Annotated in this window: 48 protein-coding genes and 1 pseudogene (2 of these 49 only partly in view); 22 read left to right on the forward strand and 27 right to left on the reverse strand. The window is 69.9% G+C overall.

The genetic code is table 11. From position 1 onward, the window contains the following. Positions 1-401: the 3' end of a class I SAM-dependent methyltransferase gene (locus ACIBX3_RS12865; protein WP_397116225.1), read on the forward strand. 427 nt of this gene lie to the left of the window's left edge; 401 of the gene's 828 nt are visible here — the last part of the coding sequence; the start codon falls outside the window, past its left edge; it ends in the stop codon at positions 399-401. 68 nt (positions 402-469) lie between these two features. After that, positions 470-751 carry a hypothetical protein gene (locus tag ACIBX3_RS12870; RefSeq protein ID WP_397116227.1) on the forward strand — a complete coding sequence of 94 codons (282 nt, stop codon included), beginning with the start codon at positions 470-472 and terminating at the stop codon, positions 749-751. 154 nt (positions 752-905) lie between these two features. On the opposite strand, the gene aceA is transcribed toward ACIBX3_RS12870, so the two are convergent. After that, the gene (aceA, locus tag ACIBX3_RS12875) at positions 906-2,189 is read right to left on the reverse strand and encodes an isocitrate lyase (protein ID WP_397116229.1); all 1,284 of its coding nucleotides are present in this window, start codon (positions 2,187-2,189) and stop codon (positions 906-908) included. Between the two features lie 313 nt (positions 2,190-2,502). On the opposite strand from aceA, the gene ACIBX3_RS12880 reads away from it, so the two are divergent. The 5 genes from ACIBX3_RS12880 to ACIBX3_RS12900 all read left to right on the forward strand — a co-directional run bounded on the left by ACIBX3_RS12880 (position 2,503) and on the right by ACIBX3_RS12900 (position 7,586). Next, entirely contained in the window at positions 2,503-3,975 is a 1,473-nt protein-coding gene (locus tag ACIBX3_RS12880) for a helix-turn-helix domain-containing protein (RefSeq protein WP_397116231.1), read from the forward strand. A gap of 52 nt (positions 3,976-4,027) precedes the next feature. Continuing rightward, positions 4,028-4,969, forward strand: a complete 942-nt coding sequence (locus ACIBX3_RS12885) for a glucosyl-3-phosphoglycerate synthase (RefSeq protein ID WP_397116233.1) — start codon at positions 4,028-4,030, stop codon at positions 4,967-4,969. Between the two features lie 61 nt (positions 4,970-5,030). Further along, positions 5,031-5,333, forward strand: coding sequence for a hypothetical protein (locus ACIBX3_RS12890; RefSeq protein ID WP_397116235.1), 303 nt, complete (start codon positions 5,031-5,033; stop codon positions 5,331-5,333). 43 nt (positions 5,334-5,376) lie between these two features. Next, positions 5,377-6,585, forward strand: coding sequence for an acyl-CoA dehydrogenase family protein (locus ACIBX3_RS12895; RefSeq protein WP_397116237.1), 1,209 nt, complete (start codon positions 5,377-5,379; stop codon positions 6,583-6,585). Positions 6,586-7,130: 545 nt separating this feature from the next. Further along, positions 7,131-7,586, forward strand: coding sequence for a glycosyltransferase (locus ACIBX3_RS12900; RefSeq protein ID WP_397116239.1), 456 nt, complete (start codon positions 7,131-7,133; stop codon positions 7,584-7,586). Here the strand turns inward: ACIBX3_RS12900 and ACIBX3_RS12905 are convergent. The 9 genes from ACIBX3_RS12905 to ACIBX3_RS12945 all read right to left on the reverse strand — a co-directional run bounded on the left by ACIBX3_RS12905 (position 7,534) and on the right by ACIBX3_RS12945 (position 16,923). After that, positions 7,534-8,148 carry a TetR/AcrR family transcriptional regulator gene (locus ACIBX3_RS12905; protein ID WP_397116241.1) on the reverse strand — a complete coding sequence of 205 codons (615 nt, stop codon included), beginning with the start codon at positions 8,146-8,148 and terminating at the stop codon, positions 7,534-7,536. The two genes, ACIBX3_RS12900 and ACIBX3_RS12905, sit on opposite strands and share 53 nt — an antisense overlap. Further along, positions 8,145-9,605, reverse strand: coding sequence for an FAD-dependent oxidoreductase (locus tag ACIBX3_RS12910; RefSeq protein WP_397116243.1), 1,461 nt, complete (start codon positions 9,603-9,605; stop codon positions 8,145-8,147). Before ACIBX3_RS12910 ends, ACIBX3_RS12905 begins: the two co-directional genes overlap by 4 nt. Positions 9,606-9,862: 257 nt before the next feature. After that, complete coding sequence (locus tag ACIBX3_RS12915; RefSeq protein ID WP_397116245.1) at positions 9,863-11,077, reverse strand: glycosyltransferase; 1,215 nt, start codon at positions 11,075-11,077, stop codon at positions 9,863-9,865. Beyond that, positions 11,074-11,526 carry a GbsR/MarR family transcriptional regulator gene (locus ACIBX3_RS12920; RefSeq protein ID WP_397116247.1) on the reverse strand — a complete coding sequence of 151 codons (453 nt, stop codon included), beginning with the start codon at positions 11,524-11,526 and terminating at the stop codon, positions 11,074-11,076. The genes ACIBX3_RS12915 and ACIBX3_RS12920 overlap by 4 nt, the downstream gene beginning before the upstream one ends. Before the next feature lie 308 nt (positions 11,527-11,834). Beyond that, a complete protein-coding gene (locus ACIBX3_RS12925; RefSeq protein WP_397116249.1) occupies positions 11,835-13,064 on the reverse strand; it encodes a cation:proton antiporter in 1,230 nt (409 codons plus the stop codon). 143 nt (positions 13,065-13,207) lie between these two features. Beyond that, positions 13,208-14,491 carry an ArsB/NhaD family transporter gene (locus ACIBX3_RS12930; RefSeq protein ID WP_397116251.1) on the reverse strand — a complete coding sequence of 428 codons (1,284 nt, stop codon included), beginning with the start codon at positions 14,489-14,491 and terminating at the stop codon, positions 13,208-13,210. A 2-nt stretch (positions 14,492-14,493) separates the two neighbouring features. Beyond that, a complete protein-coding gene (locus tag ACIBX3_RS12935; protein WP_397116253.1) occupies positions 14,494-14,937 on the reverse strand; it encodes a CBS domain-containing protein in 444 nt (147 codons plus the stop codon). 334 nt (positions 14,938-15,271) lie between these two features. Next, positions 15,272-16,432 carry an FAD-dependent monooxygenase gene (locus ACIBX3_RS12940; RefSeq protein WP_397116255.1) on the reverse strand — a complete coding sequence of 387 codons (1,161 nt, stop codon included), beginning with the start codon at positions 16,430-16,432 and terminating at the stop codon, positions 15,272-15,274. Continuing rightward, positions 16,429-16,923 (reverse strand): GbsR/MarR family transcriptional regulator, encoded by a 495-nt coding sequence (locus ACIBX3_RS12945; RefSeq protein WP_397116257.1) that lies wholly within the window; start codon positions 16,921-16,923, stop codon positions 16,429-16,431. The genes ACIBX3_RS12940 and ACIBX3_RS12945 overlap by 4 nt, the downstream gene beginning before the upstream one ends. 149 nt (positions 16,924-17,072) lie before the next feature. On the opposite strand from ACIBX3_RS12945, the gene ACIBX3_RS12950 reads away from it, so the two are divergent. Further along, positions 17,073-17,765, forward strand: coding sequence for a DUF998 domain-containing protein (locus ACIBX3_RS12950; protein WP_397116259.1), 693 nt, complete (start codon positions 17,073-17,075; stop codon positions 17,763-17,765). Positions 17,766-18,017: 252 nt separating this feature from the next. Here ACIBX3_RS12950 and ACIBX3_RS12955 read toward each other — a convergent pair whose 3' ends face one another. The 6 genes from ACIBX3_RS12955 to ACIBX3_RS12980 form a co-directional block, all read right to left on the reverse strand. Continuing rightward, a complete protein-coding gene (locus ACIBX3_RS12955) occupies positions 18,018-18,908 on the reverse strand; it encodes an alpha/beta fold hydrolase (protein WP_397116261.1) in 891 nt (296 codons plus the stop codon). Between the two features lie 209 nt (positions 18,909-19,117). Further along, the gene (locus ACIBX3_RS12960; RefSeq protein WP_397116263.1) at positions 19,118-20,710 is read right to left on the reverse strand and encodes an ABC transporter permease; all 1,593 of its coding nucleotides are present in this window, start codon (positions 20,708-20,710) and stop codon (positions 19,118-19,120) included. Next, positions 20,707-21,600 carry an ATP-binding cassette domain-containing protein gene (locus tag ACIBX3_RS12965; RefSeq protein ID WP_397116265.1) on the reverse strand — a complete coding sequence of 298 codons (894 nt, stop codon included), beginning with the start codon at positions 21,598-21,600 and terminating at the stop codon, positions 20,707-20,709. The genes ACIBX3_RS12960 and ACIBX3_RS12965 overlap by 4 nt, the downstream gene beginning before the upstream one ends. 530 nt (positions 21,601-22,130) lie before the next feature. Next, a complete protein-coding gene (locus tag ACIBX3_RS12970) occupies positions 22,131-23,282 on the reverse strand; it encodes an FAD-dependent oxidoreductase (RefSeq protein ID WP_397116267.1) in 1,152 nt (383 codons plus the stop codon). A gap of 30 nt (positions 23,283-23,312) precedes the next feature. Next, positions 23,313-24,311: an NAD-dependent epimerase/dehydratase family protein gene (locus tag ACIBX3_RS12975; RefSeq protein WP_397116269.1), complete on the reverse strand. Its 999-nt coding sequence runs from the start codon at positions 24,309-24,311 to the stop codon at positions 23,313-23,315. Further along, positions 24,308-25,969 carry a CocE/NonD family hydrolase gene (locus ACIBX3_RS12980; protein ID WP_397116271.1) on the reverse strand — a complete coding sequence of 554 codons (1,662 nt, stop codon included), beginning with the start codon at positions 25,967-25,969 and terminating at the stop codon, positions 24,308-24,310. The genes ACIBX3_RS12975 and ACIBX3_RS12980 overlap by 4 nt, the downstream gene beginning before the upstream one ends. Before the next feature lie 120 nt (positions 25,970-26,089). Between ACIBX3_RS12980 and ACIBX3_RS12985 the strand changes: the two genes are divergently transcribed. After that, positions 26,090-26,566 carry a GbsR/MarR family transcriptional regulator gene (locus ACIBX3_RS12985; protein ID WP_397116273.1) on the forward strand — a complete coding sequence of 159 codons (477 nt, stop codon included), beginning with the start codon at positions 26,090-26,092 and terminating at the stop codon, positions 26,564-26,566. Between the two features lie 384 nt (positions 26,567-26,950). Next, positions 26,951-27,499, forward strand: coding sequence for a DUF1707 domain-containing protein (locus ACIBX3_RS12990; RefSeq protein WP_397116275.1), 549 nt, complete (start codon positions 26,951-26,953; stop codon positions 27,497-27,499). A 584-nt stretch (positions 27,500-28,083) separates the two neighbouring features. Here ACIBX3_RS12990 and ACIBX3_RS12995 read toward each other — a convergent pair. Both ACIBX3_RS12995 and ACIBX3_RS13000 read right to left on the reverse strand, forming a co-directional pair. After that, on the reverse strand, positions 28,084-30,393 hold the full coding sequence (locus ACIBX3_RS12995) for a 2OG-Fe(II) oxygenase (RefSeq protein ID WP_397116277.1): 2,310 nt from the start codon (positions 30,391-30,393) through the stop codon (positions 28,084-28,086). Between the two features lie 561 nt (positions 30,394-30,954). Continuing rightward, positions 30,955-31,995 (reverse strand): hypothetical protein, encoded by a 1,041-nt coding sequence (locus ACIBX3_RS13000; protein WP_397116279.1) that lies wholly within the window; start codon positions 31,993-31,995, stop codon positions 30,955-30,957. Positions 31,996-32,125: 130 nt separating this feature from the next. On the opposite strand from ACIBX3_RS13000, the gene ACIBX3_RS13005 reads away from it, so the two are divergent. Both ACIBX3_RS13005 and ACIBX3_RS13010 read left to right on the forward strand, forming a co-directional pair. Beyond that, a complete protein-coding gene (locus ACIBX3_RS13005; protein ID WP_397116391.1) occupies positions 32,126-33,223 on the forward strand; it encodes a sensor histidine kinase in 1,098 nt (365 codons plus the stop codon). Beyond that, complete coding sequence (locus ACIBX3_RS13010; protein WP_397116281.1) at positions 33,163-33,792, forward strand: response regulator; 630 nt, start codon at positions 33,163-33,165, stop codon at positions 33,790-33,792. The genes ACIBX3_RS13005 and ACIBX3_RS13010 overlap by 61 nt, the downstream gene beginning before the upstream one ends. A gap of 372 nt (positions 33,793-34,164) precedes the next feature. Here ACIBX3_RS13010 and ACIBX3_RS13015 read toward each other — a convergent pair whose 3' ends face one another. Further along, entirely contained in the window at positions 34,165-34,743 is a 579-nt protein-coding gene (locus ACIBX3_RS13015; protein ID WP_397116393.1) for a helix-turn-helix domain-containing protein, read from the reverse strand. A 151-nt stretch (positions 34,744-34,894) separates the two neighbouring features. Between ACIBX3_RS13015 and ACIBX3_RS13020 the strand changes: the two genes are divergently transcribed. From ACIBX3_RS13020 to ACIBX3_RS13035, 4 genes are all read left to right on the forward strand, one after another. Beyond that, positions 34,895-35,575 (forward strand): SAM-dependent methyltransferase, encoded by a 681-nt coding sequence (locus tag ACIBX3_RS13020; RefSeq protein ID WP_397116283.1) that lies wholly within the window; start codon positions 34,895-34,897, stop codon positions 35,573-35,575. Between the two features lie 42 nt (positions 35,576-35,617). Further along, positions 35,618-36,127, forward strand: coding sequence for a DinB family protein (locus ACIBX3_RS13025; protein WP_397116285.1), 510 nt, complete (start codon positions 35,618-35,620; stop codon positions 36,125-36,127). 839 nt (positions 36,128-36,966) lie between these two features. Further along, complete coding sequence (locus ACIBX3_RS13030) at positions 36,967-38,094, forward strand: hypothetical protein (RefSeq protein ID WP_397116287.1); 1,128 nt, start codon at positions 36,967-36,969, stop codon at positions 38,092-38,094. Between the two features lie 575 nt (positions 38,095-38,669). Then, on the forward strand, positions 38,670-43,088 hold the full coding sequence (locus tag ACIBX3_RS13035; protein ID WP_397116289.1) for an RHS repeat-associated core domain-containing protein: 4,419 nt from the start codon (positions 38,670-38,672) through the stop codon (positions 43,086-43,088). Here ACIBX3_RS13035 and ACIBX3_RS13040 read toward each other — a convergent pair. Continuing rightward, positions 43,076-45,829, reverse strand: coding sequence for a LuxR C-terminal-related transcriptional regulator (locus ACIBX3_RS13040; protein WP_397116291.1), 2,754 nt, complete (start codon positions 45,827-45,829; stop codon positions 43,076-43,078). The two genes, ACIBX3_RS13035 and ACIBX3_RS13040, sit on opposite strands and share 13 nt — an antisense overlap. Positions 45,830-45,877: 48 nt before the next feature. Beyond that, complete coding sequence (locus tag ACIBX3_RS13045) at positions 45,878-46,312, reverse strand: fumarylacetoacetate hydrolase family protein (RefSeq protein ID WP_397116293.1); 435 nt, start codon at positions 46,310-46,312, stop codon at positions 45,878-45,880. 191 nt (positions 46,313-46,503) lie between these two features. Between ACIBX3_RS13045 and ACIBX3_RS13050 the strand changes: the two genes are divergently transcribed. Continuing rightward, complete coding sequence (locus ACIBX3_RS13050) at positions 46,504-47,043, forward strand: MarR family winged helix-turn-helix transcriptional regulator (protein ID WP_397116295.1); 540 nt, start codon at positions 46,504-46,506, stop codon at positions 47,041-47,043. 8 nt (positions 47,044-47,051) lie between these two features. Here the strand turns inward: ACIBX3_RS13050 and ACIBX3_RS13055 are convergent, their stop codons facing one another. Both ACIBX3_RS13055 and ACIBX3_RS13060 read right to left on the reverse strand, forming a co-directional pair. Beyond that, positions 47,052-47,786 carry a PucR family transcriptional regulator gene (locus ACIBX3_RS13055; RefSeq protein ID WP_397116297.1) on the reverse strand — a complete coding sequence of 245 codons (735 nt, stop codon included), beginning with the start codon at positions 47,784-47,786 and terminating at the stop codon, positions 47,052-47,054. A 50-nt stretch (positions 47,787-47,836) separates the two neighbouring features. Continuing rightward, positions 47,837-48,094: pseudogene (locus tag ACIBX3_RS13060) on the reverse strand (hypothetical protein); the annotation flags it as partial. Positions 48,095-48,112: 18 nt separating this feature from the next. Here ACIBX3_RS13060 and ACIBX3_RS13065 point away from each other — a divergent pair. From ACIBX3_RS13065 to ACIBX3_RS13080, 4 genes are all read left to right on the forward strand, one after another. Beyond that, entirely contained in the window at positions 48,113-49,060 is a 948-nt protein-coding gene (locus ACIBX3_RS13065) for an AraC family transcriptional regulator (RefSeq protein ID WP_397116299.1), read from the forward strand. Between the two features lie 72 nt (positions 49,061-49,132). Then, positions 49,133-50,233: an NAD(P)-dependent alcohol dehydrogenase gene (locus ACIBX3_RS13070; protein WP_397116301.1), complete on the forward strand. Its 1,101-nt coding sequence runs from the start codon at positions 49,133-49,135 to the stop codon at positions 50,231-50,233. 13 nt (positions 50,234-50,246) lie between these two features. Continuing rightward, the gene (locus ACIBX3_RS13075; RefSeq protein ID WP_397116303.1) at positions 50,247-51,704 is read left to right on the forward strand and encodes an aldehyde dehydrogenase family protein; all 1,458 of its coding nucleotides are present in this window, start codon (positions 50,247-50,249) and stop codon (positions 51,702-51,704) included. Next, positions 51,701-51,832 (forward strand): hypothetical protein, encoded by a 132-nt coding sequence (locus tag ACIBX3_RS13080; RefSeq protein WP_397116305.1) that lies wholly within the window; start codon positions 51,701-51,703, stop codon positions 51,830-51,832. Before ACIBX3_RS13075 ends, ACIBX3_RS13080 begins: the two co-directional genes overlap by 4 nt. Positions 51,833-51,845: 13 nt before the next feature. Here ACIBX3_RS13080 and ACIBX3_RS13085 read toward each other — a convergent pair whose 3' ends face one another. The 3 genes from ACIBX3_RS13085 to ACIBX3_RS13095 are packed head-to-tail and all read right to left on the reverse strand — an operon-like array spanning position 51,846 to position 55,629. After that, positions 51,846-54,059 carry a xanthine dehydrogenase family protein molybdopterin-binding subunit gene (locus tag ACIBX3_RS13085; protein WP_397116307.1) on the reverse strand — a complete coding sequence of 738 codons (2,214 nt, stop codon included), beginning with the start codon at positions 54,057-54,059 and terminating at the stop codon, positions 51,846-51,848. A gap of 50 nt (positions 54,060-54,109) precedes the next feature. Beyond that, a complete protein-coding gene (locus ACIBX3_RS13090; protein WP_397116309.1) occupies positions 54,110-55,105 on the reverse strand; it encodes an FAD binding domain-containing protein in 996 nt (331 codons plus the stop codon). Next, a complete protein-coding gene (locus ACIBX3_RS13095) occupies positions 55,102-55,629 on the reverse strand; it encodes a 2Fe-2S iron-sulfur cluster-binding protein (RefSeq protein WP_397116311.1) in 528 nt (175 codons plus the stop codon). Before ACIBX3_RS13095 ends, ACIBX3_RS13090 begins: the two co-directional genes overlap by 4 nt. Positions 55,630-55,731: 102 nt before the next feature. Between ACIBX3_RS13095 and ACIBX3_RS13100 the strand changes: the two genes are divergently transcribed. Continuing rightward, positions 55,732-56,382, forward strand: coding sequence for a TetR family transcriptional regulator (locus ACIBX3_RS13100; RefSeq protein ID WP_397116312.1), 651 nt, complete (start codon positions 55,732-55,734; stop codon positions 56,380-56,382). A gap of 138 nt (positions 56,383-56,520) precedes the next feature. On the opposite strand, the gene ACIBX3_RS13105 is transcribed toward ACIBX3_RS13100, so the two are convergent. Beyond that, positions 56,521-57,266, reverse strand: partial view of a DUF1648 domain-containing protein gene (locus ACIBX3_RS13105; protein WP_397116314.1) — the 3' portion only. The gene runs 400 nt beyond the window's last position; 746 of the gene's 1,146 nt are visible here — the last part of the coding sequence; its start codon lies beyond the right edge, outside the window — the gene reads right to left on this strand; it ends in the stop codon at positions 56,521-56,523.

A 57,266-nucleotide genomic window follows, 5' to 3' on the forward strand; every position in this document is an offset into this window, starting at 1 on the left:
TCGTCGAACGAGGCGGCTATTACTACCTGATGTGCGCCAACCCGTTCTTCTCCGGGCTCACCCACGACTCATGGAACGGGGAGGGCTACACGCTGAAGCAGCCCTACACCGACGAGGCCGCGACCTGCTATCCCGACCAGGACTGGGTCTACGACCGGAAGCCGGTCGGCGACCGCATCCGCGAACCCAGGGAATACAGGCAGACACTCAGCCGGATCGTCAACAGCCTGATCCAGGAAGGCTTCATGCTGAAGCTCCTGTCTGAAGTCCGAGGCGATTACCCCGGTGCGGAACCGGGCAGTTGGGCGCACTTCACAGGGGTGGCCCCGCCGTGGCTGGAATTCGTCTGGCAGTACCACCCGGCAGCCCTGGAAGGTGAGGGCGTCCAGGGGCACGGGTGACCGCGGACCATCGGGAAGGTTCCCGGCATTGACACTCACGTTGAAAGCGCTCAGGAAATGATGCCGGAGTGCAGGCGCATCATCTCCATGACTTCGACTTCCATCCCGGCGAGTCAGAAGTACGACTGTTCACCCTGCCTCGGGCCGGCGTGCTGCGTGCTGACGAGGAAGCGGTGGTCCACGAGGTTCGCCACGGCGACGTCGTGCTGCGGCACTACGCCTTCGCCGGCCACTGGTTGCACATCAACGTGACGACTGACCTGTCGGGGAACCTGGTGGAGACAGGCCCACGGGCGGGCGCTCCTGGTAGAGGCGTGGCCAGTGCCATCACGATGGGAACGGCCCGGTGATCATGCGGATCTTCCGGTGTCCGGGGTTCGTCCGGTACCCAGAGCCGATGGCGCGCACGTAAGTGGGCCGCGCCAGTGCTGGGGGAGACTGGCGCGGCCCTGGTCGCCGGGGAACCGTCCCATGCCCTGGAGGTGGCCGGCGAGATCAGAGGATCTAGTGCCTGAACTGCTCTTCCTCGGTCGAGCCGCGCAGCGCGGTCGTCGAGGAGTCGGGTGCCACGGCGGTGCTGACGAGGTCGAAGTAGCCGGTGCCGACCTCCCGCTGGTGGCGGGTGGCGGTGTAGCCGCGCTGCTCGGCGGCGAACTCGGCCTCCTGCAGCTCGACGTAGGCCGTCATGCCGTCGTTCGCGTAACCCTGCGCGAGGTCGAACATCCCGTGGTTCAGGGAGTGGAACCCGGCGAGCGTGATGAACTGGAACGTGTACCCCATGTGCCCCAGCTCCCGCTGGAACTTGGCGATCGTGGAGTCGTCCAGGTGCTTCTTCCAGTTGAACGACGGCGAGCAGTTGTAGGCGAGCATCTGGTCCGGGTACTCGGCCTTGATCGCCTCGGCGAACTCGCGCGCCACGTCCAGGTCCGGCGTGCCGGTCTCCATCCACAGCAGGTCGGAGTACGGCGCGTACGCCAGGCCGCGCGCGACGCACGCCTGGATGCCGTTCCTGACCCGGTAGAAGCCCTCGGCGGTGCGCTCGCCGGTGGCGAACTGCTGGTCGCGCGGGTCCACGTCGCTGGTCAGGAGCGTCGCGGCCTGGGCGTCGGTCCGCGCGATGATCAGTGACGGGACGCCGCAGACGTCGGCGGCGAGGCGGGCGGCGTTCAGGGTCTTGATGTGCTGCCCGGTCGGGATCAGCACCTTGCCGCCCAGGTGGCCGCACTTCTTCTCGGAGGCGAGCTGGTCCTCCCAGTGCACGCCCGCGGCACCGGCCGCGATCATGCCCTTCATCAGCTCGAACGCGTTCAGGACCCCGCCGAACCCGGCCTCGGCGTCGGCCACGATCGGTGCCAGCCAGTGGGGACTCTCGATGCCCTCCGACCAGGTGATCTGGTCGGCGCGCAGGAGCGCGTTGTTGATGCGGCGCACGACGGCGGGCACGGAGTTGGCCGGGTAGAGGCTCTGGTCCGGGTACGTCTGCCCACCCAGGTTCGCGTCCGCGGCGACCTGCCAGCCGGACAGGTAGATGGCCTTCAGGCCGGCCTTCACCTGCTGCACCGCCTGGTTGCCGGTCAGCGCGCCGAGGGCGTTGACGTAGTCCTCGGTGTGCAGCAGGTTCCACAGGCGCTCGGCGCCGAGGCGGGCGAGCGTGTGCTCCTCCTGGATGCTGCCGCGCAACCTGATCACATCTTCGGCGCTGTACGTGCGCTCGATGCCCTCCCAGCGAGGGTCGTTGTCCCACTCGTCCTGCAGCTGCTCAGCAGCTCCCTTGAGGCGATCGATCATGTTCACTCCTTGTGTCGTCCCCTGGGTGCTCACGCCGAGTCTCTGCCCGGGAGGGCCCGGCCAACAGCGGTAATCTTGGAGAAGAATCGCGAAAATTCTCAATATGTCCATTACTCGCGGGTATTCAACAGAGAAGAAATCGACAGTTTTACCTTTGGCCTAGACCAATCGGCGCGTGCGAAGAGTGGGTCCGCTCACCGTGCGTGTCGGCGGCGCGCGGGAGACCCCGGGCTCCCGTCCGGCCGCGGGTGGCCCGGCAGGCCGGTCCGGCGAACGCTAGAAAATGGCCCGATTTTCTGTCTAGTATTCGTCCATGGCGTCCTTGCTAGGCGAAGAACCGCTGTCTTTGACGCAGGAGCTCGATCTCATCGCGTTTGGCCAGCGCCTGCGCCACCTGCGCAAACAACGCGGCCTCACGCTCTCCGACCTGGGCTCGCGCGTCGGCAGGGCGCCCAGCCAGCTGTCGCTGCTCGAGAACGGCAAGCGCGAGCCCAAGCTCTCACTGCTCAAGGGGCTGGCGTCCGCGCTCGGCGTGCCGGTCGAGGAGCTGCTGCGCCGCCAGCCGCCCAACCGCCGCGCCCAGCTCGAGATCGCCCTGGAGGAGGCCCAGCGCGACCCGATCTACGCCGCCCTCGGCCTGCCGCGCCTGAAGGTCTCCGCGCGCGTCCCGAACGACGTCCTGGAGCACATCCTCGGCCTGTACGGCGAGCTGCGCGCCCGCCAGGCCCGCGGCACCGCCACGCCGGAGGAGGCCAGGGCGGCCAACGCCGAGCTGCGGCGCAGGCAGCGCGAACTCGGCAACTACTTCCCCGAGATCGAGGAGGCCGCCGCCAAGGCACTCGACGCGGTCGGCTACCGCACGGGCGCGCTGTCCCAGAGCACGATCCAGAGCCTGGTGACGCACTTCGGCTACACCGTGCACACCGCGCAGGACCTGCCCCGCTCCGTACGCTCCATCACCGACATGCGCAACCGCCGCGTCTACGTCAAACACGAGCAGCTCGGCATGCACACCCCGCGCACGATCCTGCTCCAGACGCTCGGCCACCTCGCGCTCGGCCATGACAAACCCCGGGACTTCGCCGACTTCCTGCGCCAGCGCACCGAGGCCAACTACTTCGCCGCCGCCGTCCTCGTCCCCGAGAAGGCCGCCGCGCTCTACCTGCAGGAGGCCAAGGCCGACCGGGCGCTGTCGGTGGAGGACCTGCGGGACGTGTTCGCGGTGTCGTACGAGATGGCCGCGCACCGCTTCACCAACCTCGCCACCCACCACCTCGGCCTCGTCTGCCACTTCGTGCGCAACGACGCCGGCGGCATCATCTACAAGGCGTACGAGAACGACGGCATCGTCTTCCCCGCCGACGAGCAGGGCGCCATCGAGGGGCAGCGGATGTGCCTGCAGTGGTCGGGGCGGCAGGTGTTCGCCTCGCCCGACCGCTTCTCCGTCTACTACCAGTATTCGGACTCGCCCACCGGGACCTACTTCTGCGTGGCGCACGTGGATCCGTCGCGCGAGCGGGACTTCGCGATCACGCTGGGGGTGCCGTACAAGGAGTCGCGGTGGTTCCGCGGCCGGGAGACCACCAACCGCACCAAGTCCAACTGCCCCAATGGCGACTGCTGCCGGCGGCCGCCCACCGAGCTGGCCGAACGCTGGGAGGGGTACGCCTGGCCGTCGGCCCGCGCCAACTCCCACATCCTGGCCGCCCTGCCTCCCGGCTCGTTCCCCGGCGTGGACGAGGCGGACGTCTACACCTTCCTGGAGCGCCACGCGAACAGTACATAGGCTGACATGTGGCCATTCCGGGGCATAAAAGGGAGTCGGGGGGAGGTGTCGCATGCTGCCAGAAGTGTGCGGATGGTTGCGGCGCCGTACTTCGTCCGCCGGGGACTGGCCGGTCCGGGACCTGGTGGCCGCCAAGGGGGATGCCACGGTGAGCGTGGTGCTCCCGGCCCGCGACGAACGGGAGACCATCGGCGAGATCGTGGGGGTCATCCGGCGCGAGCTGGACGGCCTCGTCGACGAGATCGTGGTCATCGACTCGCGCTCCTGCGACGACACCGCTCGGGTGGCCGCGCGCGCCGGGGCCCGGGTACACGCCCAGGACGAGATCCTGCCGCAGCTCGAACCGCTGGACGGCAAGGGCGAGGCGCTGTGGAAGTCACTGGCGGTCACGTACGGTGACGTGCTGGCGTTCGTAGACGCTGATATCCGGAAATTTCGTGCTTCGTTGGTGTGCGGGGTGCTCGGACCGCTCCTCGCCGACCCCACCGTCGTCTACGTCAAGGGCTGCTACGACCGCCCGCTCAACGGCGCTCCCAACGGCGGCGGCCGCGTCACCGAGCTGGTCGCCCGCCCGCTCATCAACCTGCACTGGCCGCAGCTCGCCGGGTTCGTGCAGCCGCTGGCGGGGGAGTACGCCGGCCGCCGCTCGGCGCTCGAGCGCGTGCCGTTCCTGACCGGGTACGGCGTCGAGCTAGGCCTGCTCATCGATCTGCTCGATCTGGCCGGGCTGGACGCGTTCGCGCAGGTGGACCTGGGCTCGCGCGAGCACGCCCCGCAATCGACCGAGGCGCTGGGCGGCATGGCGTCCCAGATCATGCTGGCCGCCTGGTCCCGCCTGGAACGCCAGGGCAAAATCCAGGCATTCCATCAGCCATCCGCATATCTCGCGCAGTTCCGGCGTGGTGCGGACGGGCACGACATCATGAACCGCGACATCCGGATCGCGGAACGCCCACCAATGATCACCGTACCGGGACAAGCACTCCAGCACTGACTCCAGCGCCGCTTCCAACCCCTTGGCGCACGCTGGAATTCCGGCAGAGAGGAGCATTGTCATGGTCACCACGGATCTCCTGACGGCGGCCCGCGCGGAGGCGCTGTTCGGCAGCGATCTGCCCACCGGCTCGGCGCCGAGCGGCCCCGAGGTCACCGCCGCCATCCGCCGCGCCGTCCGGATGTACGGCGGCACGCGCGGCTGCGCGGTCGCGCTCGCCGGCGAGTACGGCGACCACCCGGAGACGGCCGCACCGCGCATGCGCTGGGCCCTCCAGATCGTCCGCACCGTGTACGCGCGATCACGGAAAGGAACACGAATCATCGCCCTTCGGGACGTTCCTGTGCGAGCTACCGATCGGTAAGGTGTTACCAGCGGTAACCCTTGATCGGAGGAGTGTGCGGCGTATGAGCGGGTTCTGTCCAGAGCTCAGTGACGAGGTGATCGAGGTACGCGACTGGGTGCACGAGTTCGCCCGCGACGTGATCCGCCCCGCCGGCGCCGAATGGGACGAACGCGAGGAGACCCCCTGGCCGGTCATCCAGGAAGCCGCCAAGGTCGGCCTGTACTCCCTGGACTTCTTCGCCACGCAGTGGTTCGAGGAGAGCGGGCTGGGGCTGCCCGTGGCGTTCGAAGAGATCTTCTGGGGTGACGCGGGCATCGGCCTGTCGATCGTCGGCACCGGCCTGGCCGCCGCCGCCCTGTCGTCGAACGGCACCCCTGAGCAGATGGGGGAGTGGCTCCCGCAGATGTTCGGCACCGAGAACGACGTCAAGCTGGGCGCCTTCTGCGCCTCCGAGCCCGACGCCGGCTCCGACGTCGGGTCCATCCGCACCCGCGCCGTCCACGACCGGGGCGACTGGGTGCTGAACGGCGTCAAGACCTGGGCCACGAACGGCGGCATCGCGAACGTCCACGTGGTCGTCGCCTCGGTCGAGCCGTCCCTCGGCACCCGCGGCCAGGCCACCTTCGTCATCCCTCCCGGCACACCCGGCCTGTCCATGGGCCAGAAGTTCCGCAAGCACGGCATCCGCGCCTCGCACACGGCCGAGGTGATCCTGGACGACGTGCGCGTGCCCGGCTCCTGCCTGCTCGGCGGCAAGGAGAAACTCGACGCCCGGCTGGCGCGCGTACGCAACGGCGAACGGGCCGGCGAGCAGTCGGCGATGCGCACGTTCGAGACCACCCGCCCGTCGGTCGCCGCCATGGCCGTCGGCATCGCCCGGGCGGCCTTCGAGTACGCCAGGGACTACGCCCGCGAACGGGAGCAGTTCGGCCGCAAGATCGGCGAAAACCAGGCGATCGCCTTCCTCCTCGCGGACATGGCCACCCGCGTGGACGTCGCCCGCCTGCTGACCTGGCGAGCCGCCTGGATGGCCCGTAACGGCAGGCAGTTCGAGCAGGCGGAGGGCTCGATGTCGAAGCTGGTGGCGGGGGAGACGGCGGTGTGGGTGACGGAGCAGGCGATCCAGATCCTGGGCGGGGCGGGGTACACGAGAGAGCATCCGGTGGAGCGCTTCCACCGCGACGCCAAGATCTACACCATCTTCGAGGGGACGTCGGAGATCCAGCGGCTGATCATCGGCCGCGCCGTCACTGGCCTGCAGGTTCGCTGAAGATGTCCGATTCTGAATCTGTGAACTTGGTGATCGATCAGCACGCTGTTCCGTCGCTGTTCCGGCAGCGTGAGTGTGTGGACTCGGAAGAAGATCCTTTGACCTGCCGCCTCCGATTACGGACAGCGACAATGATCTTCTGGTGCGGAGGAATGCGACGTACGACCACTCGGGCAGTGGAGGGTGCGTCTCGTAGGCGGACCGATCATGGTTGGGGCGGGCCCGGCCGTTGTTGACGCCGATGCGGTCTCGCTCCAGTGGACACCGATCTGGAGGGGCCCGACTTGAATGGCATTTGAGGCGGCGCTCGTGCCCGCGTGCTCGGCGTGCCGGCCTGGATCGCACCTCTTGCTCATCGGCTGGTCTGAAGTCGGATCCGGTCTGCTGCGCCAGATCTACGCCGCACATTCGGCCACCTGTGGCGGCGCAGACACCCCTGGGGCGCCACACTCGCCCTCGTGAACCAGTCCGACTCCGCCGCCGCGCCGCATTGCGGTGGCGACTCCATCCGCTCGACGGCGCAAGACCGTCAGTTAGTTCGAATCGTGACCGAGGCGATCAGGCTGGCCGGCGTCCGGGCGGTGCTGGTCACCGGCTGGGGCGGCGTCCGGCTCGACGACGTGCCCGAGGGCATCCTCGTCCTGGACCAGGTGCCGCACGACTGGCTGTTCCCGCGCATGGCCGCGATCGTGCACCATGGCGGCAGCGGCACCACCGGCGCCGCCCTGGCGGCGGGGCGTCCTCAGGTGGTGTGCCCGTTCGTCGCCGACCAGCCGTTCTGGGCGGCCCGGATGCACGCCGCGGGTGTCGCACCCGCGCCGCAGCGCCCCCTGACGGCGGAAAGCTTGGCCGCTGCCATCCGCCTGGCCGTCACCGACCGGGCGCTCGCCGAGCGCGCGCAGTCCCTCGGCGAGCGAGTCCGCGCCGAGGACGGCATCACCGCCGCGGTCAAGGTCCTTGAGTGGGTTGGTACAGCCCGACCTGGCGGTAGACGGCCTTGAGATAGTCCAGCATCCCGGCGGCGTCTGGCGGGTCGGGCTGGAGCACGCGGTAGGTGACGGCTGCGGCCATCATGTCGATCAGCACGTCCAAGTCGGCGTCCGCCGCCACCGTGCCGTCCTTCTGCGCGCGCCGCAGCATGGCGGCGGCCAACTGGCGGCGGGGCAGGATGTAGTGCTTCCAGTAGACGGCCATCAGCTTCGGATGGCTGACAGCCGAGCCCATGACGCGGGCGACCAGGGCGCGGAAAGCCGGACTGGCGACCATCTCCGCCGCCGCGGGAAGGACGCGTTCGATGATTTCCTGTGGGGACAGGGCCTCGACCTGGGCGGGGGAGGGAGTTAGCTCGGCGGCGACCGACTCCTCGATGGCCTGGGCGATCAGGTCTTCCTTGGTGCTCCAGCGTCGGTAGACGGTGAGCTTGCCGACGCCGGCCAGTTTGGCGATCTGCTCCATGCTGGTGCCCTCCACACCGCGTTCGAGGAACAGTTCCAGCGCCGCGCGCAGGATCGCGGCGTCCGTCTCGGGGGCGCGGGGGCGTCCGCGTCCTCGGGCAGCGGTCACTCAAGTGCTCCGTCCAGCCAGCGGGCGAGCTCGGCCGGACCGCCCTTGCAGGCCAGGTGGGCGTCCGGGCGTACGAGCATAGTAGGCAGCGCCTCCTCCGCCGGCTGCAGGAGGACCACGTGATCGCCGAGCCGGCGGCAGGCTGCCTCGAAGGCGTCCGCACCGCCGAGGACCGCCCAGCGGCCGCGGAGCTCTGCGTGCAGCCGGGTGCGAGTGCCGTCCGGGCGCTCGCAGGCGAGATCGGGGATCCGGTCCCCGGGCCGGGGCTTGCGTCCGCGGCCGCCGAGTGGACCGCGGCGGTAGCTGACCCACAGCTGGGAGGTGGTGTACGTGGCCCAGCGCTGGAGCCAGGGGATGTTGAACACCGGCACGAGCACCCGGTCTCGCAGGAAGCGGCCGACCGGTCCGGCGGCGATGTTGACTTTGGTGGCGGCGGTGCTGCCGCGCAGAACCTGCGTGGCGAGCGGGCGGCGTTCGGCCTCGTAGGTGTTCAACAGCCGCTCGCCGGCCCGGCCTTGGACCACGAGGGCCAGCTTCCAGGCGAGGTTCTCGGCGTCGCCGAGTCCGGTGAGCATGCCTTGACCGCCGAAGGGGGCGTGTACGTGTGCAGCGTCCCCGGCCAGCAGGATGCGCCCTTGTCGGTAGGTGTCGGCCAGACGGCGGTGCACGCTGAACAGTGACGCCCATGGGGCGTCGAGCAGCCGGATGTCCGGCAGGCCGGTACGTTCGGGCAGGATGCGCCGCATGCGCTCGATGATCTGCTCCTCGCTTGGCTTGTCGTCGCGGAACGTCGCGTCGTAGGCGAGCAGACGCCACTGGTTCCCGGGCATGGGCATGGCACCCAGGGTGCCGTCCGGGTGCACCCATCCGCTCGTCCCCGAGCGGTCGAGCGTGGTGTCGAGGTGGGCGTCGACGAGCAGGAAGCGCTCGCTGACCCTGACGCCGGGGAAGCCGATGCCGGCCAGCTTGCGTACGGTGCTGCCGGTGCCGTCGCAGCCCACGAGCCAGCTCGCCCGTACGGTACGGCCGTCGCCCAGCACCGCGGAGATCCCCGAGTCGTCCTGCTCAACCGCCACCAGCCCCGCGTCCCACTCCGGGTGCTCACCGAGTTCAGTCAGGCGGTCGCGCAGGTGCGCCTCGACGCGTGCTTGGGAGATCACCATCGGGGGACCGGCAGTGTGGAGCCCGGGATCGCCGAACCGGATGCGCATCATCGGCCGGTCCCCGGCATAGGTAGTGATCGTCATCGCCCGGACCGACTCCTCCGGCAGGCTGCCGAGGGCGTCGAGCCGATCCAGGACCTCGGAGCCGCGTGCATGCACGAAGTTGGCCCGCGACGTGGTGGCCGGGCCCGGGGCCTTGTCCACCACCTGTACCGAGACGCCGTGCTGCAGCAGCGCGCACGCCAGCGCCAGCCCCACAGGTCCGGCTCCGACCACCAGAACGTCGGTCTCCATGAGAGTTCCTTATTTTTTTACGGAACGGTACCGTAAATAAAATAGCGACCAGCACTCCCGGCGTCCAGCCTGTCAGCGGCGCCGTTGAATCCGCGGTGTGGGGAAAGGTGTGGGAGGTGGCCCGCGCATGGGCTGATTTCGGTGTTCTCGCTCACGTCGTCTTGTGCGGCGCGGTAGCCGACGCGCGCCTGCCCGATGGCCGTCAGGAGCGTCTCCACCGGCCCAGTGACCGGGCGTCGTGTACGCGGCCGGATTCGCTAGCTGTCCCGCCGGCCTTCCAGGCGGGCGACGGCGGCGGCGACGCCGTCCTCCTCCTTCAGACGTACGGCGAGTGTGCGGGCCGCCGGGGCGAGCTTCGCCGCGTCCTCGACGGCGGCGGCCAGCCGCTCAGGTGTGAGCCGGCCGCTGAGGGGCGCGGGAGCGACGCCGAGGTGGTGCAGGCGGCCTGCCCAGAACGGCTGGTCGCCGATGAACGGGCGGACGACTTGGGGGACGCCCGCCTGCAGAGCCGCCGCGACGGTGCCGATGCCGCCGTGGTGCACGGCGACTTCGACGCGCGGCAGCAGCCAGTCGTGCGGGGCGTCCTCGAGCACCAGTACGCCGCCGGTTTCCGCGCCCGGCCGCAGGGCGCCCCAGCCTGTGGCCAGCACGGCCCGCCGCCCGGCCAGCCGGATGGCCTTCAGCACCGTGGCGGTCAGCGTCTCGGGGTCGCCGGTGACTGAGCTGCCGAAGCCGATGTACACCGGCGGCTCGCCCTCCTCCAGGAACCGAGCCAGCCGCTCGGGCGGCATCCAACCGTCGCCCGCGGGCATCGTCCAGAACCCCGTTGGTTGTGCGGCAACTGGCCAGTCGGCGGGTGCCGGCAGCAGATGGGGGCTCCACGCGTGCAGCACACCGCCCTCTCCAATCAAGTCGGCCACCGGCCGGAAGGTGCTCTCCAGGCCCAGCGCCCCGGTCCGCCACGCTCGCACCGTACCTCGGTAGGGTGCCTCGACCGCTGCCGTGATCCGCCAGCTTGCCCGGTTGAGCGCGCGTGGCACCCGTACCGGAAAGATGGGGGAGGGGAAAGCGGTCGTCGGCAGATAGAGCGGCAGCAGCAGGGCGGCGACGGCCGGGACGCCGAACTTCTCGGCGATGTGCGGCCCGCCCAGGGACTTCGGATGGTAGACGACCATGTCGGCCGGGCGTGCGGCGAGCGCCGCCTGGTCGTCGAGCAGGCGGCGGAGCATCGGCTTGACCGACCGGGCAGCGGTCATGGCCGCGCGCACACCCTGCCCCTTGACGGAGTCCTGCAGCTCTAACATCTCGTCGTTCAGCGGCACGAAGTCCACGCCATGCCTGTCGGCGAGCGGCTGGAAGCGGCGGGGGGCGGCCACGACCGGCTGGTGCCCGGCAGCGGTCAGCCCACGGGCCAGGGCGAGGTAGGGCTGGACGTCTCCGCGACTGCCCACGGTGATCAATAGCGGTCTCATCGGTCGCCCTTCAGCTCGTCCCACTCGTCGAGCAGGCGGGGGAAGCGGTCCATCATGAACGCGTACATGTCGCGCATGAGCTCTAGCCGCCGTCTGCGAGCGGGGTCGTGGCCGATCGCCCGCAGTCCCTGCTCGGCCAGGGTGCGGAAGCTCTCGAACTCGGCCATCTTGGCCCGGAATGCGCGGGCGAAGACGTCCTCGGCCAGCCGGTAGCGGTCGCGCCGCTCACCGCGTACCCGGAACCGCTCGACCAAGCCCGCCTGCTCCAGTTGCCGCAGCGCGACGCTCATGCTGCTCTTGGCCACGGCCAGGGCCTCGGCCAGCTCAGGTGCGTCCGCGCTGTCGGCCTCGGCGGCCAGCAGCCAGCCCATGACCCGCCCGGAGGTGCGGCTCAGCCCCAGCCGCTCGTAGAAGAGCCCTGCGTCCTCAACGAACCCATCGATACTCACAAGCCAAATATATCGGAATGTTCGGATGCATCCGAACATAATTGACGGAAATCTACTGCCACCTGACGTGAACCGATCATCTGTGGACGATTTCGGTGATCACAACGCTGCCCTCCACGCCCTGTATGCGCTGGCCGTGGCGCTGAGTTGGGACGCTTGATGCGGGAGCAGACGCGGAACGCGGTTGGGCGCCCTCGCGTGTCATGCTCGGCGCCGTTGCTCTCGCAACGGTTAAGGGTGGTTCGGCGAACCGTTCAACCTGCTCGGGTCGGCCGGAGACGATGATGACGTCGCCATAGGAGAGAGCCTCATGACGCCGAATCCTCTCGAGGCCGTCCGCGCAACCGGCGCGCGACACCGAACCAGGCCGGGACCTCGCGTTCGTCGTCGAAGCCGCGGGCGACCACGATGTCGGTGGACGAATGCAGCAGGATCGACAGCACGATGGTGACCGCGACAAACTGGAACACCTCCTGCGCGGCGGCGATTCCGGAGGCCAGCACGATCAGCCCGTACACCACCGAGGCGAACCCCTTGGGCCCGAACCAGGCCACCGCCGCCTGCTCGCGCACCGACAGTCCGGAGCGCAGGAAGGACAGCCAGATCGCGACCGGGCGGGCCAGTATCAGGGCCAGGATCGCGAACAGCCAGCCCTTCCACCCGACCGCGCCGAGCAGGGCGGGAGTGATGAGCGCCCCGAACAGCAGCAGCGCGGCCAGTTTGAACAACTCGGCGATGAGCTCGCCGAAGTGCTCGAACGACTCGCGCTGCCGTTCGCCGAACGTGGCCACCGTGATGCCCGCGGCGAACGCGGCCAGGAACAGGTTGCCGTGCGTGGCCTTACCCAATGCCAGCACCAACAGCCCGATGGCCAGCGCGTTGAGCGGCTCGTACTGCGTGGAGGCGGAAAACCAGCGGGTCTGCTCCAGCTTGATCGCCACCCACGGCACCGCGACGCCGATCAGCACGCCGAGCCCCAGCTCCGTACCGAGCTCTCCCAGGTGCAGATCCTCAGCGCCGGCGGCGATGGCCAGGAACACCATGACGAACGGCAGCGCCAGCCCATCGTTGACGCCCGACTCCACGTTGAGAAGCTGCCGCAGCCGGGGCGGCACCTTCTCGTTTCCCACCAGCGCGGCGGCGAAGACTGGGTCGGTCGGGGCCAGGATCGCACCGATCAGCAGCGACTCGATCCAGCCCAAGCCGAGCAGGTAGTGCGCGCCGATGGCGGTGATGCCCAGGGTGAGAGGGAGTCCCCAGCCCAGGGCGCGCCCCGGCAGCCGCCAGGCGCTGCGCAGGTCCTTCCAACCAACTCGCATGCCGTCGGTGAACAGCACGGCGAACAGCGCCAGCTCAGCCAGCGTGCCCACTAGCTCGTCGTCCACCTGCACGGACACCACGCCGAGCACGCCGTCGCCCAGCACGAACCCGGCTACCAGGAACAGCGCGGCGGTGGACAGGATGGTCCGATGGGCCAGGCTCGAGATGAGTACGGCGAGTAGCAGCACAGCCGCGAAAGCCGTCAGCAGGGTGCCCACAGGGGAAGCCTCCGCAGAAGTCGTACGGGATAGGACTTTGCCGACCAGACTTCCCGGCGCACCGCGCTATACCGTAACAGCACTACTACCGCAGGCGTCTATACGGGTCCTTGACGCATGTTCCGCGCCAAGGTGCGTGGGAGTCACAGGTAACGCAGCCACAGGTACGGAACGCACAACGCGATGGTGACCACGGTGACCACGAGGCCGTACCGGGTGAACTGCCAGAAGCTGATCGGCGTGCCGTTGCGGGCGGCGATGCCCAGGATGACCACGTTTGCCGCGGCGCCCACCGCGGTGGCGTTGCCGCCCAGGTCGGCGCCGAAGGCCAGCGCCCACCACAGCACTTGCGCCGGGCCGTTGCCGCCGTTGCCCTGGACCAGTTCGGCGACGATCGGGCTCATCGTGGCCACATACGGGATGTTGTCCACGATCGCCGACAGCCCGGCCGAGGCCCACAGCAAGCCCATGGTGGTCAGCCCGAGCTGACCTTGCGTCGCCGCGGCCGCGGCCTGCGAGATCTGGCCGATCACGCCGGTCTCGACCAGCGCGCCGACCATGACGAACAGTCCGGCGAAGAACACCAGGGTCGGCCACTCCACCTCGGCGATCGCATTCTGGGTGGTGACTTTGGTGACGGCGACCAGGATGCCCGCGCCCAGGATGGCCACTACGGAGGGTTCGTAGTGCAGCACCGGGTGCAGCACGAACGCGACCATGACGAGGGCCAGCACGGCGAGCGACTGCCACAGCAGTCTGGGGTCGGCGATGGCCTCGCGTTCGTTCAGCGCCATGACTTCGGCCGCCCTGTCGGGGTCGTAGCGGAAGTACTTGCGGAACAGGATCCGGCACATCCCGATGAAGACGATCATGAGAACGACGACCAGCGGCGCCATGTGGATGAGGAAGTCGTTGAAGCTCAGCCCGGCGCGGCTGGCGATGATGATGTTCGGCGGGTCGCCGACCAGCGTCGCCGCACCGCCGATGTTGGAGGCCATCGCCTCGACGATCAGGAACGGCGCCGCCGGCAGCGCCAGCCGCTCGCACACCAGGAACGTCACCGGGGCGATCAGCAGCACGGTGGTGACGTTGTCCAGCAGCGCGGAAGCGACGGCGGTGATGACCACCAGCAGCACCATCAGCCGGTACGGATGCCCCTTGGCGCGTTTGGCGGCCCAGATGGCCAGGTATTCGAAGATCCCGGTCTGTTTGAGCACGCCGACGATGACCATCATGCCGAGCAGCAGAAAGACGACGTTCCAGTCGATGCCGGTGTGCTCGTCGAAGAACGCCGCACCGGCGTCGGTGGCGTGGATCAACAGCATGATCCCCGCTCCGCCGAGCGCCGCCGCGACGCGGTGGATCTTCTCGGTGGCGATCAGCGCGTATGCGGCCAGGAAGACGGCCACCGCCAGCCATGCGGTCACCGTCACGCGGATACCGCCCAGTCCAGCAGCGCCTGCAGGGTCACAGCGCCGACCAGCCGCCCGTCGTCCACCACTGCCACCAGTGGGCTGCGCGTGCGGGCCATCAACGCCGCCAACTGCAGGACCGTGGCGTCCGGATCGGTGACCGGCAGCTCGCGCGGTTCCCTAGGCAACGCCTCACGTACCGTCTTTCCGGCCAGCGACCGCAGGAACCGGTCGGCGTGTTCCTCGTCCACCACCCGCGCCAGCGCCGGATCATCCTGGCAATAGCCCGGCACCGCGAGTCGCAGAACCTGCGTGCCCGGCAGGATGGTCAAGGGCGACTCGCGACCGTCGACCACGATCAGGCCAGGCAGGTCCTGCTCGGCCAGGAGCCGGGCGGCGTTGTAGACGGGTGTGTCCATGGTGACGGTCGGGAATTGTGTGGCCAGGTCGCGCGCACGCATCGGCGCCTCTTTCAAGATCGACAAATGACATCGCCGACCAGACTTCCCGGCACACCTGTCGACAACGTATCAATGACCGTCAGAACCGACGACAGGGGCCTCGGCTGACGCAGAGCGATGCCGAAACATGAGTGGGGTCAGGTCGCTGTACTTGGCGTCAGCCGGTCGATCCAGTGGCACGCGGCGCGCCCAAGGTAGACGGCGTCGCCTATGCAGTTCCACGTTGAGCGGCGCACGGTGAGACCTGGCCGCCGGGATCGTGCTCCTGGCTACCTCAGGCGTGGTGTGGCGATCAGGAGTGGCTGGCGTGAGCTGTTCCGGCCCTGGCTCTGACCTATGGATGAGTGGTCGGCGACGGCAGGTGCGGGGGCTGCCACCGCCAGGTGGCGTTGCCGTCGGCGGTGATGCCCTTGCGCCACAACGATGCGGGCATCAGCCGGATCATGGTCACCATCGCCCGGTGCGCGGCAGTGGAGGCGGTGCGGCGCCCGTCGGCGCGGGCGCCCCGGGCGGTGGCCTGTGTACGAGGGCGGCGCTCGGCGTCGTAGCGGCGCAGCGCCGCTTCGACGGTGGGCTCGCCAGCGAGCGAGGCGGCGAGCACGACCGCGTCCTCGAGGGACTGCCCGGCGCCCTGGCCGCGATCCGGGCTCATCGCGTGCGCGGCGTCGCCGAGAAGGGCCACCCGGCCTTTGACGTAGGTGGGCAGCGGGTCCAGGTCGCAGATGTCGATATGGATCACCGCCTCGTCCGGGGTGGCCGCGATCAGTGCTGGGATCGGCTCGTGCCAGGTCGCGATCCGCCGGGCGACCTCGGCCTTTTCCTCCTCGTAGCGGATGCCTGGCTGTTCGGCGGTGGTGACGTAGGCCCAGTAGGCGCGGCCGCGCGCGACTGGGTGGATCAGGAAGTAATCGCCGGGGCCCATGGTGACGCTGCCGGGCACGTCGCCCACGTCGGCGTTCGTGATGCCCAGCCAGGCGGTGCGGTCCAGGAAGCGTGGTGGTGGCACGTCCGGCCACAGCAGCCCGCGCACCGCGCTTCGGATACCGTCCGCGCCGATTACCAGGTCAGCGGTGGCCTCGCCGCCGCTCCAGGTGACCGTCATCGTGTGCTGGTCTTGGCGGATGCCGGTGACCTCCGCGCTGGTGCGTACCCATCCGGCGGGTACCGCCTCAAGCAGCACACGATGCAGATCCGCGCGATGGAAGGCGATCAGGGGCGTCGGGTCGCCAGAGCGGGCTTGCTGCAGGTAGCGGCCGTCTGGGAGACGCAGGTTGCCGGCGGAATACGTGGGCACCCCTGCCGCGCGTGCCTGCTCACCCACGCCAAGCTCATCGAGCGCGCGCATGGCGTTCGGGGCCTGAGACATGCCGGCGCCGATCTCGCGCAGCTCGGCCGCTCGCTCCAGCACGACGGCCTGCCAGCCGATCCGGTGCAAGGCAACAGCGGTGGCCAATCCGCCGATGCCGGCGCCGACGACGATCGCCTGTCTGGTCACGGTGTCTCCTCATCGTCACGGTCGCCTGCGGGGTTGTCGGCGGGATCGGGGTGCAGGGGTGGGGCGTTGTCGAAGACCGTGGCCATCCATTCGAAGGTGGTGTGCGCCTGGCGGATGCGCGCGGCCCGCTCATCTTCGGGGCCGACCAGGTCCAGGCCGTCGCGGGTGATGTCGAGGAAGGAGGTGATGCCGGCGATCTGCTTGCGGGTCACCACGGCCCAGGCGTCCTCGGCCATCCGGTAGTAGACGGTCCGCTCGCCCGGCCGAGTGCGCCAGGTCAGGAATCCCATGCTGGTCAGCAGCCGCAGGTTGGAGGTCAGCGAGGCGCGGCTGGCGCCGATGGCCGCGCTGATCTGCCCGGCGGACTGCTCCGGCGGGTCGCAGACCATGAGCCAGCCCAGCACCCGCCCGGCGATCGGCGGCACTCCGTCGCGCGCCAGGTACATGGCGACTCGCTCCACCCATTCCAGCAACGGTTCCTGTTCGGTCACGCCGGCACATCCCCTCTTGCAGTCATTTCAGTATGAGCTAAAATCACTGTATCAATCAAGGATGCGTCCCAGGGCGTGCTGGTGGAGAGCCGGGAAGTCTGGTCGGCCCGCGACGTTCGCCGTCGCGGAGAAAGAGGAGGACTTTCCCGATGAATCGCGTTCTTTCGGCGCTGCTCGGCAGCGGCATCGCCGCCGGCGTCCTGGTGCCGGTACTGCTGTGGGCCGACGGCGCCACCCGTCCCGGCTACAGCCTGTGGCACCACGGCGCCAGCCAGCTCGGCACGGGCGAGCGCGCCTGGCTGCAGACGATCAACTTCGTACTCGGCGGGCTGCTGCTGGCCGCGTTCGCCGCCGGCGTGCGCCGCGCTCTACGCGGTGGGCGCGGCGCGACCTGGGGGCCGATTCTGCTTGCGGCGGCCGCGGCGGGAATGGTCGTGGCCGGGCTGGTGCCCACCGATCCCGCGCTGGGTTACCCGCCTGGGCAGCCGCACATCGTCACCGCCAGCGGCGTCGTTCACCAGGTGGCCGGCTTCCTGCTGTTCGCCGGACTCAGCGCGGCCGCGTTCGTGCTGGCCAGACGCATGGGCGAGGCAAGCCGTCACTGGGCTGTCTACTCCCGGCTGTCCGGGACCCTCATCATCGTCTTCGCCTTCGCCGCAGGCATCGCCTACCGTCTGGACACCCTGGGCATCTGGCGACCCGCCCCTGCGGGCCTGCTCGAACATCTCTCCCTGCTGGCCGGATTCTGTTGGCTGATCGCGGTGGGCGTGCACCTGCGGCGCGCCCACGCCAACAGTCAGGCGGGATCGGCCGCGTCCCTGGGACGTACGACCCGTCAGTGATCCCGGTGTGACGGCTGGCGCACCACGCGCGCACGGACGTCGGCGCCGCCGCTTGCTCGACACAAGCGGCGGCGCTCATCGATCACAGATGGCGGATCTCGTCACCAAGGCTCCGTTCTGTGAAGTGACATGGCTCCGTGTGGTCCCCCACCCGGCTCGACTCCCTCCACCGCGGAATCGGCGCCGCCTGAACGACGTGGAGGACGGCTGAACCAGCTGAGTGTCACCACGGTGATGAGAATGCTGAGGCGGCTATCCCCGCTGGGACGGGTCGGCAGAGAGGAAGTCTCGGATCTGGTTGGCGATCAACGGATAGTCGTGGGCGAACCAGATGAAGTGACTGGCGGAGTCGCTGAGGATCTGTTCGGCGTGGGGAATACCCGCCGCCAGCGATTGAGCATGAACGAAGGGGACGGCTCCGTCCTTGCGGCTTGCGATGATCAGAGTCGGCTGGGTGACCTGGGAGGCCACGTCGGGGGTGCTGCGGAGATCGTTGAGGAAGCCCCGTCCGGAGCGCATGGTGGAGAACAAGGCGATCAGAGTTGCCCGGTCCTCGTCGCTGAGCGCGGCCAGAACCTTGTCGATCGATTCGGTGGACAAGCCGCCCAGCATGGTCCGCAACCCAGCGGCCGGGCTTCGGCGCAGCAGCGCGCGCACCACCGCCCAGGTCGCCTTCTCGATGAGGGCGGAGAAGGCGAGGGGGGCGCCCAGGCGCAGGCGGCGGCCGGGCCAGGGCAGGAACCCAAGGGCACTCTCCAAGATCAACCGTTGCGCGAGTTCGGGGTGGCGTGCGGCCATCGTGACCGCGGTGCGGCCACCGGCCGATATCCCCACCACGGCAGCGACCTGGTCGATCCCCAGGTGGCGGCACAGTTCACTGGTCGCATCGGCGAAGCCGCCAGGTGAAGTGCCGGTCTGCAGCGGAGTTCTGCCGTAGCCGGGGCGAGAGGGCACCAGCACCGTGTAGCCCGCAGCGCTGAAGACCTCTTCGCCCAGCGCGAGACCGGCCCGCATGTGCCCGCCGTGGAACACGATGATCGCAGCCTGGCCGCGAGGCTCCAGCCGATACTCCATCGGACCCGCCGGTAGGTGTGCCACCGTGGTGGCTCTCTCGAGAGTGGTCATCGTCACCGTGTCCTCCATGCTCCAGTGTCGAACCGCATCGTCATCGTGATGGCTCTTCCTCGGCCTGCCGAGGATGGGCGTCCTGCCGCGGGCCAGCAGAGCCCAGGTGATCCCGCTGACTCCTGCCATCGCGGCGATGACAGCAGGCGCCATGGTGGGCGGTAAACGCGATGATCGCGCCGCCAGCGAGGCTGTTGACCAGCTGAGGACGATCAGGAGCGGTACGGTCAGTCTCCCCGCAGGTCACGCCGCTGGAAGGCGGCGATCCCTGCCAGCGAGAGCGCCGCGGTGACCACGCCCAGCCACAGCAGCGGGCTCACGTCCACCGGCTGGCCCAAGGATGGTGGGACGTGCACGAAGGGTGACAGACCCCTGACCCATTCATCCAGTTGGAGCAGCTCACCAAGTTGGCCGAGCAGGGCGAAGGCCACCAGCGCGGCCCATGCGAGCGCGGTCAGCCGGGGCAGCAGCCCGAACAGCAGCATCGCGATCCCTGCCAGCGTCCACGTGGCGGGCACCTGGACCAGTGCCGCACCCAGCAGGCGTGCAGCCTGCCGGATCGGCTCGCCGATCCGGAGACCGTGCGCCAGTCCGGCCGTCAGCCCGCCTGCAGCGAGAATCAGCGCACTGCCGCCCAACGCCACGGCCAGATGGCCGGCCGTCCAGCGCCAGCGGGCCACGGCCGTGGCCAGGACGGGCTCGGCCCGGATCGCTGACTCCTCGCCCTGCAGCCGCAGCGTCGCCTGGACGGCGAAACCGCCCGCGACCAGGCCGAGCAGGCCCAACTCGGCGGCCAGGAACGTGTCAGCCAGCGCGCCGGCGCCGTCGCCCATCCGCGCCAGCAGCTCGGCCAGTTGCGGGTTGTCGCGCACGATGTCGCCGACGCTGTAGGCCAGCGCGCCGAACATCGCCCCCACCACGGCGAAGCCGATCGCCCAGCCGAGCAGGCCGCCGCGCTGCAGCCGCCACGCCAGCGCCAGTGGGCTCCTGAAAGTGGCAGCCGCGCCCGGCGGGCCCAGACGCGCCGGCACCAGTCCGGCACCGAGGTCCCGCCGACTGGCCAGCAGAGCAGCTACCGTCATCAGGACCAACCCCGTGACGGCGAATAAGGCGGCCACCCACCAGCGCTCGCCGGCGAACGCCCGCATCCGCTGCGCCCAGCCCAGCGGGGACAGCCAGGTGAGCGTCTCCACCTTTGCGGCGTCGCCGAGCGCGCGCAGGAGGAAGGCCAATCCGAGGGTCGCGGCGGCGATGCCGTTGACGGTGCGGGCATGCTCGCTGAGCTGCGCGGCCAGGATCGCGACGCCGGTGAACGTCCAGCCCACGCCGCCCACGGCCAGGCCGAACGCCAGCGCGCCCGCGGCCGGCAGGCCCTGACCGGCCAGGGCGATCGCGATGAGGAGCACGATGAGCAGGTTCGCGCCGCCGGCGACGAGCATCGCCGAGGCCAGGGGCGCGTGGCGGCTGACCGCGCAGGCACCGACCAGCTCGGCCCGGCCGGTCTCCTCTTCCGCGCGAGTGTGCCGGGTCACCACGAGAATGCTCATCAACGCGGCCAGCACCGAGGCCATGGTGGTGGTCCGCCAGGCGGTGAGCCCGCCGATCGAGGTGGCGTCGAAGACGGGCCCGGTGAGTGCTTGCAGCGCGGGGGCGGAGCCGATGGTGACGCCCAGGGCGATGCGCTGGGCGGCCTGCGGGTACAGCTCGGCGATGGCCGAGGCGCTGGCGGCGAGGAGCCCGATGATCGTGACGATCCAGACGGGCAGCACGACGCGGTCGCGGCGCAGCGCCAGCCGCACCAGCGTCAGCGTGCCGGTCACGCCGCGACCTGGTAGTGCCGCAGGAACAGCTCCTCCAGCGTGGCCGGCTGACAGGTCAGTTGGCGGACGCCGGAGTCGGTGAGCAGGCGCAGTGCACTCTGGAGGTGTTCGGCGTCGATGCCGAAGCGGACCTGGGAGCCGTTGACGGCCAGGTCGTGCACGCCCTCCAGCCCGGCCAGGCCGTTGGGGATCCGGTCGAGCTCGGCGGTGACCGAGGTGCGGGTGAGGTGGCGCAGTTGGGCCAGCGTGCCGGTCTCGACCGCGTGCCCGTCGCGGATGATGGTGACCTGGTCGCACAGCGCCTCGACCTCGGACAGGATGTGGCTGGACAGCAGCACGGTACGGCCCCCGTCGCGTTCATCGCGGATGGTCTCGCGGAAGGCCGCCTCCATCAGCGGGTCCAGGCCGGAGGTGGGCTCGTCGAGGAGCAGCAGTTCGACGTTCGAGGCCAGGGCGGCGATCAGGGCGACCTTCTGGCGGTTGCCCTTGGAGTAGGCACGGCCCTTCTTCGTGGGGTCGAGGTCGAAGCGTTCGAGCAGAGCCGCCTTGCGACGCCGATCGAGGCCGCCGCGCAGGCGTCCGAGCAGGTCGATGGCCTCGCCGCCGGACAGCGTCGGCCACAGCACGACGTCTCCCGGCACGTACGCCAGCCGCCGGTGCAGCTCGACCGCGTCCCGCCACGGGTGGCCGCCGAGCAACTCGGCGTGGCCGGAGTCGGCGCGCAGCAGGCCGAGCAGGATGCGCAGCGTGGTGGTCTTGCCCGAGCCGTTCGGGCCGAGGAAGCCGTGCACTTCGCCGGCGTGGACGGTGAGGTCCAGTCCGTCCAGCGCGCGGACTTTGCCGTATCGCTTGGTCAGGCCACTGATGAAGACAGCAGGACTGCTCGCCATGGGGGCGCCTCCCTGAAGCCGGTCCGATATGACGTTTGCCGACCAGACTTCCCGGCGCTCCACGATCGACGGTAGCAGCGCCGGATTCGCCGCACCAGCCTGCCTGTTCCAGAGACACTGACGGACGGACCGGCGCTGAGCGGCGCCTTGAGCTCAGCGCCCGCCCAGGCAGCCGCCACGCGGTGCGCGGTTCCTTCCAGCCCACCCGCATGCCGTCGCGTCCCGGTGCTGCCCACGGCGCCGTTGTTCACCGGTCGCGTGCGGCGAAGCATCCGTCACGGGCAGCTGTATGCCGAAACGGTCACGCTGCGCCACCGCCCGACGAGCCGCCATGAGGATTATCGCTCCTGTCCGCTCAACACAGGCGCCCTGGTTGCCTCAGCCCGGCCAGGGCGCGATAGACACCGGCCAGGCAGGGGTGTTTGCCGCTTCCTTCCCGGCGGGGATGACCGGCTTGCGGGCGATCTCTGGCATCGGCTCTCAACACGGCTGGACGGCCCACCTTGAAGGGCGGGCCCGTCCATGCGTGTTCAGCCCTTGACGAAGCGGCGGGTCATGTACCGGCGCACCGGCGGCAGTGCGGCCAGGCGCAGCGGAAGCTGGGTCAGCCACAGCAGCAGCGGGTTGGCAGGCGCGTAGACGCCTTTGACCCGGCGGCCGAGTTTCTGCTTCTTGTCGACCTCGGGCCGCAGCGCCGTTTCCCAGGCGGCCAGGGCGGCGCCGATGTCGCCCGGGTGGCGCTCCAGTTCGGTGCCGAGCCGGTCGGCGCCGCCGACGGCCAAGGCGGAGCCGTAGCCGGCGAACAGGGTGACGCACCAGGCGGCGTCACCGAGCAGGACCACGCGGCCGCGGCTCCAGGTGGGGGCCACGACCTGGCTGATGGTGTCGAAGTAAACGGAGTCCGTCGTGGCCATGCCGGCGAGGACCTCGGGGATGATCCAGCCGAGGTCGCCGTAGACCTGCGGCAGCACCGTGGTGGGTCCGTCGGCGCGGGTGCCGGTGCCGCGGTCGGTGCGGTAGCCGAAGAAGGCGACGTTGCGGCCGTCGCCGACACTGATGACCGCGACCGTACGGCCGCGCGAGGACAGGGTGCCGGTGGTGCCGGGCGCGATCGCGTCCGGGCGCTTGTCGAGCATGTAGACGGCGACCATGTGCTCCAGGTCGAACAGGTAGTCCTCCTCAGGGCCGAAGACCAGGGCGCGGGTGGCCGAGTGCAGGCCGTCGGCGCCGATCAGCAGGTCGGCGTCTTCGATGCTGCCGTCGCTGAGGGTGACGTGCACGGTGTGCGCGTCCTGCTCGACGGCGGTGATGGTGGTGCCGAAGCGGATCTCGGCGGTGTCGCGGACCTTGTCGTACAGGACGGTTTCGATGTCGCCGCGCAGGATGTTCATCGAGCGGGGGCCCATGGTGGCGGCGATGCTCTGGCGCGTGAGGGAGAAGCGCCGCTGGCCGTTGGGCTTGTGGTAGACGAGTTCCTCGGTGACGAAGGCCCGCTTGTGGAGGTCGGGCAGGATGCCCATGCGTTCGGCGGCGTCGTAGCCGATGCCGCCGAAGGTGACGCCGTAGCCGCCGCTGCGGCGCTGTGGGGCGCGTTCGATGATGAGGCTGTCCCAGCCGATCTGGGACAGTCGCAGGGCGGCGGCCAGCCCGGCGATGCCTGCTCCGATGATGATGGCGCGCATGAAGGTTCCTTGCTGAAGCTTGGTCGAGGGTTAGAGCTGGTCGAGGACGCGCCGTTCGGCGATGGGGTCGAGCCAGGTGTCTGGGGAGGGGGCGTCGGAGCGCGGGGCGGGGTCGCCTTCGGCCTGCAGCCAGGCCCAGGTATCGGCGATCGTGTCCCGGAGCGGGCGGGTGGTCAGCCCGGCGCCGTGGGCGGCATGCACGTCGGCGTCGTGCATGCCGGTCGGCGCCGGGTCGTGCGGGAAACGCAGCCCGAACTCCATGCCCAGCCACACGCCTTCCCGGCGCAGCAGTTCCTCGGGCGCCCACACCAGTTCGGCGTCGAAGCCGGTCACCTCCAGCGCCGTCTCCAAGAATTGCCCGATCGTCACCTCGCCAGGGTGGCCGGTCACCGTGTAGGCGCCGCCGATGCCGCGTTCGGCGCACCGCAGCATCCAGGCGGTCATGTCGCGGACGTCGATGTACTGCAGGGACGCATCAGCCGGCCCAGGCGCCAGCGCCCGGCCGCCTTTTTCCAGGCGGCGCAGCCACCAGGGGACGCGGCCGACGTCCTCGTACGGTCCCAGGATCATCCCGGCCCTGGCCAGCAGCGCTCGCTCTCCGTAGGCCTCGATGACGGCCAGCTCACCGCCGCGCTTGGCGGCGGCGTAGTCGTCACTGTCGTCGCTTTCGGGGTCGCCGTCGACGAGCGGGGCGCTCTCGTCCGCGGCTGCAGGCCACGGCCAGCGATGTACGCTGCGGCTGGAGACGTAGCTGTAGTGTCCGGTACGGCCTGCCAGCAGGCGGGCGCTGTCGCGCACGACGCGTGGGGCCCAGGCCCAGGTGTCGATGACGGCATCCCACTCCTGGCCGGAGAGCGCGGCGGTGACCGCCGGGGTGTCGGTGCGGTCGGCGATGAGCGCCCGAACGCCGAGGGCCGGTGGGCGGCTGAGGCCGCGGTTGAGCGTGGTCACCTCATCGCCCCGCTCCAGCGCGGTCTCGACGATGGCGCGGCCCACGTGGTGAGTGCCGCCTAGCACGAGCAGCTTCATGACGCTCCAGGACTGAGGGGCAGCCAGAGGGCTGACGGGTAGTCGAGATCGTGGAAGATCTCGTGATCTGATGCACGCAGCTCGCGCGAGGTGGCCAGTGGTTGGCCGGTGCCGGGGTTGCGGCCGTAGCGGGGGTGAGCGCCGCTGGAGATCTGCAGCCGGATCCGGTGGCCGCGTGCGAAGCGGTGGGCCACCGGCCACAGCGCGATGTCCACCGTGCGCGCCTCACCCTGGATATCGCCGTCCTGGTTCAGGCGGATGATTCCGTCGCAGAGGTTGAGCGACTGGCCGCGGGGGCTCACGTCGCACAGGCGGGCCACGTAGTCGACGTGCGGGATGGACGAGCGGGCGTGCAGCCGGACACGGACCGGGCCGATCGCCTCCACATCCGTCTCCAGCGGGGCGGTGGTGAAGGTAAGCACGTCCGGCCTGGCCTCGATGGTGCGGTTGTCTTTCGGGCCCGAGGACCTGCTCACCGCCGTCCCGCCCACGGTGGGGGTCGGATCACCAGGGTCGTAGCGGTACCGGCTAGGGCTCGCCTCCGGCCTGGGTTCCGCGCGGCTCAGCTGTCCACCAGGATGCAGATACCAGCTGGTGGGCTCGTGGGCGGGCGGCCAGCCGGGCAGGTCCAACCACCGGTTGGCTCCGGTGACGAACACCCGCACCGCCGAAGGAGCGTTCTCCCCGGTCATGGCGGCATCCAGAGCGGCAAGGGCGTCCTTCATGCCTTCGCGGGTGTACAGGCCCTTGCCATGCCCCCATGGCCCGACCAGCAGCCGGACCTCCCGTCCGGCGGCCAGCAGACGGGCATGGTCCTCCAGCATGCCCGGCAGGAAGAAGTCGTACCAGCCGCCCTGCAAGTACACGCGGGGCGGCATCCGCTCGACGTTGGCGCGGTGATCCATGCGCGCCCAGTACTCCTGGTGCGGGCCGTGCGCGATCCACTCCTGAAACCAGCTCACCCGGTGCCCGGTCAACGCCCGATCGGCCTGCTCCATCGGGAGGGCGAGGGTGGCGCGGCGCAGCGTGCGACCAGCGGTGACCGTGGCCAGCAGTTGCCGGGTGAGGGAGAAGTTGCCGCTGAACATGGTGTCCACGAGCTGGACCCAGCCCAGCGCGTTGCCCAGCGCAAAAGCACCGCCCGGGTACATGAAATGCTCGGCGAAGGCCGACGGCGCGTCCTGAATCACCGCGATCTTCCACTCCGGGATGTGCCGGGCGGCCAGCTCCCACTGGACGAAGCCCAGGTAGCTGGCTCCCCAGGTGGCCAGCACGCCGCCGAACCACGACTGGTCACGCAGCCAGCTCAGCGTGCCGTCGGCGTCGGCCGAGTCGATGACGAAGCCGTCGAAGCGACCCCCGGAGCCGGCCGTGCCGCGCAGGCTCTCATACAGCACCTGATAGCCGCGCTCGGCCAGCAGCTTCGGCAGCTGGTCCAGCGCATTGCCTCTGCCATAAGGGCTGCGCAGCAGCACCAGCGGTGGCCGGTCGACATCTGCCGGGTAGTAATGGGTCGCCAACAGCCGCACGCCGTCGGCGGCGGGGACCTCGACGTTGCGCCGTACGCGGACCGGGTGCCGGATGGCGGGTCGCACGCCGTACAGGCGGCTGAGCAGGGTCATCGGGGTCATCTCCTCGTCGACGGATGTGGCTGTCACATCGCCGACCAGGCTTCCCGGCACACCATCGGTCCTCCGCACGCCGGAGCCCGATACTCGACAACATACCGAAGTTTCGGAATTTTCTGAAGGCATGTGAGTTTCGATACTCTGCACAGCATGAGCGACAGGCAAAAGCGGTGGCAGGCGGCCGAACATCTCGCCCTGACATTGACCGACGGCGGGCTGCAGCGCATGGCCGCACGCACCCTGGCCGTCTTCCTCTTCACCGACCAGGAGAGCGTCACTGCCGGCGAGATCGCCGAACGCCTCGACGCCAGCGCCGGATCGGTCTCCGGGGCGGTCAAGTCACTGCTGTCGGTCGGCCTGATCGAACGCCTACCCGCCCCCGGCAGCCGCCGCGAGCACTACCGTCTGCGCGACGATGCCTGGGCCATCTTGTTCACCAGCCAGAACACCGTCATCCAGGTCATGATCCAAGCCGCGCAGACCGGCATCGACACCACCACGGCCGACGACCCCGCCCACCAGCGGCTGACCCAGATGCGCGACTTCTACCAATTCATGCTGGGCGAGATTCCTGCACTGCTCGAACGCTGGCAGCAGCACCAGCACAGCCCGCCCCGCCAGGCCTGACTTCCGCCCACAGCAACGCTCGATACCCGCCCTGCCGCGTGGTCGCCTCGTCGTGCCCGCCGAGGCGGGCACGACGCTGGGGGACGCGAACCGGTCTGCGAGATGGCATCCATGGTTGCTAGAGGATCATCAACCCGCTACCGAAATACCACTGAGCGAGATCAGAGAGATTTCTCAATCCCGACATTGCACCAGAGTTTGATCTACCTCAAACTTGTCCCTTCCGGATGAGGTTGGTGGCCGGGACGTGGCCTGCGGCCCGACATCTTGGTCTGAACGGTTTCGAGCGGAGTTGTTCAGGTCTTTCTGTCGGCGAGAGGACTCAAACGTCCGGGTATATGAGAAGTTCTCCCCATAGGTCGCGAACATCGGAAAGATGGCCGTATGGATCCGGAAGCCCGTGCCTCCGACCGGGACCGGGAGACAACCGTCGTACGCCTCCAGCGGGCGTATGTCGACGGCCGCCTGGCCTCGGAGGAGATGGAGTCGCGTGTCGAACGCGCCCTGACCGCCGTGTCCCATGGGGACCTTGCCAAGTTGACGGCCGACCTGCCCGAACGCCCCGGCGAGGTGGTGACCCTCACCTCGAAGGCCGGCAAGATCGTGCGTACCGGTCAGTGGCGGGTACCCCGGGTGCTGCGCATCGAGTCCGAGTTCGCTGACCCGCGCCTGGACCTGACCGAAGCGGAGATCGACTACCCGGAGATCATCCTGGATCTCCACCTGAGTTTCGGCTCCGCCCGCATCACGTTGCCACAGGGCGCCAGCGCCGACACCGATGAGGTGACCTGCGAGTGGAGCGGCGTGTCGTCCGAGGCTCCGGGCGCGGCGCGACCGGGCCTGCTGCACGTGCGGGTAACCGGCGAACTCAGCTTCAGCAAGGTCCGCATCGGCTACCGAGGGGCCACAAGGCGCCGCTGGTTCACCCGCTGAGGCGAATCAGAGGGCGGTCTTCCTCGGCCGCAGTGACTACGAGAGCTGGCGCCAGGACCGCCTCGACGCCGACCCGCCTCGGTCCGACTTCTGGCGCGCCAACGCTGACACGTTCGACTGGGGCGGCTACTGACGCTCCGCGACAACGGTGCCGACGCCAACGCAGGTTCGAGATCCCCGCCGACTACTCAGCGCAGGAAGCCGCTGACATCTCATGTCGCCGTCCTTCCGGGCTCTGGATCTCGCGGTCGCTCAACAAGCATTCTGCCCCCAAAGATCGGAGCCGAAGGCGAACTCCGACAACTCAACCTGAACACCGACACGAGCGCCGACAACGACACGCGGATACCGACCGCTTCAACTGCAAGCGACAAAACTAACTGCACCTGTCACATTGCTTTACAAGAGCAGTCATGAATTGGACTAAAGGTATCTGCGATACGTCGGGCAACACCCGCTCTCGGCGGTCCTGCCGTCGTCGCTGCTACCGCTGTCTGAACGGCCTGTGATGCGTCCTGAGAAGGGGCGGAACGGGGAAGATAACCTGACATGGCCCAAGGCGGACCCGATGTTTCTGTGCCGGATCAGGTGGAGACCTTCCAGTGGTCGGTGAGCCAGGCCAGGTTCGACGCGTGGCGTTCGTGGGCGAGACGCTCTCGTTCGAAGAGGGCTTCTGTCTTGGTCAGCACCAGGGTGTACGGGCGGCCCTGCCGTCTGGTCTCGTGACGGACGGGTAGCTCCGCGTCGTCTATCCGGGCGTGGACATGCCTGCGCTTGTCCTTTGCGAGCGGCCAGTCGAGAGCACGCCGTTCGGGACGTTGGAGGAACGTGCCGAGCACTTCGCACAGCTCGCACGCGCATCCGGTGGGCAGCTCGATCGACCAGTCGCCCGGCGCGCGTCGTGGCTGCGCCAGTAATGCCCGGATCCGTTCGGCACAGTTGATGGCCAGCTCGCCGAAGCCCGCTTGGTGCCCCCCAGCGGCGCGCAGCGTGGCCATCGCCAGCACGTGCGCCCGATCGCCGGCCGTCCGCGCGAGCTTGTGGGCCTCCTCCAGTACGCCCGTCGATCCCAGCTGGGCCGCGGCCGCGATGATCCCGGAGCATGGTGCCCCCAGGGGGGTCAGCCATGCTTCATGCCGGGAGGTGAGGGGCCCGTCGAGCGCTGGACCGACCTGGCCCGCGAACATCGTCCACGACAGATCGACGATGCGGCAGGCGGCCGTGGTGGACGGTCCCCCCTCCACCGAAAACGCGGTACACAGTCGTGGGAGATTCTCGAGCCATTCCAGCGGCGCCTGGGCGAGGCCGTAGGAGCCGGGGCGCCAGCTCTCGGACCAGTCGTGCAGCAGACCGTCGATCCAGGTGTCGCCGTAATGCGCCGCCAGGCCGGCGAATGCCGGGGCGTGTCCGGGGACCAGCCGCTCCAGCGCGAACGGCCGCAGAAGCATGGCGGCGATTTGCGCGTCATCCAGCTCCCTGGCTGCTTCCAGCGCCTTGCGGAGAAGTTGGGTCTGGTCGGCGTAACGGCCTGCGGCGTGCCAGAAGGACTCCAGCGACCGCGCCGCCTCACGGGCCTCCGCGATCTCGCCGGCGCGGGCCATCGCAGTGAGCTCGTCCAGCGCCCATCCCGGAGACGCCTCGGCCCGGCTGGCGAAGCCCTGCCCCCGTGGCCAGATGACCAGCGCCGCTCGCCGGTACCAGCGGTCCAGGGTGTTGCCGTAGTTACCCATATAACCCTCGTACTCCGAGGAGTAGGGCGTCATATCAGCCGTCGGGGTCGTCGAAGCCACCTCGGCGTCGCTGAGGTCCAGGGAGATGTCCTCAAGCCGCCCTGTTTCCGGGCCGATCCAGTGGGCCAGCGTGGTGGAGGTCTCGATCAGATCCTGAAGGACGTACTGCCTGTCGTCCGCCCCGCGCGAGTCCTCGTAGTCGTCGGGGTCCTCGTCCTCATAGTCGCCGTACCACGCATCCTCGTCCTCGCCGGGATCGTAGGCGTCCCAGGTCTCCTGGATCTCCGCGAGGGCCAGGGTGATCTCGCAACCCGCCCGCTCCGCCGCAGCCCGCAGCAGGGCGCCCCGCGCGGCGTCGGAGCCTTTCAACCGGGACCAGCTCAGCCCGCGGGCGGTGTACTCATGGTCGAGGAGGTACGCCAGCCGCGCTGGCGGATCACCCCTGCGATGGCTGTACGGAAGGACGACCGGGGTGGTGAAGTGCGTGTGAAGGCAGGCCGCGAGATCACCGACCAGCGGATGCTCGGCCGCCACAGCCTGGCTGTCGCCCGTCAGGAGCAGGTTGTAGGTGAGGGTGACGCGGTTGCCCGACTTCACGGGAAGAACCCGGTGCCGGCAGTCGGCGTAGAAGGCCACCAGCGAGACCGCGGTCTTCAGTCCCCGGTATTTCTTGGTCTGCCCCTGATGCTCGACGACGAGCTCGCCGCCGGTGTGCGCGGACGGCAGCGTCACCACCAAGGTCGCGACCATCGCGTCGTCCTTCTCGGAATCCTGGTGGGCGACGAAGAACTGCCCGGTCTCGTACAGGAGCATGGAGTGCAGCTCCGGCGTGAGCTCGCAGTGCGGCGGCAGCCCCAGCTCCGCGCGCATCCCGTCGAGGACGGCCGCGAACGCCTCCGTCCACTCGACGCGCACCAGCTCCTGGGAAATCTCCCAAGTGTCGCGAACCTCCGGGTCGGTCAGGGTCTGCGCGCCGCGCCCGAATCGCGCGCGGCGGCCGAGCTCGTGTAGGTGGGATGCCTGCTCGTCGGGGACGGGGAACCGCAGCGGACCGACCCCATCGACCACCACCGACAGATCGCTCTTGGGAAGCTTCCGATAGACGCTGGACGCGGCCGGCTCCGCCGACGCATCGAGCAACTCGGCCAGTCGTTCACGGGCCATGCCAGGCACGGAATCCTCCCTTTTCTGTCGCGGGACCAAAGCTACTGCGTGGGGAGAGCGCTCCGGCGGGGGCTTTCAAGAACGCAGTCCGCGGCTGCCGAAGACCACGACCGGGAACTCTGCGCGGTACCTACATCGGCCAGCGGTGACTCCACGCCCTCGATGTCACGCGCTACCTCCAACTGATCACGGGAGAAGGCGGCGCGCGAGTCGCTCGGCGTTGAGTGCGCGGGTGGCATCGTCGACGGCTTGCCGGTCAGTGAGGTCGACGCCGCGATCGGTGAGGGCGGCGGCGATCTGTTTGGCGAGGCGCCATGAGATGTACCTTGCACCGCCCGCTGGGATGCCGTCGCCGTACGCGGCGTGTGATGATCAGTTTCGCCTTCTTCAGGGAGTGGCGCGCGTGACAGTGGATCTTTCCGTGATTGAGGATTTCTCCACCACGTTCACCGCCCACGACGACATCGCGGGCCAGTTTTGGGGAGAGGTGGTCGGCATCCTCGCCCGGTAGCCGACCCATCACATCCCTCCCGAGCGGTTACTGACGGTGCGCGCCAAGGTTCACCGGGCCCTGGCACTGCGATCATCTTCTGCTGGGGCCTCATGCCGGCGACGGGCACCGACATCTACCGCGATTGCGTCGTCCTTGCGGCCCAGGTGGTAGGAGACGGTGGCGGTGGCCAGCGCGGCGCCCCAGATCGGCCAGAAGCACTCCGGCAGCCAGGCACCCCATTCGGACAGGGCGAACCGGCCTGCGATCGTCCACCGAATGTAGGTCAGCCCGGCCACAGTAACGACGATCGAGACGAATGCGGCCGGGATGACCGCCAGCAGGGGCGGTACCCGCCTGCCGCGCAGGACGGGAATCCAGCGCGGGAAGATCTCTCCCCATCGCTGAGTCAGCCCCAGGGTGAGCACGCCGCCGAACGCGCCGAAGGTCGCCAGATAGGCGCCCGCCAGCCACAGGCCATCCTCGCCTTCGGCCAGGAACTTCGGGCTCACGCCGAGCGGGATGCCCAGCGCCCACGCCCACCGGGTGGCGCAGTACACCAGAGGCACCACGACGGCCACGTACACGGCTGTGCGCCCCCGATGCCGGGTGAACCAACGCGTGCGGGCCTGGCTACGGCCATACGCCAGCGCCGCGGCGGCCAGCAGCAGTCCGCCCAGCATGCAGACGAGCTGATTCAGGACGGGCCATGGCCAGGCATCGGCGAAGGTGGCGCCGCCCAGACTCCAGCCGAAGACTGGCGCCACCAGCAGCAGCGGCGTGTAGGCGACGCCCATCATCAGCCGGGAGTCGGGAACCACCAGCACCAGGCTCGCGGCGATCGGCCAGGCCAGCAACAACGGAGCACGGCGATCGCTCCTGCGGGTGAGCGCCAGCGCCGTCACCGCGGTGAGCAGGCTCAAGGCGGCAATCCACCAGCCGAAGCGGGGCGTCGTCCCGGCCAGGATGGACAGCGCCCCGTCCGGGTCGGGGTCGGAGGCGCCCCAGGGGAAGCCGGGCAGCCCGAGCGCCCACGCCGAGCCGAGCACGCCATAGGTGAGCGCCCAGAGTGCCGTCGCGTAGCCGCGCCAGGCAGAAGTGATGGTTTTCATGTGATCAGCGTCGCCGGGCGGCAGACCGGCGGGCCAGATGCCGTTCGGCACCTCCGGCCGCCGGCAAAGGTGCCGAACGGCACCTGTGGCCGGGTTTCCGGGTGGACGTATCGTCGGTCCGGTGAGCTGGATGTGGATTGCCGTGTCGATATCGCTGCTGGTTCCCGTCGCAGTGGCGGCGGCGGCGCTGTCGCGGTCGTCGCTCGGGTCGCGTCTGCCCGCGCTGACATGCGTGGCCGCGGCGGCGTCGCTGGCCGTCACGCTGGCTCACGTCATCGGCGCTGTGCAACCCGAGCCGGGCGCCGCCGCACTGGGGATGATCGAGAGCCTGGCGCTCATGACGCTGGTCGGCCTGGTCGTTCGGTACGCGCCGGCACGGCAGGCGGCGGTGGCCGCGCCGGCGGCGGGCATGGTCGCGTCCACCTGGCTGCTGCGCTTCTTCGCCCCCGCCTCGCCGCTGGAAGGGCTGGGCGCGTGCGTGTTCTGGGGGTTGGGTGCGCTTCTGGCCGCAGCTGTGGGGGGTTATCTGCGGTTTCTCGATGTACGGCAGAGCCGCGCCGTGGCCGGCACCCGCACCGCATTGCGACTTCAGCTGGCCAGAGACCTGCACGATTTCGTCGCCCACGACATCAGCGAAATGGTGGCGCACGCCCAGGCGGGCAGGGTCGCGGGCGATCCGCTGCAGGCGCTCGAACGCGTCGAATCAGCAGGCCAGCGCGCCATGTCGATGCTGGACCGCACCCTCGACATGCTGCACCACGACCGGCCCCACACCCCCGCCGGTGGCCTCAGCGGCATCCGCGAGGCAGCCGAACGGTTCTCCGCCGCCGGCCCCGCACCGGTCCACCTGCGCATGGTCCCGCAGGTAGCGGTCCCTGCGGAGACCGCGGCCCTGGCCTACCGGATCGTGATCGAAGGACTGACCAACGTCCGGCGGCACGCTCCCCACGCCAGCCGCGTCGAGCTCGGCATCAGCGCCGGATCCGGCCTCCTGGAGATCAAGATGACCAACGACGGCGTGAGACGAGCGCGAAGCGGCCGGCGCGGCGGGTCCGGCCTGCCCGGCCTGACCGCACTCGTGGAGGAACAGGGCGGCGAGCTGGTCACGCAGGCCGTACCGGATGGGTGGTCGCTGACCGCGCACCTGCCGCTGGCACAATCGCCGGAGTGTCCACCCGCATTCTCATCGCCGACGACCAGGAAGGCATTCGAAGCGCCTTCCGCATGATCCTCGACGCCCAGCCCGATATGACCGTCGTGGCCGAGGCCGCCGACGGCCGCACCGCGATCGACACCGCCAAGACGATCAAACCCGACGTCGTGCTCGCCGACATCCGGATGCCCGGAGCCGACGGCATCGAGGTGGCCAGCGCCCTTGCCGGCACCGGCATCCACGTGGTGATCGTCACCACCTTCGGACTCGACGAGTACGTTCACGCGGCGCTGCGGCACGGCGCCGCGGGGTTCATCCTCAAACGCTCCGGACCCACTCTGCTCATCGAGGCCATCAGGGCCGCGATGAACGGCGACATGCTCATCAGCCCGCAGCTCACCGTCCGGCTGCTGCGCCAGCACGGCCTGCCGCACGAGACGCCGAACGTCGTTCTCACCGAGCGGGAAGACGACATCGTGGCACTGGTCGCGCGCGGCAAGACCAACGCCGAGATCGCCGCGGAACTTTTCCTCTCCCCGGGCACGGTGAAGAACCACATCGCGGCCATCCAGCGCAAGACCGGAGCCAGAAACCGCGTCGCCATCGCGGCCTGGGCATGGGCGACCGGCAGAGCCGAGCCCTGATCGCGTACACCGGCTCGGCTGTAGAGGGGCCCAGCCGCGACCGGGCATGCGAGGCGCGGGCCCGCTGCCGTACTTCAGGGCGTTTGAATCGTCCGGCCACCAGCGCAAACGCGGCATCCAGGCTCGCCTGCAGACGAGCGGCGCTGAGATGTTCTACTCTGGCCAACGCGGCCACCGCATGATCTTCAGTTCCATCACACCTGAATGATCACAGCGGTGGCCGTTCCTTTTTCAATCGGGATATACCCGGGCAGACCCAGGTGGTCCTAGGCGTCCCAGGCATGTCCAGGCACGCCTCTTCAGGGAGGAAGTGCGGCTGGAGTACTAGGACATAAGCCGCAATCTACTCAAATCAAATGCCCTCTGAAATGGTCAGTGCCTGGACGGTGCCAGATGGGCGCGCTCTCCCTGCGCGCTGAACAGGGTGAGCAACTCCGCGGGCCGGCTGTCGGCGCTGCCGATCCAGTGCGGTATGCGGGTGTCGAACTCTGCGGCCTCGCCGACGCCGAGCCGGAACTCCTGCTCGCCGAGCACGAACCTGACGTGTCCGTTGAGGACGTAGAACCACTCGTATCCCTCGTGGGTCTGCAGGTTCATCGTGGGCGCTCGGCCGGCGGGTGGATAGATCACCTTGTAGGCCTGGATACCGCCGGCCCGCCTGGTCAGTGGCACCATCACCAGCCCGGATCGCCGCACTGGTCGCAGGTGGATGCGCGGGTCGCCGGTGGGCGGCGCCGCAACCAGATCATCGAGCGGGACGCCGTGCGCCCGGGCCAGCGGCAGTAGCTGCTCCAGCGTGGGGCGGAGCTTACCGTTCTCGAGACGGGACAGGGTGCTCGCCGTGAGGCCGGTCTCGTTCGCCAGCGCCGCCAGTGTGGCACTTCGCGCCCGGCGCAGGGCACGCAGACGCGGCCCGACTCCGGCCAAAACGTCTCCTGCGAGGTTGCTCATTCCTGCGGGGTTGTCCATGTCCTGATGATGCGGATCCGCAACTTTCCTTGCAAGAAGGAAACAGCGGTGGCGATGCTGTCGGCACATCACCGGCGTCGAAAGTGCGTATCGGATCACGCTCGGCACGCCGGCCGACGAAGGGGTGACTCAGATGGATTCCGCCAGACGCCGACGACCCACCGCCGACGCCGCGAGCAACCAGGGCGCGACGGACGAGGACGCCGAGCTGTTCTGGGAGCAGCACTACCGCACCCGGCGTACCTGGGGCGCACGCGCCAACCCGCTGCTTGCCGAGACCGTCGCACCGCTGCACCCCGGCGCCGCCCTGGATCTGGGCTGCGGCGCCGGCGGCGACGCCATCTGGCTCGCCCAGCGGGGCTGGCACGTCACCGCCGTGGACATCTCCACCACCGCCGTCGAACGGGTGCGGGAACGCGCCCGCGATCTCGGCGTCGCGGACCGGGTCGCCACCGAACAGCACGATCTGGCCAGAAACTTCCCGGCCGGCCAGTTCGATCTCGTCTCCGCCCAGTACCTCCACACCCCGTTCCCGTTGCTCCGCAGCCGAGTCCTGCGCACCGCCGCACGGGCCCTGCGCCCCGGCGGTCTGCTGCTGATCGTCGACCACGGCTCCACCGCGCCCTGGTCGTGGAACCAGGACCCCGACATCCACTACCCCACACCCACCGAGATCGCCGCCGAACTTGATCTCGACCCCGCGCACTGGTCCGTCCTGCGCGCCGACATGCCCCGCCGCCGGGCCACCGGACCCGCTGGTGAGACCGCCACCGTCATCGACAACATCCTGCTCGTCCAGCGAACCGCCCGATGACCACCGCAACTACCCGACGTCACGTCGGAACGGAGTGACTCCATGCCAGAAAACCGCGCGCAGCGATCCAGGACACGGGCGAAGGACACCACGCCTCCGCGGACTGGCGCCGACGAGAAGGCCACCCTGCGGGGCTTCCTCGACTATCTGCGGAACGCGGTCGCGGACAAGGTTGCGGGCGTGCCGGAACCGCAGGTCCGAATGGGCGGGGTACCCTCGGGCACCAGCCTTCTCGGGCTGCTCAGGCATCTGGCGTTCGTCGAACGGTTCTACTTCCTCGGTGAGGACGTCGGCGACTGGCGCGCGACCATGCGGCCGTCCGCGGAGGACACCGTCGACGGCGTGCTCGCCGACTACCGAAAGACCGTCGAGCGAGCGAACCAGGTCATCGACGCCTGCCCAGATCTGGCCCTTCCCGCCCCGCGACCCCCGCGCCCAGGGCCGGCACCATCGATGCGATGGGTCCTGGTGCACATGATCGAAGAGACCGGCCGGCACGCTGGCCACGCCGACATCCTCCGCGAGCAGATCGACGGATCCACCGGCCGCTGACAAGCCGGCTAGCCCTGTTTTCCGCACGTGTGTGATCTTCAGCGGAGGTCTCGGGGGTCGGTGTCGAGGAGATCCAGGAGGCGGAGTTGGAGGCCGGTGGGTTGTGGGACGGTCGGGGGTGACCGGCCGGTGCCCGGGATGAGCCGGATGCCGGCCAGGGCGTCGCAGATGCAGGTTGGTGACGGCCAGTGGTCCTTTGAACGCGGCGTGGCGGCGTTCGACGGCTTCTTGGCCTTTGGAGTGACGCAGCACTGTTCGGCGTCGGCGGCCTCGAGGGGCAGGTTGGTCAGCAGGGCGTACCAGCCGTCGGTGGTGGCTTCGGCGTCGAGCGTGGCCTGGTCGAAGTGCCAGGCCAGGGTGGTGGCCTGCAGGTTCGTGGAAAATGTCTGTTTCTGGAGGCGGCCTCAGATAGGAGATGTGGATCTCTGGTCCGTGGCTGGTCCGTGAGAGACGTCAAACCGCTCGGACTGTGGTGTGGAGCCGTCCGCCGAATGACTACTGAGCGTGATGGTGCATCGACGGCACTCGCCTATTGCGATGGGGACATCAAGTCGCGTAGGACCTCATCCAGCGGATCCAGTCGGACATCGATCGCCCACTTTCCGCGTTCGGACCGTGGGGATCACGGAATGCAGCTCGTCGGCGTATTGACGTATGGCCTGCGCCCGCTGCCGGCCGTCCATCTCGTCGGTCAACACGCGAAGACGGTCCTGGGGGAGCGCGGTCGGAGGTTTCATGCTGTCACCGCACACCCCGGAGGGTCGGCCTGCAACCGATGCCCGAACTTCATGAAACGGAACTTGATCGGTTCCAGCGCTCGCCGCAGACAGGGTGCTGGGGTGCGATCGGCGATCGAGCTGCGGACGCGCTGGCTGGAGACCATCCCGCTGGTGATTGTGCGCGCAGGAATGTACGCCCGTGACGGCCGGGAGATGGAGACCGTGGGCCGAACTCTTCTGGAGAACCTCTGCTTCATCGACGAGCGCGAGGACGATTTCGCCGCCATCGACCGGATGTTCGCCGATCGCTACGGTAAGCACGGCGTTCACGGTCCCTTCGCGGCGATGTTCGGGGCGGACCGCAGATGCGTGGAGGAAGTGGCGTCCGTCTACGCCGAGCATTTCCACCGTCTTGGCTATCTGCAGGTCGCCCACGAGCTCGACGAGGGTCGCTGGGCGGGTCTGCTCGGTACGGTGCGGAACCGGTTCGAGGGGCAGGACGTCCGCCGCAGCGAGGTCCAGGCGGCCTTCGGCCCACCCGGGCTTGTCGTCGGCAAACGCATCCTCTGCTACGTGTCGACCACGGGCGACTGGGCGTTCTTCGACTGCTGGGACGAGCCTACGAGGCGTTACGTTGCTGGAGCGGGTACCTACGAGTCCCTCGCGGAAGTCGATCCGTTGGTCTGCTCGATCCGCATTCCGGCGGCCGATTTCGAGAGCGGCCTTGTACTCACCCTGTACGGCAAGGTCCTGCGCTGGGGGCCGGCTGGTGGATCCATCACCCGAGCGCGAACGCCTCGGAGGAGTCCCTGGCGACCGCCGCGCAACTGCGGGGGATCGAGGGAGATGATCCTTCGATCGGGCTGGATCGACGCCGATAGGGGGGAGATTCCCCGGATTGCCGCCCTTGGCACTTGGCGACAGCAGCGGCAGAGAGGCAGCGCCGCGCGAGGTACGAGTCCCACTGGGAATCAAGAGTCCGACCGCTACACCGAGGTCGCCTGTTTGATGGCCGTGCCGATGCGGCCCTTGGACTCGATGGACGAGGCCGCTGCCGCCGGGTGTGCGCGATCCGATCACGTCGCGCGGTCGCCGCCGAGCACACTTTCCAGCTCGTGGCCTGTCACCTGGCCGTGGATGGCCGCCTGCTGGACAGCGATCGGCCCATCCCGCTGGCGGAGCTCCATGATCACCTGTCATCGCGGACACTGTCCAACGCTGGACGCGGTGCGTTCTGGTGTGACGTGATTATCCGCGCCCGCCGCCCCCCTGTGCCAAGCAGTCAGAGGAGATCGTCCAAAGCGCCGCGACGACGCTCTGCGCCGACCTGTCGAAGAAGATCGGCGAGGTGCTCGGCGGGGTCGAGTCGCCTGACACGGGTAAGGTCCGTCTCGCGTCCGACGTGCTGCGTCGCCTGCCGGCGACATGCGTGCCGTTTCGCTGAGCAGGATATGTGGTTCAACTTCCGAAGCGGTGGTTACGAAATCGGGTTCGTGTGGCAGAACAGCGGCCCGCCCGGTGCGGTCCTCAACCTCCTCCTCGCGAACAGCGGCGCCGGAGAAGTCGCGCCGTCGCCGCCCGGACCGGTACGGCCGTCGTCGTGGCGTTGACCGGGGTGAAGGTCCCCATCGAGGTCGCGCCTCCATCGCATCTGCCGATCGCCGCCCGGATCAGCATCCCCGGGCCGCTGGATAGGTATCGCCGGCCCACCCCGCCGGTACGGCTTAGGCACGCGTTTCCGGTCTCTGCGATGATCCCTTGACCTCAAGATCGCACTCGCCTGGACTGCTCGCAGGAGCCTCATTTCCTTGGCAGGAGCATGCATGAGACGCCTTACAGGCGCCATCGTTTCCACCCTCACCCTCTTACTCGTCGTCCAGCAGGCCGCGGTGGCCGAGACGACGCGCGCGTGGCAGGGCACGTCGGCGCCGGGCCCGCTGCCCGCGCCCCGGGCCGAGGTCGGACCCACCACCTCGGGTATGCCGCGCCGCACCACGACCCTCACCCCCGCCTTCCGCGCCGTGGCCGCCGTCCCCGACCTGGCCGAGGTCGAGGCCGACTTCGAACTACGGCGTACGGGCCGGGCTGCGCTGAAGCTCACCAGGACGGTCAGGAGCGGCGCGGCCGTGACCGTGCTGCCGGCCGACTTCGGCCTGGACCGGCTGGAGGCGGGTGCCGGGTACTCCTTCCGGGCTCGCTTGCGGGCCGGCGAGCGCGTCTCACCCTGGTCGGGCCCGGCCGAGGTGACGGCGGGCACCATCACGACCGCGGACCTGGCGAAGTCCGCCGCACGACCGCAGACCGCCGCAGCGGCCGCGACCACCGCCACCGCCAAAGCCACCGCCAAAGCCACCGTGACCGCCGCCGCCCCCGTGGTGGTGACCTCGCCGCAGGACGGCGCGCAGGTCACCAACCGTGTCACCCTGGCCGCGAAGGGCACCGCCGGCCCGGCCGGAGCCACCTTCCAGTACCGTCGCGGCGAGAGTGACACCTGGAAGGTCGTTCCCGCGGCCGACGTGGCCAGGACCGACGGCACAGCCGTCACCTGGCCCGTCGCGGTGACGAACGGCTCCTCCACCCCCGTCGTCTGGAACGCCGCCAAGAGCCTCGCAGAGGACGGCACGATCTCGGTCAGGGGCGTCTACACCGGCTCGATCTACTCAGATCCCGTCGAGATGGTCCTCGACCGCGATGCCGGTGCGGCCACCACGTCCTCGGCCGGGCCGGGCCAGGTGAACCTGCTGACCGGCGACTACGCCCTCGACGCCCAGGACGTCTCCGCGTTCGGCGCCGTCGTCACCCGCGCGGCCTCCTCTCGCCACCCCGACCTGGCAGCCACGCAGGCGGGCAAGGCGCCGATCTTCGGGCCGCAGTGGTCCAGCGGCGTGGTCACCCAGCAGACGCTGTCCGACTACACCGGCGCCAGGCAGACCTCCGCGACGTCCGTGCAGCTCACCCGGGTGGACGGCGGCTGGGTCGACTTCACCAGGAACGCCGACGGAACGTGGACGGCGCAGCCGGGCTCGGAGTACCTGACCTTGACCGGCACGCTCACCGGCGCGCTGACGCTGACCACGGCCGACGCCGCGACGACCACGTTCGCCAAGGGCGCCACGGGCTGGCAGGTCTCGGCGACGTACCTGCCCTCGGACAACTCCGCCACCAAGGTCGTCAGCGAGACCTCCGGCGGCCTGGTGCGGCCTCGCCTGATCATCAGCCCGACCACCGCCGTCCCCACCGCCACCTGCGAAACCGCGCCGCAGACGAAGGGCTGCCGGGTCCTGGAGTTCGTGTACGCCACGGCGACCACCGCGACGGCGAGCGCGCCGGGCGACTACACGGGACGGGTCAAGCAGCTCCGGCAGTGGGCCACCGACTCCGGGGCCGCCGTCGCCACGGCGGTCGTCGTGGCCGCCTACGCCTACGACACGTCGGGACGGCTGGTCACGCACTGGGACCCGCGGATCACTCCCTCGTTGCGGACCGCCTACGCCTACGACGCCGCAGGGCGGGTCTCCCAGCTGACGCCGCCCGGCGAGCTGCCCTTCACTTTCACCTACGACGCCGACGGAGCGCTGCTCAAGGCGTCCAGGCCCACCCTGAAGCAGGGCAGCAGGACGGAGACGGCCGGCCTCATCGACATCTGGCTGGTCTACGACGTGCCGCTCACCGGGGACACCGCCCCGTACCAGCTGGGCGCCGACGACGTGGACGCCTGGGGACAGGTGGACGCCGCCGTGACCGGCACGGCGATCTTCCCGTCGGGGCCGCATCCCGACACGCATGACGGCACCCAGGTCGAGTTCAAAGGGGACTACTGGTACGCCGGCGTCTCCTACCTGAACGCCGCCGGCCACGAGGTCAACAACCTCGCGCCCGGCTACAACCTGTCCGTCACCGAGTACGACAGCCGGGGCAACCCGGTCCGCCACCTGACCGCCCGCAACCGCGAGCTGGCCACCAGTACTCCCGAGGAGGAGCCCAGGCTCGTCCATCTCGGTCTGGCCGACGTCAACCAGGCCGTCCGCGCCGATCTGCTGTCCACCGTCCACGTCTACAGCGACGACGGCCAGCTCGAGCTCGAGCGTTACGGCCCGCTGCACGCCGTCTCCGTGCCCGGCGGCGCCTGGCTGGCCGCGCGTGAGCACACCGTCACCGAGTATGACGCGGGCCGACCGGACACGGCCAAGGTGAGCGGCCTGCCCACGAAGGTCACCGTCGGCGCCGCCGTGCCGGGCGAGGACGGGGACCGAGACACCCGTACCACCACCACCGCGTACAACTGGTCCACCGGCCAGGCGACGAGCACCGCCCAGGACCCCGCCGGCCTGAACATCGTCCGCACCACCGCCTACGACGGCCAGGGCCGGGTCACCGAGACGAAGCTGCCCAGCGGCGCCGCCACGGCCACCACGTACTGGAGCGCCACCGGCACTGGCATGTGCGCGGGCCGGCCGGAGTGGGCCGACCTGGCCTGCCGGGTCAGCCCGGCAGGCGCGCCGGTGAAGATCACCGAGTACAACCGGTACGGCCAGCCAGCCAAGATCACCGAGACCTCCGGGACCACCACCAGGACCAGCACGTTCGGCTACGATACCGCGGGCCGGGCCGCGACCCTTGCGATCACCGGCGGGCTCGGGACGGCGGTGCCCGCCCAGACGGTGACCTACGACCAGGCGACCGGCAGGACGGCCAAGGTGAGCGGCGGCGGCTCCGCGATCACCACCGAGCTCGACGCGCTCGGCCGCCGGACCAGGTACGACGACGGACGGGGCGGTGTCACCACGACCGAGTACGACGCGCTGGATCGCCCGGTCAAGGTGAGCGACAATGTGCCGTCCTCGACCACCTACGTCTACGACGTGGACGAGGAGCCTCGCGGCCTGCCCATATCCATGACGGACTCGGTGGCGGGCACGTTCACCGCCACGTACGACTCCGACGGCATGGTGGACAAGCAGACGCTGCCGGGTGGCGTCACCTACACGTCGTTCTGGGACGAGGCGGGTAACCTCGTCGAACGCGACTACCGACGCACCGGCGGCGAACTGCTGCTCTACGACTGGGTGGACGCCTCCATCCATGACCAATGGGCCAGCAGGACCGGCACCGGCGGCGGCTGGCAGGACTACACCTACGACGCCGCCGGACGCCTGACCATGGCCCAGGACTCCACCGACACGACCTGCGCGCGGCGCGACTACACCTACGACCGCAACTCCAACCGCACGTCGAGCGCCACGGCCGGGTCCTGCGCAAGCAGCGGCGCCACGACCGCCTACGCCTATGACGCCGCCGATCGGCTGACCGCCACCGGCTACGTCTACGACGGCTTCGGCCGCACCACGGCCACGCCGGACTCGACGTTCGACTACTACGCCAACAACCTGGTCAACCGCCAGACCACGGGCTCGGCCAGGCAGACGTGGAGCCTCGACGCCGCGGGCAGGCTGGCCGGCTGGACGACGGAGACGCGCGGCGCCGACGGCGTGTGGCAGCTGAGCGGCGCCAAGGCAGGCCACTACGGGGCCGAGGGTGACCGGCCGAGCTGGATCGCCGAGAACGGCTCAGGCACGGTCACCAGGTTCGTGACCGGGCTCGAAGGGGACGTGGCCGCGACCACCGGCGCGACGGGCGCCGTCCAGCTCCTGCTCATCGACCTGCACGGCGACGTGGGCGGCAGCTTCGCCGTCTCCGGCGGCACCGTCCAGCACTACGCCTTCGACGAGTACGGCAACGCCACGGGCACGTCGGCCGGCAGGTACGGCTGGCTGGGCGGGCAGCAGCGCTCGGCCGAGACGCCCGGCCAGACGATGGTGATGGGCGCCCGGCTGTACGCGCCGCGGATCGGCAGGTTCCTGCAGACCGACCCGGTACGCGGTGGCAGCGACAACGCCTACGACTACGCCGGCCAGGATCCCCTGACCAAGGCGGACATCTCCGGTCTGGCCAAGCGCAAGTGGTCGAAGAAGTGGTTCGTCCGCTACAAGCTCCAGGTCTGGTGGAACAGGCGCGAGACCAAGCGGATGCGTGACTTCTGGGATGCCTTCCAGGAGCTGCTTACGGACTACTGGCGCTTCATCCCGTTCTCGTGGGGGTTGGGGGAGTCGCTGGCCGCGTTCGCCTGGCATGTCCATTACCTGGCGAGGACCGCGGTGCGGACCAAGGGCTGCGTCACGGCCGTCGCCTACGTCTGGGGCTATATGAACGCCTGGATCTACCACGGCGGCTACTGCAAGTGATCGGACGGCCCGGCCGGATCTCTCCCGAGGTCCAGCCGGGCCAGCTCGCCCCTGGAGGTCACGCCCAGCTTCGGATAGGCCTTGTAGAGGTGGTAGCTGACCGTGCGCGGGCTGAGGAAGAGCTGGGCGGCGATCTCCCGGGTGGAGGCGCCCGCCGCCGCCCACCGGACGATCTGGAGCTCCTGCGGGGTCAGGCCGCCGGCGAGAGGCCTCTCCGGCCCGGCTTCGGAGCCGCCCGTGGCGGCCAACTCCGACCTGGCCCGGCTGCTCCACGGGGCGGCACCGAGCTGGTCGAAGATCCGCAGCGCCACGCACAGGTGGGTGCGGGCGTCGGCGCGCCGGCGGGCCCGCCGTAACCACTCGCCGAACAGCAGCTCGGTCCTGGCCCGCTCGAACGGCCGGCCGCCCTCCTCGTGCAGTCGCGTCGCCTCCAGGTAGTGGCCTTCCGCGGCGCCGTCACCGCTGGTCAGCGCCCGGCAGCGGAGCAGTACGGCGCTCGCCCAGCTCTGCCCGCTCTCCTCCGACCAGTCGGCGAACCTGGCCATCGGCTCCGCGGCGAGTCCCGCCCGGCCGGTGCGGACCGCGGCCTCCACGTGGTCGGGCGCGGCCATGGCCGCCAGCGCAGGCCGGAACGCCTGCAACGGCCACTGCTCGAACATCGGCAGCGCCTTCGCGTAGCGGCCGGCGCCGAGCTCCAGCATGGCCAGTGCCCAGACGGCCAGCGCTCCCGTGGGCGGAATGTCGTGGGCGAGGCCGTACGCCGTCGACTCGGTGGCGAGCTCCCTGCAGCGGGCCTCGTCGCCCTGGACGGCGGCCAGCCAGGCGAGCAGGGCGACGCAGTGCGCCTCCCGGTGGCCCTGGCCGGTGTCCCTGGCCAGCCGTACGCCCTCGCTGGCGCTGGTCACCGCGTCGAGATACTCCCCCAGAAAGATCTGGGACATCGCCAGCGCCTGTAATGCGTGCGGCAGCATGCCGATGCCGCCGCGGGCGCGCAGACCGGCCGCGAGCCGCCCAGCCAGCTCCGCGGCGGCCACGTCGTCGCCCACCATCATCGCCATGATGCTCGCCGCCAGCAGCGACTCCCCGGGCGGCGCGGTCGCCTCCCGCGTCCCACGCACGGCCAGGTGCAGCGAGCGCAGGCCCGCCGTGCCGCGCCCCATGGTGAGGTCGATCAGGTCGGCCGCCACCCGCACCTGCGGCTGGGCCATGAGGTCGGCGGGCAGGCTCAGCCCCGCGATCATGGTTCCCACCTCTTCCGCGATCTCCGGGGCGCCGGCCAGCCACACCCGCCAGGCGGCCTCCACCAGCACGGGCAGCGCACTCGGCGGGTTGCTGGCCGCCAGCGGGCGCACGCCGTCCAGCAGATGGCGGCAGGCCAGCCGCGGCGAGGATTGCTCGAACTCGACATCCGCTTGAATGCGCGCAAGCCGGGCCAGCTCGACCGGATCGCAGGTCAGGGCCGCGGCCCTGACCGCCAGGTCCGCCGCGCTGGCCAGCCGCCCGGCCGTCCGCGCGGCGCCGGCCGCCGCGCCCAGCCGCCTCGACCGCGCCGCCGGGTCGGGCGTCAGCTCGGCCGCCCGCTCGTAGGCGATGGCCGCGTCCGCGTGCCCGTCGCGCGCCCCGGCCAGCTCCGCGGCCGCGTGCAGCTCCGCGGCCACCCGCTCGTCCGGGCCCGTGGCGGTCGCCGCCAGGTGCCAGGCGCGGCGCTCGGGGTCGGACGACAGGATCTCGGCCAGCGCCAGGTGCGCCGCGACCCGCCGCGAGGACGGCATGGAGCGATAGGCCGCGGTCCTGATCAGCGGATGCCGGAACGTGAGCGCCGCGCCGGCGACCTCCACCAGCCCGTGCCGCTCGGCCGGCTCCAGGTCGTCCATCGACGCGCCGAGCCGCGCGGCGGCCAGCAGAATGGTGCTGAGATCGCGGGTGCTGTCGGCCGCGGCCACCAGCAGCAACAGCCGGGTGGGCGCGGCCAGGTGGCGCAACCTTTTCTGGAAGGCGGCCAGCACCCTGTTTTCCACGCCACCCGCCACGTACAGCGGCAGCGGGGTGATCCGGCCTGCCCGCTGCGCGGGGTCCATGTGCCCGGCGAGCTCGATCAGCGCCAGCGGGTTGCCCTCTGACTCCGCCACGATCCGCTCGCGCGCCCGTGCCGGCAGCGGCCCTACCCGCTCGTCGAGCAGGCTCGCGGCGTCGGCACCAGAAAGCGCGCCGAGGGTCAGGTCGGGCAGGCCGGCGAGTACGGGATCGCCGTCACGAGCCGCGCAGATCAGCGTGATCCCCTCCTGGTCGAGCCGGCGCGCCACGAACAGCAGCATGTCGGCCGAGGCCTGGTCGAGCCAGTGGGCGTCGTCCACCAGGCACAGCAGCGGCCCCGCTGCCGCGTACTCCGCCAGCAGGCTGAGTGCGGCCAGCCCGATGAGGAAACGGTCCCTGCGCGGGCTGCGCGACTGCCCGAACGCGCCCCTGATCGCCTCGGCCTGCACGGCGGGCAGCGCGCGGAGATGCCCGAGCGCGGGCCGTAGCAGCAGGTGCGCGGCCGCGAACGGCAGCCCGGCCTCCGCTTCTGCACCTACGGCGGACAGCCGCAGCACGCCGGTGGCCGCGTGGGCGGCGTAGTCGAGCAGCGCCGACTTGCCGCTGCCCGGCCGCCCTCTGATCACCAGGGCTCCGCTGCGGCCGGCTCGTGCTTGTGCGAGGAGCCGCTGGATGGTCGCCGTCTCCCGAGATCTCCCGTGCAGCACGCAAGGCCCTCGCCTTCACTTGCAGCACATCCTGCAACGGTGGTGTGATTACGGCAAGCGGTCCGCGACCAGCCGTGGCCGTAGCGCCGCCGGGTCCAGCGCGCGGGCGTCCAGCAGCCGGGGACCGAGCGGGGTGAAGCCGTCGGCGCCCTTGGACCGGAGGTTGGAGCCGCGGTCGGCGTACTGCAGGTCGTACACGCCCGCGTCGTTGGCGGCGGTGACGTGCGCGACGTGGTCCCAGCCGCGCTCGGGCGAGATCCGGCGGGCGCGGCGGCCGATGACGAGCGCGATCTCTCCCTCGAAGCCCATCAGCTCGCAGCCGGTCGGGCGGGGGATGTCGTCCCCGTCGCCCGCCAGGGAGGACGGGGGTTTGAGGAAGTACGACGGATGCACGGGGATCCGGCCGCGCTCGGCGGCCCGGCTGCGGTAGTTGAGGTGGACGGCGATGATCTTCGAGGGCGTCCGTCCCAGGGGATGCGGCATCAGGCACGCTCGGGGAACGCGCGTCGGGTTTCGGGCATAGCGGGTCCTCCAGCTTGTCGGATGGGCGGAGGGATGGCCTGCTGACCTGCGGGTCGAGGCCACAATCGAAAAATAATCCAAGCTTAGATTATTTGGCAATGTAGTGCCGGTCCTCGACTTTGTGAACCCCGAAGGGCCATAGACTTCCCGCCGTGGATACGGAACGCATCGACCTCGACAGCCTCGACTTCTGGTCGTTCGTGGACTTCGCCGTCTCGCGGGCGGGCAGGCTGCTGCCGGGCATCGATCCCGCGGCGATGCGCGTGATCCAAACCATGTACCGCGCCACCAGCATGGTCGTCTACGACATGGAGTCCACCGTGCACCGGCCACGCGGCCTGTCGTGGCCCGGGTTCCGGGTGCTGTTCACGGTCTGGCTGGCCAGCCCGCTGGAGGCCAGGAAGGTCGCCGAGCTCACCGGCATGAGCCGCGGCGCGGTGTCGGCCGTGCTGGCCACCCTTGAGCGGGACGGCCTGGTGGTCAAGGATCGGGCGCCCCATGACGGCAGGGCCGTCCACGTGGGCCTGACCGAGCGGGGCCAGGAGGTCATCGCCGAGGTGTTCCAGGTGCAGAACATCCGGGAGCAGGAGTGGGCGGGGGCGCTGACCCCGCAGGAGCAGCGGACGTTCGTCGGCCTGCTGGAGAAGATCATCGCCAGCTCCGGCCGCATCAAGGCCAAGCATCGCAGCTGACCTGGGGTTCAGCCAGGCGGCGGCGCGGCGAGTTCGATCTCCAGCATCAGGCGCTGCGCCGGGTTGTCCAGCGACAGGCGGAACAGCTCCTGGGCCCGGCGCAGCCGCTGCCGCATCGTGTTCTGGTGGATGGTCAGCTCGGCCCTCGCCGCGTTGACGTCGCCGAAATGCCGAAGGTAGGCCAGGAGGGTGCCGCGGAACTCCGTCCGGTGCTCGCGGTCGTGGTCCCGGACGCGGTCGCCCCACCGCAGCAGGGGGTCGGCCCGCACGGCTTCGAGCAGCCGCTGCCGTACGAGCTCCGCCCGCAAATCGTCGGTGGTGTACGTGCCGGGCGCCGCGTCCTCGGCGCGCAGATGGTCGAGGGCGCTGTCCACGTCGCGGCGCGCCCCGCGCAGCTCGGCGAGGGTGCCCACCCGGCCGCTGCACACCATCGACACGTTCACGTGCAGGGCGCGGGCGGCCCTGTCACGCAAGTGGGCGATGAAGGCCGCCAACGGGACGACACCTCCGGACGCGGCCGGCAGCAGGGCGTAGACGCGGTCGTTGACCAGGGCGAGCGCGGGCCGGTAGCCGAGCGACCGGCCGTCGGCGCCGAGCAGGTCGAGCAGGCGAAGCAGGCCGGTCCGGTGCTCCGCGCCCGGACCGGCGGCCGGAGGTCTCGGGCCGAGGGCGGTGTCGGCGATGCCGAGCAGGACCGCCGGGAGCGACAGGACGACGGAGTCATTGCCCGGCTGCTCCAGCACCGCGCGCAGGGCCAGGTTCCGCCGTAACCGGCGACACCGTCCACCTTGCGCGCCGCCGGCAGGCCTCGGCGCTTCAGCCGGGAGATGCCCGAACGTACGGCGGGCGCGTCGATCCCGGCCTGTCCCATGAGCTGGATCAGGGCCGAGACGATCATCCAGCCGCCGGCTTCGCGCACGTACAGCCCATAGATCGTGACGATGAAGGCCCGAGTCGGGTGGATCTCGATTCCGGCTCGTCGGTTGTACTGCCGGCTGCCGTCACGTAAACAAGGTAACGCCAGCCCTTCATGTGTCGATCTGTTGACCATCGTCAGGAAGGCGACATCATGATTCAGATCATCACTCGCGACCAGGATGAGGCGGTCTCCGCCGTCAGCCGCGTCTACTGCCCGCACGACCTGCAGCTGGATCGCCGCACCCGGTCGGCGACCACCCGCCTGCGCGCCGGAGCCGGCGAGGGCATGGCCTACGTCGCACTGGAATACGGCGCCAAGGCGGACGTCGACGCCGGCGCGCTCGAAGGCCTGACGCTGGTCATGCACGCGGTGAGGGGCACGGGCACGGTACGACAGCGCGGACGCAAGGTGGAGTGGCGCGGCGGGCAGACGGTCGTCGTCTCCGGCAACCAGCCGACGCTCTACACGTTCGGCGCCAGCTTCGCCCAGTCCACCGTGCGCCTGGACCCGGCCGACATCCGGCTGCACTGCGAGCAACTGCTGGGAATCACGCTCGAGGGTGACGTCCGCTTCGAGCTGACCCCGTTCTCCGCCGAGCTCGAAGCGCTGTGGTCGCAGGTGCTCGCGATGTCGGTCCAGGGCGTCGGCATGCCCGCATCGAGCCACCGCCATCTCGAGAAGCTGGCGATCGACCTGCTCCTGCATCGGTGTCCGCACAACTACTCGCACCTGTTCGCGGCCGAAGGGGCGAAGGTCCCACGCCTGGCCGCCCAGGCGATCGACTTCATCGACTCCCTGCCCGACTACGACCTGCTCACGGTCGCCGAAGTGGCTGCGAGGCTGGGGGTCAGCGCGCGCACGCTCGAACGGGCCTTCCAGGAGTCGTTCGGCATGGGCCCGGCCCACCACCTGCGATTGAAGCGCCTGGACCGGGTGCGTCGGCAGTTGGAGGCCGCTGCGCCGGGGACCTCGGTCGCCGACGTCGCCGCGGCCTACGGGTTCTACAACCCCGGCCGGTTCGCGAAGTACTACAAGGAGCGGTACGGCGAGCTGCCGTCGGCCACCATCGCCGGCGTGTCGCATCTCGGCGAGCGGTGACGGATTCCGGATAGAGCCCGATCGGGTCAGGTGGCAGTCTCCTCTTCATCGGCTGAGGCCATAGGAGAACACATGCCGCTGACAACCCGGTCCGCCGTCGTTTCCGCGAAAGACGCGCCATTCGAAATCCGGGATCTCGAACTGAGGGATCCGCGCCCGCACGAAGTGATTGTCGAGGTGGCCGCCGTCGGCGTCTGCCACACCGACATCATCATGCAGGAGCAGTTCTTCCCGGTCCCGCTCCCCGCCGTCTTCGGTCACGAAGGCGCCGGAATCGTGCGGCAGATCGGCGGCGACGTCACCAAGGTCGCCGTCGGCGACCACGTCGTGCTGGGCTTCGCATCGTGCGGGAACTGCCGCAACTGCCTGCGCGGCCTGCCTTCCTACTGCCTCCACTATTACGAGTGGAATTTCAAGGGCAGCCTGCTCGACGGCACCACCGCGCTCACCGACGACGGCGCGGACGTCGCCGCGCACTTCTTCGGGCAGAGCTCGTTCTCGCGCTATTCGCTGTGCTCCGAGCGAAACGTCGTCAAGGTTGACCCGACGGTCGATCTCACGATTCTCGGGCCGCTCGGCTGCGGGGTGCAGACCGGGGCGGGAGCCGTACTCAACTCGCTCGGTGTCGAAGCCGGCTCGACGATCGCCGTCTTCGGGGCCGGGGGTGTAGGCCTGAGCGCCGTCATGGCCGCGGTCGTGGCAGGCGCCACCACGATCGTCGCGGTCGACGTCGCACCCTCCCGGCTCGACCTGGCGCTGAAGCTGGGCGCGACGCACGTCATCGACGCGAGCAAGGCCGAGGTCGCGGCCGAACTCCAGCGCATCGTGCCCGAAGGGTTCATGTACACGGTCGAGACGACCGGACGGCCCGACGTGCTGGTCACCGCGGTCGACACGCTCATGGTCACGGGGGTCTGCGGCACGATCGGTGCCTCCCCGATGGGGACGACCGCGGCGATCAACATGAACAACCTCATCTTCGGCCGGACCATCCGCGGCATCTGCGAAGGCGACAGCGTGCCGGAGATCTTCATTCCGCAGCTGATCGAGCTCTACAAACAGGGGCGCTTCCCCTTCGACAAGATGATCAGCCACTACGCCTTCGACGACATCAACACGGCCTGCGAAGACGCCAAGGCCCTGCGGGCGATCAAGCCTGTTCTCGTCTTCTAGGAGGAAAAGAGCAATGAACGTGACCTACGGCGCCTTCATCAACAACGAGTTCCGGCCGATCAAGGGCGAGACCTTCCCCGCGATCGACGCGGGCACCGGAGAGCACCTGGCGGACATCGCGCGGTGCGGGGCCGAGGAGATCGACGACGCGGTGGAGGCCGCCCGGGCGGCCTTCCCGGGGTGGAAGGCGCTCTCGGCCGAGGAGCGGGCGGCCCTGCTGCTCAAGCTGGCCGACGCGGTCGAGGCCAACATGCGGCGACTCGCGCTGATCGACGCCCGCGACATCGGGCGCAAGGTCACGGAGTGCGCGCTCGACCACCAGTTCGCCATCAACCAGTACCGCTACTTCGCGGCTTCGGCGATCACTCACGAGGGATGGGGACGGCCGATCCCCGGCGGCTACCTGATGGCCAAGCGCGAGCCGTACGGCGTGTGCGGAGCGATCATCCCGTGGAACGTTCCCGCCATCATGGCCGCCTTCAAGATCGCTCCCGCCGTGGCGGCAGGCAACACCGTGGTGCTCAAGCCGGACGAGCACGCGTCGGTCTCGACTCTGGAGCTCGGCAAGCTGATCGCGGAGATCTTCCCGCCCGGCGTCATCAACATCGTGCCCGGCATGGGCGATGAAGCGGGCGCGGCGCTGACCGCGCACCCGAGGGTGGCCAAGCTGGCCTTCACCGGCTCCGGCGAGGTCGGCCGGATCGTGGCAGTGGCCGGTGGGCAGCGGCTCGTCCCCGTCTCGCTTGAGCTGGGCGGCAAGAGCCCGAACATCGTCTTCCCCGACGCCGGCAACCTCGACGCGGTCGTCGACAACACCTCGTTCGCCGCCATGTACTGCAACGGGCAGAGCTGCCTGGCCGGGACGCGCCTGTTCGTCCACGACGACATCTACGACACCTTCGTCGAGAAGATGGTCGCCGGATTCCAGCGGATCAAGGTCGGGCCGGCCACCGACGAGAGCACCAACCTGGCCGGCCTGGTCTCCGAGCGGCAGGGCAAGCGAGTGCTCGGCTACATCGAGAAGGGCGTCGCCGAGGGGGCCAGGCTGCTGACCGGCGGACAGCGGGCGACCGTCCCCGGTCACGAGTACGGCTACTTCATCGAGCCGACCATGTTGGAGGCCACCAACGACATGACCATCGCCCAGGAGGAGATCTTCGGGCCGGTCCTGTCGGTCATCCGCTGGAACGACTACGAGACCATGCTCCGCGAGGCCAACGACGTGCGGTACGGGCTGGCCGCCGGGATTTACACGTCGAACCTGAAGAACGCCATGGAGACGGCCGACCGGCTCGAAGCCGGAAATGTCTGGATCAACTCCTACTTCAACCTCGCCTCCGGATCGCCCTTCGGCGGGTTCAAGGAGAGCGGCATCGGCAGCGAGTACTGCCACGAGACACTCAACATGTACACCCACCTCAAGGCCATCACTGTGCAGAACGAGCCGAGCGCTGCGTGGTTCCTTCCATGAGAACCGGCTACGGACACTTCATCAACAGCGTGCAGGCGGAGATCGTCCAGAAGGCGATCTATCCGGCGGCCGGCACGGCCAGGCCGGCCGATGCCTGCGACCTTCAGTCGCTCGTTCCGTCCTCATGAGGGCACGGTGCGGTCAGAGCAGCTTGTCCAGGGTGATCGGCAGGTCGTAGACGCGCTTGCCGGTGGCGTGGTAGACGGCGTTCGCGAGCGCGGCGGCCACGCCCGTGACGCCGATCTCGCCGAGGCCGAGCAGCCCGAGCGGCATGGTCGGGTCGGGCTCGTCCAGGTAGTGGACGTCGATCGGCGGGATGTCGGCGTGCACGGGGACGTGGTACTCGGCCAGGCTCGGGTTCATGATCCGCCCGGTGCGCGGATCCACCAGGGTCTCCTCCGAGAGCGCCATGCCGATGCCCATGACGATGCCGCCCCGGAGCTGGCTGGCCGCCGTCTTGGCGTTGATCACCCTGCCGACGTCGAACACGCCGAGCCAGCGCGACACCCGCACCTCGCCGGTGTCGGGGTCGACCCGCACCTCGCAGAACTGCGCCCCGCATCCCGCCTTCACCCAGCGCCGGTGGTCGTGCAGGAACGTCGCGATGAACTTGGCCTGCCCGGTCAACGTGCCGAGCCGCGTCTCGGATCCGACCGCCGCCTCGATGTGGTCCTTTCCCGCCCGGGTGAGGATCTCCGCGTAGGACCCGCTTCCGCCCAGTGCGCGCACCTTGCGCTTCAGCTTGTCGCAGGCGGTCAGCAGGCTCGCGGCGACGCTTACGGTCTGCGCGGAGGCACCTGCGCCGGGCCCGGTGGGCAGCGTGGAGTCGCCGTACTCCACCCGCACCGCCTCGAACGGCACGCCGAGCGCGTCGGCCGCGATCTGCGCCTGTGTGGTCGCCGCGCCCATGCCCATCTCCTGCAGGCCGCACCGCACCAGCACACTCCCGTCCGCCGACAGCCGCACCGTGACGTTGGCGGTGAACCGCATCGTCCCGTGGCGGGCGGTGGCGACGCCCATGCCGACCAGCCACCGGCCGTCCCGCATCGAGCCCGGCTCGGGAGTGCGGTCCGCCCAGCCGAACCGCTGCGCGCCGTAGGCGTACGCCTCGCGCAGCAGCCGTTGGGAGAAGCGCTTGCCGTCGATCGGGTTGGTCTCCGGCTCGTTGCGCATCCGCAGCGCGATCGGGTCCATGCCCAGCGTGTACGCGAGCTCGTCCATCGCCGCCTCCAGGGCGAACGTGCCGGGCGCCTCGCCGGGGGCGCGCATGAAGGTGTTGGGCAGCAGGTCGAGCTCGACGAGGCTGTGCCGGAGGAGGATGTTCGGCGCGGCGTACAGATGGCCGGACGGCGAGGTGACCGCTTCGGGCAGGCCGCCGACCCGCCCGGTGGCGGTCACGCCGGTGTGGATGAGCGTGGTCAGGCGGCCGTCCGCCGTCGCGCCGAGCGCCACTCGCTGGATGGACGGCGAGCGCCCGCCGACCGTGCGGTAGACGCCCTCGCGGGTGAGCATCATCTGCACCGGCCGCCCGGTCGCGCGGGCCGCCAGCACGGTGAGCAGCGTGCCGGCCCACACCGGGCCCTTGCCGCCGAACGCGCCGCCGACGAACGGCGAGATCACCCGCACGGACGCCTCGGGCACCCCGAACCTGGCCGCGAGATGGGCGCGGAGCCAGGCGATGCCCTGCGTCCCTTCGTGCACGGTCAGCCGGTCGCCGTCCCACACGGCGGTGGTGGCGTGCGGCTCGATCGCGTTGTGGTTGAGCGGGGGAGTGGTGAACCGCAGGTCCACCGACACGGGGGCGGCCCTGAGCGCCGCCTGTGCGTCGCCCTTCTTGGCGCTTCCTGGCTGGAGCGGGTTGCCTTTCAGCGGGACGGCGTGCTTCTCCTCGGCGGGGAAGTCGGTGGTGGCCGGGAACTGCCGGTAGGTGACCCTGACCAGTCCCGCCGCCTCGCGCGCCGCCTCCAGGGTCTCGGCGACGACGACCGCGACGGGCTGGCCGTTCCAGTGCACCTCGTCGGTGTTGAGGTAGTTGACCGTGGTCCCGGTGACGATCATGCCTCCGTTCGTCAGGGTCGCCCGGGGCGGCGGCTTCATGCGGGGCGCGTTCTCGTGCGTGAGGACGGCCAGCACGCCCGGTACGGCGGCGGCCTCGGCCACGTCGAATCCGGTGACGCGGCCGCGCGCGATCGTCGCGTGTACCAGCGCGGCGTAGGCGAGACGGGGGTACGGGTACTCGGCCGCGAACCGGGCCTGCCCGCTCGTCTTGGCCCGGCCGTCCACCCTGTCGATGGGCTTGCCCACCACCGGTCCCGTCGTGGTCTGCGGCCTCGGCGGGCTGTCTGCCTGGGACATGAGCCCTCCCTTCCTGGATGGGTCCTGGTTCCCGGCGTCGCGTGGCCCCGTCATGCCGCGCCGCCTTGTGCGAGCAACTGGCGCAGGGTCGCGACGATCGTGCGCCGGGCGAGCTCGATCTTGAATGCGTTTCCCCGGAGCCCTTCGGCGGGCGCGAGCTCGATCTCGGCGGCGCGCTGGAAGGACTCCTCGGTGGCGGGCGCGCCGAGCAGAGTCTGTTCGGCCTTCGATGCTCGCCACGGCTTGGCGGCGACCCCGCCGAGGGCGAGCCGTACGGTGGTGACCGCGCCGTGCCGGACCTCCAGCGCGGCGGCGACCGAGACCAGCGCGAACGCGTATGAGGCGCGGTCGCGCACCTTGCGGTAGCGCGAGTGCGCGGCGATCGGCAGGGCGGGCAGCTCGACGGCGGTGATCAGCTCGTCGGCGGCCAGCTCGGTCTCGATGTGCGGGGTGTCGCCGGGCAGCCGGTGGAAGCCGGCCAGCGGGATACGGCGGACGCCGCGCACGCTCTCCGCCTCGACCACGGCGTCCAGCGCGGCGAGCGCGACGCACATGTCGGACGGATGAGTGGCGACGCAGGCCGGGCTCGCGCCGAGGATTGCGCCGCCCCGGTTGAACCCGTCGCGCGCGGCGCAGCCGGCCCCGGGCTCGCGCTTGTTGCAGGCGGCCGCGCCGTCGTAGAAGTACAGGCAGCGGGTGCGCTGCAGCAGGTTGCCCCCGACCGTCGCCATGTTCCTGAGCTGCGCCGACGCGCCCGACAGAATCGCCTGGGCCAGCATCGGGTACCGGGTGCGGATCAGCCGGTGCGCGGCGAGGCGGCTGTTGCGGACCAGCGCGCCGATGCGCACGCCCCCACCGGGCAGCTCCTCGATCTCCTCCAGCGGCAGTCCGGTGACGTCGACGACGGTTCCCGGCCGCTCGATCCCCTCGCGCATGAGGTCGACCAGGTTGGTGCCGCCGCCGAGGAACTTCGCGTCCGGCTCGGCCGCGACTGCCCGGATGGCGGCGGCCACGTCGGGCGGGCGCACGTACGCGAACGACCTCATCGCGCCGCCTCCGCCGGAACCCGGGCCGCGGCATCCGCCCCGGCGACCTCCTGGATCGCGGCGACGATGCCGTTGTAGGCGCCGCAGCGGCACAGGTTGCCGCTCATCCGCTCCCTGATCTCAGCGTCGGTCAACTCCACGCCGCCGGCGGCGAGGTGCTCGGTCACCGCACTCGGCACGCCGTCTCCGTGCTCGGCCAGCATGCCGATCGCCGAGCAGATCTGGCCGGAGGTGCAATAACCGCACTGGAACCCGTCGTGGGCGACGAACGCCGCCTGGAGCGGGCTTGCGACTCCCTCGATCGTGGTGATCTCGCGGCCCTCGTACTGGACGGCGAGCGCCAGGCAGGCGTTGACGCGCACGCCGTCGGCCAGGACGGTGCAGGCTCCGCACGCGCCCTGGTCGCAGCCTTTCTTCGTGCCGGTCAGCCCGAGGTGCTCGCGCAGCGCGTCGAGCAGGCTGACCTGCGGTTCCAGGTCGAGTTCGTGGGTGGTCCCGTTCACCCGTAGCAACACAGCCGGCATGGCTCCTCCGTAGATGGGGGCACCCGGCGACGCTAACAGACCACTGTCCGCTTAACAAGCGGACAGTGGTCTGTTAAGAGTGCCGTTATGCTGTCTGGGAAAATGAGAGACTCGGAGTTTCTGCGGGCCAGGCGCCCGGAGCACAAGCAACAGCGGCGTGAGGCGATCCTCGCCGCGGCGCGCGAGCTCGCCCGCCAGTCGGGCGTGCGCACGGTCAGCCTGCGCGCCGTGGCGGCGGCCGCGGGGCTGGCGAAGTCCAATGTGGTGCGCTATTTCGGCACGCGCGAGGAGATCTATCTCGAACTCGCCGCCGAAGAATGGCAGGGCTGGCGAGAGGCGGCCACCGAGCGGCTGCGCGCCGCTGGCGGGCCGGGCGACGTGGTCGACGCCCTCGCCGAGACGCTGGAGGCGCGGCCGCTCATGTGCGACCTGCTCGGCTACGTCTCGGGCAGCCTGGAGCACAACGTGTCCCTCGAGGCGGCCCGCGCGTTCAAGGTGGCGCTCCTCGACGTGGGCGCCGACCTCGGGGCACAGGTCGCGCGGGCCACCGGGTTGACGGACGGCGAGGCCCTGGAACTGGTCGGGGTGGCCACCGGGCTGGCCGCGTTCCTCTACCCGATGGCCCATCCATCCCCGGTGCTGGCCGAGCTCTACGCTCAGGAGCCGCGGTTCGCCGCCGCGCGTCCGCCGTTCCTCCCGACGCTGAAGCGCGCCCTCACCGCGTTCCTCGCGGGCCTGCCGACGCTGCGCTGACGCCAAGGCGCGACCGACGGCGCAGCGGATCGCCACTGGCGGGGTGCTCGCCGAGCCGACATTCTCTTGCTCCGGTCGATCCCGGCTGAGTCGAGTATCGCTTCACACCCAAGCGGCAATTGGGTCACCGGCCAATCATCAGAAGAGACTGTGCTTCTGCGGCAGATCAACGACGCCGGCCAACGCCAGCCCCGCGAGCACGATCAGGACAACGGTGAGAACACTGAGCAGGAGCCAGGCGATCGGATGGCCGAGGTTGAGGGTCCACGAGGAGGAGCCGAGACGGGCGTGCACGAGCAGGGCCGGGTCGCGGCGGTTGACGTAGACGGTGCCGGCCAGGAACCAGCGGCGGTCGTCGTCGCGCTGGCCGACCCCGGAGTCCTCCAGTTCCTCGCCGGGCCGAGCGGGCAGCCGGTGCCCGGCCTGGCCCACCTTGATCTCCCACATCAGCCAGCCGCCCAGCAGCACGATGAGCGGGGCGAAGAGGGCCACCTGCCAGACGATCGCGCGGGTGACGATCTCCCATAGCCGCAGGGCTGCGAAGAACAGGCTGAGGTTCAGACAGGCCGCGGACAGCAGCGACATCACCGCGACGCCGCGCAGGTAGATGCGGTAGCGGCGGGCTGAGCCTTGGGGCCTGGCGGCATCGAGGTCGGGGCGGGCGCGCAGTATGGCCAAGACCGTGGCGAGGACGATCAGGGCGATGGCGATCTGGTAGATCACCGGCTGGAAGGCGCTCAGCACGGTTGTCGGCTCACGCTGCGAGGAGGCTGTGCCGTACCCGAGAAACAGCGGCAGCGTGGCGGGCAATCCGTCGTAGCGCGCCCAGCCGATGCCTGCGGTGAGCAGCAGCACGGCCAAAGCGGGAAGGCCCCACAACCACG

Source organism: Nonomuraea sp. NPDC049480 (assembly GCF_044465905.1).
Taxonomy (GTDB): domain Bacteria; phylum Actinomycetota; class Actinomycetes; order Streptosporangiales; family Streptosporangiaceae; genus Nonomuraea.

What these genes read in the sequence shown, in the direction of transcription:
- aceA (WP_397116229.1), bottom strand. Translation starts at nt 2,189, where the DNA reads ATGATCGATCGCCTCAAGGGAGCTGCTGAGCAGCTGCAGGACGAGTGG.
- ACIBX3_RS12965 (WP_397116265.1), bottom strand. Translation starts at nt 21,600, where the DNA reads ATGGCGAGCAGTCCTGCTGTCTTCATCAGTGGCCTGACCAAGCGATAC.
- ACIBX3_RS12955 (WP_397116261.1), bottom strand. Translation starts at nt 18,908, where the DNA reads ATGGAGGACACGGTGACGATGACCACTCTCGAGAGAGCCACCACGGTG.
- ACIBX3_RS12885 (WP_397116233.1), top strand. Translation starts at nt 4,028, where the DNA reads ATGCTGCCAGAAGTGTGCGGATGGTTGCGGCGCCGTACTTCGTCCGCC.
- ACIBX3_RS13070 (WP_397116301.1), top strand. Translation starts at nt 49,133, where the DNA reads ATGCCGCTGACAACCCGGTCCGCCGTCGTTTCCGCGAAAGACGCGCCA.
- ACIBX3_RS13090 (WP_397116309.1), bottom strand. Translation starts at nt 55,105, where the DNA reads ATGAGGTCGTTCGCGTACGTGCGCCCGCCCGACGTGGCCGCCGCCATC.
- ACIBX3_RS12990 (WP_397116275.1), top strand. Translation starts at nt 26,951, where the DNA reads ATGGATCCGGAAGCCCGTGCCTCCGACCGGGACCGGGAGACAACCGTC.
- ACIBX3_RS13065 (WP_397116299.1), top strand. Translation starts at nt 48,113, where the DNA reads ATGATTCAGATCATCACTCGCGACCAGGATGAGGCGGTCTCCGCCGTC.
- ACIBX3_RS12995 (WP_397116277.1), bottom strand. Translation starts at nt 30,393, where the DNA reads ATGGCCCGTGAACGACTGGCCGAGTTGCTCGATGCGTCGGCGGAGCCG.
- ACIBX3_RS13020 (WP_397116283.1), top strand. Translation starts at nt 34,895, where the DNA reads ATGGATTCCGCCAGACGCCGACGACCCACCGCCGACGCCGCGAGCAAC.
- ACIBX3_RS12910 (WP_397116243.1), bottom strand. Translation starts at nt 9,605, where the DNA reads ATGGAGACCGACGTTCTGGTGGTCGGAGCCGGACCTGTGGGGCTGGCG.
- ACIBX3_RS12880 (WP_397116231.1), top strand. Translation starts at nt 2,503, where the DNA reads ATGGCGTCCTTGCTAGGCGAAGAACCGCTGTCTTTGACGCAGGAGCTC.
- ACIBX3_RS13015 (WP_397116393.1), bottom strand. Translation starts at nt 34,743, where the DNA reads ATGAGCAACCTCGCAGGAGACGTTTTGGCCGGAGTCGGGCCGCGTCTG.
- ACIBX3_RS12895 (WP_397116237.1), top strand. Translation starts at nt 5,377, where the DNA reads ATGAGCGGGTTCTGTCCAGAGCTCAGTGACGAGGTGATCGAGGTACGC.
- ACIBX3_RS12915 (WP_397116245.1), bottom strand. Translation starts at nt 11,077, where the DNA reads ATGAGACCGCTATTGATCACCGTGGGCAGTCGCGGAGACGTCCAGCCC.
- ACIBX3_RS13035 (WP_397116289.1), top strand. Translation starts at nt 38,670, where the DNA reads ATGAGACGCCTTACAGGCGCCATCGTTTCCACCCTCACCCTCTTACTC.
- ACIBX3_RS12935 (WP_397116253.1), bottom strand. Translation starts at nt 14,937, where the DNA reads ATGCGTGCGCGCGACCTGGCCACACAATTCCCGACCGTCACCATGGAC.
- ACIBX3_RS13045 (WP_397116293.1), bottom strand. Translation starts at nt 46,312, where the DNA reads ATGCCGCATCCCCTGGGACGGACGCCCTCGAAGATCATCGCCGTCCAC.
- ACIBX3_RS13075 (WP_397116303.1), top strand. Translation starts at nt 50,247, where the DNA reads ATGAACGTGACCTACGGCGCCTTCATCAACAACGAGTTCCGGCCGATC.
- ACIBX3_RS12890 (WP_397116235.1), top strand. Translation starts at nt 5,031, where the DNA reads ATGGTCACCACGGATCTCCTGACGGCGGCCCGCGCGGAGGCGCTGTTC.
- ACIBX3_RS12950 (WP_397116259.1), top strand. Translation starts at nt 17,073, where the DNA reads ATGAATCGCGTTCTTTCGGCGCTGCTCGGCAGCGGCATCGCCGCCGGC.
- ACIBX3_RS13080 (WP_397116305.1), top strand. Translation starts at nt 51,701, where the DNA reads ATGAGAACCGGCTACGGACACTTCATCAACAGCGTGCAGGCGGAGATC.
- ACIBX3_RS13000 (WP_397116279.1), bottom strand. Translation starts at nt 31,995, where the DNA reads ATGAAAACCATCACTTCTGCCTGGCGCGGCTACGCGACGGCACTCTGG.
- ACIBX3_RS13085 (WP_397116307.1), bottom strand. Translation starts at nt 54,059, where the DNA reads ATGTCCCAGGCAGACAGCCCGCCGAGGCCGCAGACCACGACGGGACCG.
- ACIBX3_RS13005 (WP_397116391.1), top strand. Translation starts at nt 32,126, where the DNA reads ATGTGGATTGCCGTGTCGATATCGCTGCTGGTTCCCGTCGCAGTGGCG.
- ACIBX3_RS12985 (WP_397116273.1), top strand. Translation starts at nt 26,090, where the DNA reads ATGAGCGACAGGCAAAAGCGGTGGCAGGCGGCCGAACATCTCGCCCTG.
- ACIBX3_RS12975 (WP_397116269.1), bottom strand. Translation starts at nt 24,311, where the DNA reads ATGAAGCTGCTCGTGCTAGGCGGCACTCACCACGTGGGCCGCGCCATC.
- ACIBX3_RS13100 (WP_397116312.1), top strand. Translation starts at nt 55,732, where the DNA reads ATGAGAGACTCGGAGTTTCTGCGGGCCAGGCGCCCGGAGCACAAGCAA.
- ACIBX3_RS13025 (WP_397116285.1), top strand. Translation starts at nt 35,618, where the DNA reads ATGCCAGAAAACCGCGCGCAGCGATCCAGGACACGGGCGAAGGACACC.
- ACIBX3_RS13095 (WP_397116311.1), bottom strand. Translation starts at nt 55,629, where the DNA reads ATGCCGGCTGTGTTGCTACGGGTGAACGGGACCACCCACGAACTCGAC.
- ACIBX3_RS12970 (WP_397116267.1), bottom strand. Translation starts at nt 23,282, where the DNA reads ATGCGCGCCATCATCATCGGAGCAGGCATCGCCGGGCTGGCCGCCGCC.